This is a genomic window from Streptomyces sp. NPDC086777, from assembly GCF_040702065.1.
In the GTDB taxonomy this organism is placed as follows: Bacteria; Actinomycetota; Actinomycetes; order Streptomycetales; family Streptomycetaceae; genus Streptomyces.
The window spans coordinates 76,734-133,959 of the sequence record NZ_JBFBJI010000009.1; the positions used below are offsets into that span (position 1 = coordinate 76,734).

General features: G+C 71.5%; 52 protein-coding genes, 1 tRNA gene and 1 pseudogene (2 of these 54 only partly in view). 28 read left to right on the forward strand and 26 right to left on the reverse strand.

Going from position 1 to position 57,226, the window contains the following annotated elements; all coding sequences use genetic code 11:
- From AB0472_RS15040 to AB0472_RS15050, 3 genes are all read right to left on the reverse strand, one after another.
- Positions 1-531 carry the 5' portion of a long-chain fatty acid--CoA ligase gene (locus tag AB0472_RS15040; RefSeq protein WP_366356659.1) on the reverse strand. Its footprint begins 984 nt before the window's first position, so the window shows 531 of its 1,515 coding nt (coding positions 1-531); its start codon is at positions 529-531; its stop codon lies beyond the left edge, outside the window.
- Positions 532-547: 16 nt separating this feature from the next.
- A complete protein-coding gene (locus AB0472_RS15045) occupies positions 548-2,254 on the reverse strand; it encodes an aldehyde dehydrogenase family protein (RefSeq protein WP_366356661.1) in 1,707 nt (568 codons plus the stop codon).
- Between the two features lie 218 nt (positions 2,255-2,472).
- Positions 2,473-3,396 carry a TauD/TfdA family dioxygenase gene (locus tag AB0472_RS15050; protein ID WP_366356662.1) on the reverse strand — a complete coding sequence of 308 codons (924 nt, stop codon included), beginning with the start codon at positions 3,394-3,396 and terminating at the stop codon, positions 2,473-2,475.
- Positions 3,397-3,907: 511 nt separating this feature from the next.
- Here AB0472_RS15050 and AB0472_RS15055 point away from each other — a divergent pair.
- Positions 3,908-5,281 carry an MFS transporter gene (locus tag AB0472_RS15055; protein WP_366356664.1) on the forward strand — a complete coding sequence of 458 codons (1,374 nt, stop codon included), beginning with the start codon at positions 3,908-3,910 and terminating at the stop codon, positions 5,279-5,281.
- A 90-nt stretch (positions 5,282-5,371) separates the two neighbouring features.
- Here the strand turns inward: AB0472_RS15055 and AB0472_RS15060 are convergent, their stop codons facing one another.
- Entirely contained in the window at positions 5,372-5,893 is a 522-nt protein-coding gene (locus tag AB0472_RS15060; protein ID WP_366356666.1) for a TetR/AcrR family transcriptional regulator, read from the reverse strand.
- A 426-nt stretch (positions 5,894-6,319) separates the two neighbouring features.
- Complete coding sequence (locus AB0472_RS15065) at positions 6,320-6,997, reverse strand: GAP family protein (protein WP_366356668.1); 678 nt, start codon at positions 6,995-6,997, stop codon at positions 6,320-6,322.
- 507 nt (positions 6,998-7,504) lie between these two features.
- On the opposite strand from AB0472_RS15065, the gene AB0472_RS15070 reads away from it, so the two are divergent.
- From AB0472_RS15070 to AB0472_RS15095, 6 genes are all read left to right on the forward strand, one after another.
- Entirely contained in the window at positions 7,505-8,092 is a 588-nt protein-coding gene (locus AB0472_RS15070; protein ID WP_366356670.1) for a hypothetical protein, read from the forward strand.
- Positions 8,093-8,336: 244 nt separating this feature from the next.
- Complete coding sequence (locus AB0472_RS15075) at positions 8,337-8,927, forward strand: hypothetical protein (protein ID WP_366356672.1); 591 nt, start codon at positions 8,337-8,339, stop codon at positions 8,925-8,927.
- Between the two features lie 122 nt (positions 8,928-9,049).
- Positions 9,050-10,402 carry a Dyp-type peroxidase gene (locus AB0472_RS15080; protein WP_366356674.1) on the forward strand — a complete coding sequence of 451 codons (1,353 nt, stop codon included), beginning with the start codon at positions 9,050-9,052 and terminating at the stop codon, positions 10,400-10,402.
- A gap of 40 nt (positions 10,403-10,442) precedes the next feature.
- Positions 10,443-11,573, forward strand: a complete 1,131-nt coding sequence (locus tag AB0472_RS15085) for a catalase family protein (RefSeq protein ID WP_366356675.1) — start codon at positions 10,443-10,445, stop codon at positions 11,571-11,573.
- Between the two features lie 142 nt (positions 11,574-11,715).
- Positions 11,716-11,859: a hypothetical protein gene (locus AB0472_RS15090; RefSeq protein ID WP_366356676.1), complete on the forward strand. Its 144-nt coding sequence runs from the start codon at positions 11,716-11,718 to the stop codon at positions 11,857-11,859.
- Between the two features lie 170 nt (positions 11,860-12,029).
- Positions 12,030-12,278, forward strand: coding sequence for a tyrosine-type recombinase/integrase (locus AB0472_RS15095; protein ID WP_366356677.1), 249 nt, complete (start codon positions 12,030-12,032; stop codon positions 12,276-12,278).
- A gap of 291 nt (positions 12,279-12,569) precedes the next feature.
- Here the strand turns inward: AB0472_RS15095 and AB0472_RS15100 are convergent, their stop codons facing one another.
- The gene (locus AB0472_RS15100) at positions 12,570-12,905 is read right to left on the reverse strand and encodes a hypothetical protein (RefSeq protein ID WP_366356678.1); all 336 of its coding nucleotides are present in this window, start codon (positions 12,903-12,905) and stop codon (positions 12,570-12,572) included.
- A 56-nt stretch (positions 12,906-12,961) separates the two neighbouring features.
- Positions 12,962-13,879, reverse strand: a complete 918-nt coding sequence (locus tag AB0472_RS15105; protein WP_366356680.1) for a septum formation family protein — start codon at positions 13,877-13,879, stop codon at positions 12,962-12,964.
- A 379-nt stretch (positions 13,880-14,258) separates the two neighbouring features.
- Between AB0472_RS15105 and AB0472_RS15110 the strand changes: the two genes are divergently transcribed.
- Positions 14,259-14,759, forward strand: a complete 501-nt coding sequence (locus AB0472_RS15110) for a hypothetical protein (RefSeq protein ID WP_366356681.1) — start codon at positions 14,259-14,261, stop codon at positions 14,757-14,759.
- 131 nt (positions 14,760-14,890) lie between these two features.
- Positions 14,891-15,392, forward strand: a pseudogene (locus tag AB0472_RS15115) (site-specific integrase); the annotation flags it as partial.
- 80 nt (positions 15,393-15,472) lie between these two features.
- On the opposite strand, the gene AB0472_RS15120 reads toward AB0472_RS15115, so the two are convergent.
- The 3 genes from AB0472_RS15120 to AB0472_RS15130 form a co-directional block, all read right to left on the reverse strand.
- Positions 15,473-15,548, reverse strand: a tRNA-Arg gene (locus AB0472_RS15120).
- Between the two features lie 80 nt (positions 15,549-15,628).
- Positions 15,629-16,333, reverse strand: a complete 705-nt coding sequence (locus tag AB0472_RS15125) for a DUF2993 domain-containing protein (RefSeq protein WP_366356964.1) — start codon at positions 16,331-16,333, stop codon at positions 15,629-15,631.
- A gap of 165 nt (positions 16,334-16,498) precedes the next feature.
- On the reverse strand, positions 16,499-17,104 hold the full coding sequence (locus tag AB0472_RS15130; RefSeq protein WP_366356683.1) for a TetR/AcrR family transcriptional regulator: 606 nt from the start codon (positions 17,102-17,104) through the stop codon (positions 16,499-16,501).
- A 127-nt stretch (positions 17,105-17,231) separates the two neighbouring features.
- On the opposite strand from AB0472_RS15130, the gene AB0472_RS15135 reads away from it, so the two are divergent.
- Positions 17,232-18,851, forward strand: a complete 1,620-nt coding sequence (locus AB0472_RS15135; RefSeq protein ID WP_366356684.1) for an MFS transporter — start codon at positions 17,232-17,234, stop codon at positions 18,849-18,851.
- Between the two features lie 380 nt (positions 18,852-19,231).
- Here the strand turns inward: AB0472_RS15135 and AB0472_RS15140 are convergent, their stop codons facing one another.
- Both AB0472_RS15140 and AB0472_RS15145 read right to left on the reverse strand, forming a co-directional pair.
- Positions 19,232-20,824: an IclR family transcriptional regulator C-terminal domain-containing protein gene (locus AB0472_RS15140; RefSeq protein WP_366356686.1), complete on the reverse strand. Its 1,593-nt coding sequence runs from the start codon at positions 20,822-20,824 to the stop codon at positions 19,232-19,234.
- A gap of 271 nt (positions 20,825-21,095) precedes the next feature.
- On the reverse strand, positions 21,096-22,535 hold the full coding sequence (locus AB0472_RS15145) for a M6 family metalloprotease domain-containing protein (RefSeq protein WP_366356687.1): 1,440 nt from the start codon (positions 22,533-22,535) through the stop codon (positions 21,096-21,098).
- Between the two features lie 257 nt (positions 22,536-22,792).
- Between AB0472_RS15145 and AB0472_RS15150 the strand changes: the two genes are divergently transcribed.
- Positions 22,793-23,443 carry a TetR/AcrR family transcriptional regulator gene (locus AB0472_RS15150; protein WP_366356689.1) on the forward strand — a complete coding sequence of 217 codons (651 nt, stop codon included), beginning with the start codon at positions 22,793-22,795 and terminating at the stop codon, positions 23,441-23,443.
- A gap of 223 nt (positions 23,444-23,666) precedes the next feature.
- Complete coding sequence (locus tag AB0472_RS15155; protein WP_366356691.1) at positions 23,667-25,205, forward strand: MFS transporter; 1,539 nt, start codon at positions 23,667-23,669, stop codon at positions 25,203-25,205.
- 62 nt (positions 25,206-25,267) lie between these two features.
- On the opposite strand, the gene AB0472_RS15160 is transcribed toward AB0472_RS15155, so the two are convergent.
- A complete protein-coding gene (locus AB0472_RS15160; protein WP_366356693.1) occupies positions 25,268-25,780 on the reverse strand; it encodes a MarR family transcriptional regulator in 513 nt (170 codons plus the stop codon).
- A gap of 147 nt (positions 25,781-25,927) precedes the next feature.
- Between AB0472_RS15160 and AB0472_RS15165 the strand changes: the two genes are divergently transcribed.
- A complete protein-coding gene (locus tag AB0472_RS15165; protein ID WP_366356694.1) occupies positions 25,928-26,719 on the forward strand; it encodes a class III extradiol ring-cleavage dioxygenase in 792 nt (263 codons plus the stop codon).
- 31 nt (positions 26,720-26,750) lie between these two features.
- On the opposite strand, the gene AB0472_RS15170 is transcribed toward AB0472_RS15165, so the two are convergent.
- Positions 26,751-27,269, reverse strand: coding sequence for an N-acetyltransferase family protein (locus tag AB0472_RS15170; RefSeq protein ID WP_366356696.1), 519 nt, complete (start codon positions 27,267-27,269; stop codon positions 26,751-26,753).
- A gap of 239 nt (positions 27,270-27,508) precedes the next feature.
- Here AB0472_RS15170 and AB0472_RS15175 point away from each other — a divergent pair, with 239 nt between their 5' ends.
- Positions 27,509-28,522 (forward strand): sigma-70 family RNA polymerase sigma factor, encoded by a 1,014-nt coding sequence (locus AB0472_RS15175; protein WP_366356698.1) that lies wholly within the window; start codon positions 27,509-27,511, stop codon positions 28,520-28,522.
- A gap of 506 nt (positions 28,523-29,028) precedes the next feature.
- Entirely contained in the window at positions 29,029-29,709 is a 681-nt protein-coding gene (locus tag AB0472_RS15180) for a TetR family transcriptional regulator (protein WP_366356700.1), read from the forward strand.
- 221 nt (positions 29,710-29,930) lie between these two features.
- Here AB0472_RS15180 and AB0472_RS15185 read toward each other — a convergent pair whose 3' ends face one another.
- Positions 29,931-30,905 (reverse strand): YafY family protein, encoded by a 975-nt coding sequence (locus AB0472_RS15185; protein WP_366356702.1) that lies wholly within the window; start codon positions 30,903-30,905, stop codon positions 29,931-29,933.
- A 62-nt stretch (positions 30,906-30,967) separates the two neighbouring features.
- Here AB0472_RS15185 and AB0472_RS15190 point away from each other — a divergent pair, with 62 nt between their 5' ends.
- The 5 genes from AB0472_RS15190 to AB0472_RS15210 all read left to right on the forward strand — a co-directional run bounded on the left by AB0472_RS15190 (position 30,968) and on the right by AB0472_RS15210 (position 37,186).
- Positions 30,968-32,518: an MFS transporter gene (locus AB0472_RS15190; RefSeq protein WP_366356703.1), complete on the forward strand. Its 1,551-nt coding sequence runs from the start codon at positions 30,968-30,970 to the stop codon at positions 32,516-32,518.
- Positions 32,519-32,750: 232 nt separating this feature from the next.
- On the forward strand, positions 32,751-33,512 hold the full coding sequence (locus tag AB0472_RS15195; protein ID WP_366356705.1) for a DeoR/GlpR family DNA-binding transcription regulator: 762 nt from the start codon (positions 32,751-32,753) through the stop codon (positions 33,510-33,512).
- 38 nt (positions 33,513-33,550) lie between these two features.
- Entirely contained in the window at positions 33,551-34,498 is a 948-nt protein-coding gene (gene pfkB / locus AB0472_RS15200; RefSeq protein WP_366356966.1) for a 1-phosphofructokinase, read from the forward strand.
- Between the two features lie 256 nt (positions 34,499-34,754).
- A complete protein-coding gene (locus AB0472_RS15205) occupies positions 34,755-36,818 on the forward strand; it encodes a fructose-specific PTS transporter subunit EIIC (protein ID WP_366356707.1) in 2,064 nt (687 codons plus the stop codon).
- A gap of 116 nt (positions 36,819-36,934) precedes the next feature.
- Positions 36,935-37,186: a hypothetical protein gene (locus AB0472_RS15210; RefSeq protein WP_366356708.1), complete on the forward strand. Its 252-nt coding sequence runs from the start codon at positions 36,935-36,937 to the stop codon at positions 37,184-37,186.
- 44 nt (positions 37,187-37,230) lie between these two features.
- Here AB0472_RS15210 and AB0472_RS15215 read toward each other — a convergent pair whose 3' ends face one another.
- From AB0472_RS15215 to AB0472_RS15230, 4 genes are all read right to left on the reverse strand, one after another.
- The gene (locus AB0472_RS15215; RefSeq protein ID WP_366356710.1) at positions 37,231-37,977 is read right to left on the reverse strand and encodes a DUF6227 family protein; all 747 of its coding nucleotides are present in this window, start codon (positions 37,975-37,977) and stop codon (positions 37,231-37,233) included.
- Between the two features lie 157 nt (positions 37,978-38,134).
- Positions 38,135-39,364, reverse strand: coding sequence for an Ig-like domain-containing protein (locus AB0472_RS15220; protein WP_366356712.1), 1,230 nt, complete (start codon positions 39,362-39,364; stop codon positions 38,135-38,137).
- Positions 39,365-39,548: 184 nt separating this feature from the next.
- Entirely contained in the window at positions 39,549-40,574 is a 1,026-nt protein-coding gene (locus tag AB0472_RS15225) for a P1 family peptidase (RefSeq protein WP_366356713.1), read from the reverse strand.
- 67 nt (positions 40,575-40,641) lie between these two features.
- Positions 40,642-41,880: a low temperature requirement protein A gene (locus AB0472_RS15230; RefSeq protein WP_366356715.1), complete on the reverse strand. Its 1,239-nt coding sequence runs from the start codon at positions 41,878-41,880 to the stop codon at positions 40,642-40,644.
- Positions 41,881-42,049: 169 nt separating this feature from the next.
- Here AB0472_RS15230 and AB0472_RS15235 point away from each other — a divergent pair, with 169 nt between their 5' ends.
- Positions 42,050-42,226, forward strand: coding sequence for a hypothetical protein (locus AB0472_RS15235; protein ID WP_366356717.1), 177 nt, complete (start codon positions 42,050-42,052; stop codon positions 42,224-42,226).
- 90 nt (positions 42,227-42,316) lie between these two features.
- On the opposite strand, the gene mscL is transcribed toward AB0472_RS15235, so the two are convergent.
- From mscL to AB0472_RS15265, 6 genes are all read right to left on the reverse strand, one after another.
- Positions 42,317-42,793 carry a large conductance mechanosensitive channel protein MscL gene (mscL, locus tag AB0472_RS15240; RefSeq protein WP_366356719.1) on the reverse strand — a complete coding sequence of 159 codons (477 nt, stop codon included), beginning with the start codon at positions 42,791-42,793 and terminating at the stop codon, positions 42,317-42,319.
- 138 nt (positions 42,794-42,931) lie between these two features.
- Complete coding sequence (locus AB0472_RS15245; RefSeq protein ID WP_366356967.1) at positions 42,932-43,525, reverse strand: hypothetical protein; 594 nt, start codon at positions 43,523-43,525, stop codon at positions 42,932-42,934.
- A gap of 245 nt (positions 43,526-43,770) precedes the next feature.
- Positions 43,771-44,604 (reverse strand): S-methyl-5'-thioadenosine phosphorylase, encoded by an 834-nt coding sequence (locus AB0472_RS15250; protein WP_366356721.1) that lies wholly within the window; start codon positions 44,602-44,604, stop codon positions 43,771-43,773.
- A gap of 113 nt (positions 44,605-44,717) precedes the next feature.
- Entirely contained in the window at positions 44,718-45,047 is a 330-nt protein-coding gene (locus AB0472_RS15255; protein WP_366356723.1) for an FmdB family zinc ribbon protein, read from the reverse strand.
- A gap of 67 nt (positions 45,048-45,114) precedes the next feature.
- Entirely contained in the window at positions 45,115-46,407 is a 1,293-nt protein-coding gene (locus tag AB0472_RS15260) for an MFS transporter (RefSeq protein WP_366356725.1), read from the reverse strand.
- Positions 46,408-46,684: 277 nt separating this feature from the next.
- A complete protein-coding gene (locus AB0472_RS15265) occupies positions 46,685-48,268 on the reverse strand; it encodes a potassium/proton antiporter (RefSeq protein WP_366356968.1) in 1,584 nt (527 codons plus the stop codon).
- A 214-nt stretch (positions 48,269-48,482) separates the two neighbouring features.
- Between AB0472_RS15265 and AB0472_RS15270 the strand changes: the two genes are divergently transcribed.
- A complete protein-coding gene (locus AB0472_RS15270; RefSeq protein ID WP_366356726.1) occupies positions 48,483-51,245 on the forward strand; it encodes a penicillin acylase family protein in 2,763 nt (920 codons plus the stop codon).
- Between the two features lie 115 nt (positions 51,246-51,360).
- Here AB0472_RS15270 and AB0472_RS15275 read toward each other — a convergent pair whose 3' ends face one another.
- The gene (locus AB0472_RS15275; RefSeq protein WP_366356727.1) at positions 51,361-51,942 is read right to left on the reverse strand and encodes a 5-formyltetrahydrofolate cyclo-ligase; all 582 of its coding nucleotides are present in this window, start codon (positions 51,940-51,942) and stop codon (positions 51,361-51,363) included.
- A gap of 134 nt (positions 51,943-52,076) precedes the next feature.
- Here AB0472_RS15275 and galU point away from each other — a divergent pair, with 134 nt between their 5' ends.
- The 6 genes from galU to glpR all read left to right on the forward strand — a co-directional run.
- Positions 52,077-53,012 carry a UTP--glucose-1-phosphate uridylyltransferase GalU gene (gene galU, locus AB0472_RS15280; protein WP_189264517.1) on the forward strand — a complete coding sequence of 312 codons (936 nt, stop codon included), beginning with the start codon at positions 52,077-52,079 and terminating at the stop codon, positions 53,010-53,012.
- Positions 53,009-54,331 carry a gephyrin-like molybdotransferase Glp gene (glp, locus tag AB0472_RS15285; RefSeq protein WP_366356729.1) on the forward strand — a complete coding sequence of 441 codons (1,323 nt, stop codon included), beginning with the start codon at positions 53,009-53,011 and terminating at the stop codon, positions 54,329-54,331. The genes galU and glp overlap by 4 nt, the downstream gene beginning before the upstream one ends.
- Positions 54,332-54,490: 159 nt before the next feature.
- Positions 54,491-55,003 (forward strand): cyclic pyranopterin monophosphate synthase MoaC, encoded by a 513-nt coding sequence (moaC, locus tag AB0472_RS15290; RefSeq protein ID WP_366356731.1) that lies wholly within the window; start codon positions 54,491-54,493, stop codon positions 55,001-55,003.
- Entirely contained in the window at positions 55,000-55,536 is a 537-nt protein-coding gene (locus tag AB0472_RS15295; RefSeq protein ID WP_366356732.1) for a MogA/MoaB family molybdenum cofactor biosynthesis protein, read from the forward strand. Before moaC ends, AB0472_RS15295 begins: the two co-directional genes overlap by 4 nt.
- A 20-nt stretch (positions 55,537-55,556) precedes the next feature.
- A complete protein-coding gene (locus AB0472_RS15300; RefSeq protein ID WP_366356734.1) occupies positions 55,557-56,231 on the forward strand; it encodes a GNAT family protein in 675 nt (224 codons plus the stop codon).
- 185 nt (positions 56,232-56,416) lie between these two features.
- Positions 56,417-57,226 carry the 5' portion of a gephyrin-like molybdotransferase receptor GlpR gene (gene glpR / locus AB0472_RS15305; protein ID WP_366356736.1) on the forward strand. It continues 534 nt past the right edge of the window, so the window shows 810 of its 1,344 coding nt (coding positions 1-810); the start codon lies at positions 56,417-56,419; the stop codon falls past the right edge of the window.

Genomic DNA, 57,226 nt, shown 5'->3' on the forward strand with positions numbered 1-57,226 from the left:
CCGGGCCAGTCCGGCGTGGGTGAGCATGGCGCCCTTGGGGACGCCGGTGGTGCCGGACGTGTAGAGGATGACGGCGAGGTCGTCGTCCCTGCGGGCGGCGGCCGGCTCCGTGCCGGGGTGCCGGGCGAGCAGGTCCGGCAGACTTCCGGGCGTGACCGGCACGATCGGGGTCGCGGTGCCCTCGGCGCCCCGTCGCGCTTCGTCGGCGGTGTCCTGGTGGGCGAGGAGCAGGGTCATGCCGCAGTCGCGCACGTAGTGGGCGATCTCGCGCTGCCTGAGCAGCGGGTTCATCGGGACCACGACGGCGCCGGCGCGCAGGATGCCGTAGTAGAGGACGGGGAACTCGGGCAGGTTGGGCAGCATCAGGCCGACCCGGTCGCCGGGTCGGACGCCGTGCGCGGCGAGGAGTGCGGCCGTGCGGCCGGCGAGGGCGTGCAGTTCGGCGTAGGTGAGCCGCTGGTCGCCGAGTTCGACGGCGGGCCGGTCGCCGTGGGCATGGGCGGCGCGCGTGAGGAAGTCGTTGAGGTTCATTCGGGTCTCTTCCTGGTCACCCGCGCAGGGCGGAGGCGAGTACGGCGGGCAGGAGGGCAGGACTCGGCGCGGTGGTGAAGCGGGTGACGCGTTCGAGGGTGGTGCGACCGGTGCGGTTGGTGACGAAGTACGGCGGCTTGGGGGACAGCGAGGGGCTGCCGGTGAACAGGCCGCGGGGAGCGGGGGCGAAGGGGGCGCGCAGCACGGACTTCTCGACGTCCTCGAGCATGAAGGCGTTGTTGACGAAGCCGACGCCGCTGCCGATCGCCTGCCGGGTGTGGCCGGGGTGGGCACCCCAGGGGGTGTATCCGAGGAGGAAGTTGACGCCGGACCAGGTGTTGACGCCGATGGTGCCGTAGCGCAGCTCACCCACGGCCGCGTCCACCACACCGGGCGAGGTCCTCTCGGTCCGGGGGTGCACGATCAGGGTCGCGCCCAGGGTGCCGGGGAGGGCGGTGTCGGCGAAGTCGACGGCATGGCGAAGGAAGTGCGCCGGACTCTCGCCGGGCAGGCGGACGACGCCCAGCGCACTGGCGAAGACCTCGCCGGTGAGCAGCATGTCGTCGTGGTCGGCGATGTCCGCGACCAGGATCCGGGAGTCGTCGCCGTGACATTCGGCACGCGGGTGCGCCGCCAGTACGGCCTGAAGCCGCTGATGGGCCCCGGGGTAGTAGTCCCTGCGGGCCGGCAGGGCGCGCAGCACCCGCCTGATCTCCTCCAGCAGCAGGTCGGTTCCCTGCCAGGAGCGGGGCAGCACCAGCACCTGGCTGGCGATGCAGTTGTGGCCGGAGTTGTTCATCTTGCTCGTGACGATGTGCTCGGCCTGGAAGCGGAAGTCCGCCCTGCTCCACGGCCCGGGCACCACGATGCACGGGCTGACCCCGCCCAGCTCGCTCGTGAACGGTTTGTCGATCAGCGGGGTGTCCTCGCGGCGACGCCGCTCCGCCTGTTCGCCGGTGCCCCAGACGATGGCGTCATGGGTGCGCTCGCTGCCGGTCACGTGGATGGAGTCCACGCCGTCGTGGGCGGTGAGGTAGGCGCCCTCCGCGGTGCCGCCGTCCACGAACCGCACCCAGCCGCGCTGGATGTACTCGGCGAAGATCCGCTCGAAGTGCGGGCGCAGACAGGCGTTGACCGGGTTCATCTTGGCGATGACGACCTGGCCCTCCGCGTAGAGCTTGTGCAGGATGTCGGTCGCGGTGAGCGCGGCGACGTTGCCGGCGCCCAGGACCAACGCCACACCAGGGCGCTGCTCACCACCCCGGTAGGGTGCGGCCGCGCGGTGTCGCGTCTGCTCGGCCGTGACCCCGGCCTGCATCCGGACCTGGGCCGAGTAGCCACCCAGCAGCAGGCGGTCCCAGCCGGTGGCGGGGAAGACGTCCACCCAGGTACGTCCGCCCCGCTCGTGCACCGCGTCCGCGTGCAGGGGCTCGCGGCCGGCGGCCAGGCGTCGCAGCACGTGCAGCCGTGCGGTGACGTGCTGGGCCAGCGACCACGGGCCGCCGGCCCAGTCCTCTGCCGCCCATGGCGAGTCGGGGCCGTATCCCTTGGCGCGTGCGCCCGCCGCGGCCAGGTCGGCAGCGCCGTCGCGGATCCTCGGCATGAGCCTTTCCAGCAGGCCGATGCGCTCGGTGAGCGGCGCGGTGGCCCAGGACGACGCGTGGTGTCGCAGCTCCGTCAGGGCGCGGTCGAGGACGGTCGTGTCGAGGGCGGGGCTGTTCACGTCACTCCTTGGCGGGACGAACACGCTGGGTGGGAAAGGGGGGTGAGGCATCGCGGTGCCGAAAGCCGACGTCCCGGGCGGTCGGGGGGACGGTGGCCGTCCCGCGGGACGCGAGCGGTACGGCCACCGTCTGCGGCCGGACGGTCGGCCCGGATCGCAGGGAGTGCCGGGTGAAGGGAGTGCCGGGTGCAGGGAGTGCCGGGTGAGGGGCGGAGCGCTCAGGACAGCGGGACGCCGGCGATCGCGATGCGCTCCATCACACGGCGCTGGGGGTAGTAGTCGTTGATGGCGTAGTGCTGGACGGCGATGTTGTCCCAGATCGCGATCGAGTCGGGCTGCCAGCGGAACCGCACCTGGAGCTCGGGAATGCGGGCCTGCAGGCCCAGCTCGTGGAGCAGTTCCCGGCTCTCGCCCTCGGGCAGCCCGACGATGCGGGTGGTGAACGGCTCGTTGACGTACAGGGTCTTGCGCCCGGTGCGCGGGTGCCGCACGACGACCGGGTGCTCCACCGGAGGCAGGAACACGCGCAGCGCCTCGATCTGCTCCGGGGTCATGAACGTACCCCAGCTCGGCTCCCAGTCGTGGACGGCGGTGAGGCCCTCGACGCGCTGCTTCATCTCGTCACTGAGGTTGTCGTAGGCGGCGCCCATGTCGGCCCACATGGTGTCACCGCCGGCCGGCGGGACCTCGACCGAGCGGAGCACCGAACCCAGGGCCGGAGCGGCCATGAACGAGTGGTCGCTGTGCCAGATGTTCTCCTGGCCGATGGCCGTCGCGTCCTTCGCCAGCCGTGAGACGCCGACGGTGTCGCCCTTGGGGAAGAACGGGTTCGGCTCCGGCTCGCCCCACACCGCGGCCAGGGCGAGGTGAGCGTCGACATCGACGTCGTGCTGGTCGCGGAAGAAGATCACCTTCCATTCGAGCAGCGCCTGCCGCAGCTCCTCGGCGAGTTCCTCGTCGATCGGCCGGGACAGGTCCACGCCGCCGATCTCCGCACCGATGTGCGGAGTCATCGGCGCGAGCTTCAGCAGCCGGTACTCGGCCGGCGCCGTGCCGGGCGCGGTCCGCTCCAGCACCCGCCGACCGAAGTGGATCAGCGGCTTGTCGAGCAGGGGGTTCTTGTCGGCTCCGGTGGTCTCCATGCGGTCCTCCACGGTCGCATCGAAAAATCGTTACGGGCAGTATCGATATAAAGAGGAGTCACCGCAAGAGCTCCTCAATGAGCTCCTCAATGACTTTTCGCCGCATCGACCGGGAGTCGGAGGCAACGACGGGGAGGCCGGAAAATCTGGGTCGTCGGACGGGCAACCCGCACCCGTTGGCCTCTTGCGCACCGCGACCCGCAGACGGCGACGCCCCGACCACGACGAAGGGCACGCAAGCACGGAGCCGTGCGGGTCGGGGCCACTCGTTCGCCGTGAACGCCACGCAGGGGCAGGTGCCGCCACCGCCGGACCGCTGTCCGGGCCCCGGGCCCGTATTCGTAGCGGGCAGGGCTTGTCGTCGCGCCCCACCGTATCGATACTTCACGTAACGATTTACTCGCCGATGCGTTCGGCGCATGCCGACGCGCCGCGATCCGCCGACGTCCCCTCCCCCCGTGCTGCACGCCGACCACGCCTGCTCGAGAGCAGCTACCTTCGCGGAGCCCCCGTGCCCAACACCGATCTCACCTCCGTCACGCTCGCCGACCCCGTCACGACGAGCCGCAGCCACCGGCGGAAAGCCTGGACCGTCACGGGGTTGCTGGTGGTCTTCATGATGGTCAACTTCGCCGACAAGTCCGTCCTCGGGCTGGCGGCCGACCCGATACGCCATGACCTGGGCCTGTCGGCGACCGGCTTCGGGATGGCCAACAGCGCGTTCTTCCTGCTCTTCTCGCTCTGCGGCGCCACGGGCGGTCTGCTGGCGGACCGGGTGCGGCCGCGGTGGCTGCTGCTGGGGATGGCCCTGCTGTGGTCGATCGCCCAGATGCCGATGGCCCTCGGCGGAGGTCTGGTCGCGCTGGTCGCCTCGCGGATCGTGCTGGGTGCCGCGGAGGGGCCCGCCTTCCCGGTGGCCCAGCACACCACCCTGGCGTGGTTCCCGGACCGCCGACGCAACCTTCCCGGCGCTCTGCTCAGCGTGGGCATCGCCCTCGGTGTGGTGCTCGCCGCACCGGGGCTGACCTGGGTGATCCAGCACCACGGCTGGCGCTCCGCCTTCGCCGCGGTCGCCGCCGCCGGCGTGGTGTGGGCGGCGGCCTGGGCCGTCTTCGGCGAGCACCGGACAGCGCACGGGGAAGCCCACAGCACCGGCACCGGCACCGGCAGCGGCACCGGCACCGGCGCCGGCAGCGGCACCGGCACCGGCACCGGAGCCGCCTCCGACAGCGGCGGCGAAGAGGGCTCGCACGCCCCCTGCTACCGCCGCATCGTGACCACCAGGACCTGGATCGGCGCCACGATCGGCTACTTCTGCACGTACTGGATGATCGCCCTGTCGCTGGTGTGGGTGCCCTCCTATCTGCACGACGGCCTGGGCTACTCCACCACGACCGCCGCCGGCCTGGTCGCCGGGATCTGGGCGGTCAGCGCCATGGCGCTGCTGGTGCAGGCGGGGGTGACCGGGTGGCTGCTGCGACGTGGCGTGAGCAGCCGGTGGGCCCGTGGGCGCGTCGGCGGCATCAGCCTCCTTGTCTCCGCCCTCGGCTGCGGCGCCCTGTCACAGGCCACGCGCGGGCCGGTCACCGTACTGCTCCTGTTCGTCGGCTTCGGCCTGTGCGGGGCGATGTCGACGGTCGCGGTGACCACGGTCGCCGAAATCATCCCGGCCCGTCGGCGTGGCGGCGCCCTCGGCCTGATGAACGCCGTGGTCACGACCGGCGGCCTGGTCGCCCCCGCCCTGACGGGATATCTGGTCGACACCCAGGGCAGCGCCGGCTACCAGCACGCCGTGCTCCTCGCGGCCGTACTGCTCGCACTGGGAGGCACGGCTGCCGTGACACTGATCGACCCGGCCCGCGACGCCCGGCTCCTGGCACCCTGACGATCGTCGCCGCCCGCTGCGCAGTGCCGTTCCCCGCGGACGGCGAGCGGAACGGACCCCGCGAGCCCGCACCCGACAGGCCGGTGGATCTCAGGTTCCCGGGTGACCGACCGCCCGGACGACCAGGTCCACCATGTCCTCCACGAAGCGTTCGTTGGGCAGTTCGCGTTCCGCCAGCAGGCGGTACAGCAGTGGCGCCGCCACCAGCGTGGCGGCCGAACGGATGTCGATGTCGGGCCGCACCTCGCCGCGGGCGATCCCCCGCTGAAGGATGCGGCGCGTCTCGGCCATCAACCGTTCCGTGTAGTCCACGTACTCCCCGCGGTCGCTGCCCGCCTCGGCGGCCGTTGCCATGAGTTCGGTCAGCAGCCGCGCCGTACCCGGCAGCCGGTACGCCGTCAAGCGCGCCGTCAGCACCTCGCGCAGCTCGGCCCGGACGTCACCCAGGTCCGGAACCGAGAGCGGGCCGATGCGTGACTCGGCCGCCGCAATGATCAAGGCTTGCTTGGAGGGCCAGCGCCGGTAAATGGCCGGTTTGCTCACCCCGGCGCGTGCGGCGACGGCGTCCATCGTCACCGCTTTCACGCCCTGCTCGGTCACCAGGTCGATCACCGCCTCAAGGGTGTCGTCCGTGACCCGCTCCTGCCGCGGTCGCCCCGGTCCCCGCCCGGCCTTCTGTGTCTGTGCCCCGACCATGCTCCGAGAATACGAGGCACCTGGAGCAGTTGTTGCCGGGGCGGTGGTACGACGGCACCTGGGAGCACGTCCAGAGAGGTCCGGGCACCCCTTCGAGGCAGTGATGTCGCCTGCACGACCGGGGGCGGCACTCGAGGAGGGCGAAAGCGCCCCATTCAGACGGCTGATGCCGTGGACGCCTCGGTACCGAGGGCCAACCCAACCCCGACGACGCTTCCCGAGTCCGCGGAGCGGCCCCCGGGCCGTGCGCGTTACCGCCGAGATCGCTCGCGCCGAAGTCGCTCCGCGCCTACCCCTTTGCCGCGCGTCTGTGAGCGGCCCGCCCACGCGCGGGTGGGCCTGTCAGGAGGTGAGGATGGAGATGCCGTCTCCGAGCAGTTTCAGGCCGAGGACGAAGAACAGGACGGCCATCACGGCGACATTGTGCTGAGCTGCCCAGTTCTTCCAGTCGCCGAGGGTGGTCTTGGCTCGCTCTCCCCCGAGGAGGAAGACTCCCAGCGGGGCCAGCAGGCCGAGGGTGGCGATCACGACGAAGATCGCCAGCGATGCGATCTGCTGCCCGACCGGCAGTCCGGCCGAGCCGATCGAGGCGCCCGCGGCGATGGTCAGCGGTGCGTTCTTGGCGTTGAGCGCGGCCAGGGCCAGTCCGAGTCCGAAGATCTTGACCGGCGTGAGGCGGTCGATCGCGCCCATCCACTTCGGCAGCTGCGCTTGCGAGGGGTCCCTTGGGCGCCGGTGCCACTGCCGGGCGCCGAAGAGGACGAGCAACAGACCCAGGGCGAGCTTGAGCGCTCCCACCCAGGTGGCCGGCTGCTTGTGGGCGGACGCGCCTGCCGGAGAGGCGATCGCCAGCATCACCGCACCCAGTGCAGCGAGTCCCAGGATCCAGCCGAGGGTGAACAGGACACCGTTGAGACGCCCTCGGGGCGTGGCAAGTATGAGGATGATGGCGATGATCGGGAGCGGACTGACCGCGACAGCCGCCGCGAAGCCAAGCACGTCGCCGAGAACTGCGCCCATGGTTGCCTCCGGGTGGCGATCCAGTGGAGTGGGCTTGGCGGAAGCGGGTGATCCGACCGGCTGTGCCGCGCAGCGGGTTGTTCCGTGACCGGCCGCACCGTTGTCTTCACGGCCGTGCGGAAGCGGCTCCCCCGAAAATGGCGACGCCCGCGTACCCGGCGCGTCCCGCCGCTTTCATCTTCCTGCCGCCGGCCGAATCTGTCCTCGGGAGCTTCGCGGGACGCGATGACCCTGGACCGGCCTTCCGCACGCGTTGCTGCCGTCTCCGAACCGGCTCGGCAAGCCGGCATCCGAGACAGCTTCTCCTTCTCCAGTACGGTGACATTCTCCTTCTCAGTACGGTGACAGCGACACCGCACGGAACGTAATCGTGCCTGGTGAGGAAACATGAAGTGAGAAGATGCGAGGCGGCGCGTCTGCGGTGAGCATTGCTGTGTGAGGGCGATGGCGCCTGATGCCCGAGCGCCTGGCGACCCTCGCACCGATCCTCGGCAGGAGAGCGTCGCGATGACTACGACAGGTGCAACCCAGCCGGCCTACCCTGAGCACCCGGGCCGGACGGATGGGGTCTCCAACGAGTTCACCGTTTTCACCAAGATCAAGCAAGGCGAGGCCGATGCATTGCGCGAGGACCTCGCCAGGCTGAGCGACGCGGCGAATGACGAGAACGTCCATGCGGCGCTGCGCCAGATCGGCACGCTGCATGACGCACGGCACGTCATTTTCGACAACGACACCAGGTTCATGTTCGCCAGCGTCTTCGACGGCTCCTGGGACACCTACATCGACGACTTCGCCAAGACGGTGGTCGGGGAACGCTTCGACAGGGTCTTCTCGCACAGCGAAGGGTTCCCCGGCATCAAGGATCCAGGGGTCAAGGACTGGTTCCTCGCCCACCAGGAGCCCGCAGGGGTCTTCGTCAGCGCCTATCCCGACCTGACCGTTCAGCAGATCTACAAGGACCACCGCGTGGACGACGCGTTTCAGAGGGTGCTGGACACCCCCGAGTTCCGCGCGGCGCTGGACGACCCGGCCAACGCGGATCTGGTGGCCACGCCGGCCTTCCAGCAGCTGCTGGAGGAAGCCTCAGCCTAGCGCCCGGACACCACCAACGCGCCGACACGGAACGTGATCTCCCGTGGTGGAGACGGTAAAGCGGACCGAAACGGACGCTTCCGAGGCCAGAGTCTTCCGGGAATCCGCCCCAGGTGAACGCATCGGCCAGAGCTGAAGATGCGAGGCAGCGCAACCGCGCTGAGCATTGACATGCGAGGGCGACGGCGACTCAGGTTCAGGCGCCTGGTGACCCTCGCACCGATCTGTGGCAGGAGATCCGACGATGACTCCGACACCAGGTGCACCGCAGTCAGCCCACCCCGACCGGCCAGGCGCGTCGGAAGGGGTGTGCAGCGAGTTCACCGTATTCGCCAAGATCAAGCCGGGGCATACGGAAGCGCTGCGTGAGCTGCTGGCCGATATCGAGGGGAAGTCGGCCGACGAGGGGAACCGCGCGGCGATACAACAGATCGGCACCCTGCACGACGCACGGTACGTGATCTTCGAAAACGGCACCCGGTTCATGTTCGCCAGCGTCTTCGACGGTTCCTGGGACACGTACATCGACGACTTCGCCAAGACGGTGGTCGGGCAGGTCTTCGAAGAGGTCTTCTCGCACACCGAGGGGTTCCCCGGCATCAAGGATCCAGGGGTGAAGGAGTGGTTCCTTGCCCATCAAGCGCCCGCAGGGGCTTTCTTCAGCGCCTATCCGGATCTGACCGTTCGGCAGATCTGGAGGGACCACGAAGTGGACGAGGCGTTCGAACAGGTGCTGGACACCCCTGAGTTCCGGGCGGCGCTGGAGAACCCGGCCAACGCGCAGTTGGTGGCCACACCGGCCTTCCGGCACCTGCTCGAGTTGGCCGCAAGCTAGGCAGGTCGCGAGCGGCACACCCAGCACTCACCACCGACCCGATGCTGACGGACCGCGTCGGCGGGCGCGGGCCACCCACCGACGGCTGCCAAGGCCACGACTGATGTGGAGCACAAGGCATCATGAACACGACAGCAGATGGCAGCGCGGGCACCGTACGCGTCGAGATCGATGACATCCAGAGCGGAGCGCTGCGGCCACGGCCCGTCCCGTACGAGGGGAAGTACCTCTTCCTGCGCGTCGATGACCGACACGCCGGGCGCGCCCTGCTGCGGCGGCTGCTCCCGCTGACCGCGGCCGGCCTGCCCAGCACGGACCGGAGCCAGGATGCCTGGGTTGCCGTGGCGTTCACCTACGAAGGGCTGCGGGCCCTGGGGGTGCCCCAGGAGTCGCTGGACAGCTTCCCGCAGGCGTTCCGCGAGGGCATGGCCGCTCGGGCGGAGCTGATCGGCGACGTGGGCGAGAGTGCGCCGGCCCACTGGGAGGCGCCGTTCGGAACGGGCGATGTCCACATCGCGTTGAGCGCCCTCTCCTCCGACGCCGCGCAGCTGGACAAGGAGCTGGAGCGGGTCCGGGTCGCGTTCGAGGACACGCCCGGTGTCCAGGTGATCTGGCAGCAGGAGGTCCGCCAGCTCCCGACCGGGCGCACCACCTTCGGTTTCCGTGACGGCATCAGCCATCCGAACATCGAGGGCGTCGGACTGCCCGGCTCCAACCCACAGGAAACCCCCATCAAGGCCGGCGAGTTCATCCTCGGCTACCCCGACGAAACCGGAAACCTGCCGCCCATGCCCCAACCCGACGTGCTGGGGCGCAACGGCACCTACGCGGCCGTGCGCAAGGCCCATACCAACGTGGCCGCCTGGCGCCGTTACCTGCGGGCGAACACCTCCAGCGCCGAGGAGGAGGCCCTCCTGGCGGCGAAGATGGTCGGACGGTGGCCCAGCGGAGCACCACTGGCGCTGACCCCGGAGCACGACGATCCGGAACTCGCGGCCGATCCGCACCGCGTCAACAACTTCCTGTACCGGGAGAACGACGACCGCGGCTTCCGGTGCCCCGCCGGTGCGCACATCCGGCGCGCCAATCCCCGTGATTCCACCATCATCGGCGACGCGCGGATGCACCGCCTCATCCGTCGCGGCACCACCTACGGTCCACCGCTTCCCGAGGGCGAACTGGAGGACGATGGCGCCGACCGTGGCCTGGTCGGGGTGTTCCTCTGCGCACATCTGGAACGGCAGTTCGAGTTCATCAAGGCTGAGTGGATGAACGACGGCAACTTCATCGGGTACCCCGGCGAGAAGGACGCGGTGGCCGGGCATCACGGCGGAACCGGCACCCTCACCATCCCGGAGAAGCCGGTCCGGCGCCGCTTGCAGAACCTGCCCAGCTTCGTGGTCACCCGGGGCGGCGAGTACTGCTTCGTACCGGGTCTGCGCGCCTTGCGCTGGCTCGCTGAGCTGGAGGACTGAGGGCGGTTTCCACCACGGTCTTCGAGGAGGGTTCGACACCATGGCAGCACGGTTCGTCCGCTATACGCCTGACGTTGAAGCCGACGATCCGGACTTCGACCGCAACGTGCAGACGGTGATCAGCAAGACCGAGAACTACATCGCCGACTCCGTCGAAGCCGGTGGCACCGGCCGGGCCCTGCGAGATGCCCATGCCAAGGGCTACGGGCTGGTCCGAGGGGAAGTGGAGATCCTGGACGGGCTACCCCCCGAGTACGCCCAGGGAATCTACGCGACTCCGGGGACCCACGACGCGCTCATCCGCTTCTCCAACGGCTCGCCGCACGCCGGAGCCGACGCACGCCTGGGTGCCGCCACCGGCCTGGCGCTGAAGATGTTCGACATCCCCGGCCCGACCCTGCTGGAAGACGAACCGGACACGGGCACCTTCGACTACGCCAACATCAACGGACCGATCTTCTTCTGCAACACCGTCGAGCACTACCTGTTCATCCAGGAACTGTTCCTGACCGCGCCGGCCTACTTCGCTCAGGGCCGACCCGGCATGCATCGTTTCTTCGCCGATTTCGTGACCGGAATGGGAACGCTGGACCAGGACAACTGGGCGTGGGACGAGTTCCTGGCCTTCCTGCGCCTGTCGAAGACCCCTCCCGCGAACATACTGCTGTCGAGCTACTGGACGATGGGCGCGGTCCGGCACGGCGACTACATCGCCAAGGTCCGCTTCACCCCCGACCCGGCCGCCGCCGCGACGGTGGTCCGCCGCGACATCGACCCGACCTCGGCGGCGGAGGTCTTCCGCCCGGCCCTGCAGGCCGAGCTGCAGGAGCGGCCCTACGCCTTCGACATCCAGGTCCAGCTCTGCACCGACCTGGAGCGCATGCCGGTGGAGGACCTCACCGTGGAGTGGCCCGAGAAGCTCTCGCCGTCCGTCACCGTGGCCAGACTGCGGCTGCCGCAGCAGGACATCTCCAGCCCGGAAAACCTGGAGAAGATGGACGCACTGTCCTTCACACCCTGGCGGGTCACCGCCGAGCACGCACCCCTCGGCAACATCATGCGGGCCCGCAAGGAGGTCTACCGGCACTCCTCCATCGCACGCCACAAGCTCAACCAACAGCCGCGCAAAGAGCCGCGCAGCGCCGACGAGGTGCTTGGCCCATCCCGGTGAAGCCGTCCGGCGGCACGGCAAGACCCATTCCTGCAGACACCCGAGCGGGCGTCGCGGATCGCGGATCGCGGACCAGGCGGTGGCCTTCCTGGCCACTGCGGCAATCGCCGTCGTCCCTGTGGTCCCCTCGAACGGGCCGGTCATGGTCTGGACGCCTGAACACACCGGCCTCTTCCTCGACCACGCCGCGGAGGACCGCCTCTACGCGCTGTTCCACCTGATCGCCTGCCGCGGACTGCGACACGGCGAGGTATGCGGGCAGAAGTGGACCGACACCAACCTTTGATGCCGGTCTCATCACCGTCGCCAAGCACCTCGACGTGGACGGCTGGGAGGTATGGGAAGTGTACGAGGACGACCCCAAGACCGACGCCGGCACTCGCACCATCGCGCTCGGCTCCGACACGGTCCAGGCCCTCGAGCGGCACCGCGCCCGGCAGGACAAGGCCGCGAGGAATGGGGGAGCGCCTGGGTGGGAACCGAACGCGTCTTGACCAAGGAGAACGGCGAGATGTTCCCCCCGCCAACGTCACCCGGCGCTTCGTCGAACTGGGCGAGGAAACCGGCCTCCCGCCGATCCGGCTTCACGACCTCCGCCACGGCGCGGCGACCCTCGCCCACGCCGCCGACCTGAAGGACATCCAGGAGATGCTCGGCCACTCCTCGGTCACCACCACGGCCGACACTTACGAGCCTGCTCCCTGAAGCGGACCTGGTGATCGCGGAGTCCGAGGCCGGGCAAGAGCCCTCCCTGGGGGATAAAATCGCAGGTCAGCGATCCAGCGCACCTTCGGTGCGCGCCGGGGGCGTGGTAAATGCCGTGGCGCGCTGAGGTGTTTCCTGTCTGCCCTGAGGGGGGTTGATGCCGGTCCGGGACGCTGGTGGGGTTCGTTCCGGCCGAAGCCGATTGCTCTGTGATGCCGGTGAGCTCGCAGGTCAGCGTGGCGCTGAGGGCCGTCCACGGGAACCGTGGAGTGTTGCTGCGAAGCACGGGCGTCAGAATTCCTGTTTCACCCTGGCCCTCCCGGAACGGCGTACCGCCTGGCCGTTCGTGAGGGAGGGAGCGGGGCCGTGGACGTGCTGCACGAACGCTGCGCCGGTGTGGACGGGGCTGGAGATGTCCTGCTGTGGCAGCCGCAGTCTGGCCACGGTGACGGACGGCGAGAGCTTCTCGGGCCACTCCACGGTGAGGTCATCCACGGGCATGCGCTCCAGGTCGGTGCAGAGCTGGACCTGGATGTCGAAGGCGTAGGGCCGCTCCTGCAGCTCGGCCTGCAGGGCCGGGCGGAAGACCTCCGCCGCCGAGGTCGGGTCGATGTTGCGCCGGACCACCGCGCGACAGGCGGCCCAATCAGGCAGGCTGATCAGCGACCCGAGGCGTGTCGATCCTAGAACGGCGGCCCGAAAGAGGTGGGGACATCCGAAGCCAGTCGCAGAGCCTTCCGGACGTCCCGCTGGTACGTGTAGGCAGGGTGTGGCCAGGCGTCGTCAGAACGGGCCCAGTAACTGTTGTCCGAACGTGCCGCCACAGCCTTGCGCCACAGCTCGGCGCTCTTTCGAAGCTCCCCGACGTAGGCGGTGACCTTCGGCCTGGCGCCGGCAGACCAGTTGGCGACATTGAGACCATCAGCCTCATGGTCCAGCGCGGCCGCCATCTTTGCAGCCCAGACGCGATTGGCGGCCGTGCTGCCCAGGTGCGGATAGGTCTTGAAGACGCGCGCGGAGGCCAGTTCCAGCCTGAGGAAGGCAAGCTGGTCTGCTGCCAGGCCGGTCTCCTGCTCGCGTACGCTGCCAGTGGTCTGACCTCCCGTGTCCGCCGCAAAACAGGTGACGGTCCTGGTACCCGACTGCTGGACCTCACGGGTCGGGTAGTAGTAGTTGATGCCCATCGTGTGGGGCAAGGACCAGTCGTCCATGACGTAGTCGGTCAGACGATCGCTGCACCGGTGGTATGACCGTTTGGCGAGGACGTCGTCGGCGCCGCTGGACCCGGTGAGAGCGACCGTGGCGAACACTTCCCCGTCATGTGGCCGGGAGCACGACACGGGTACCGCGGAGTAGACCTCTTTGTGCTGCGAGCTGGTGAAGCAGTCGCCCACCGCGAGGCTTACGGCCGACCGGTCCCCTGCGCCAGACATCCGCTTATCCGGATTTTCGTCGGTGTCACCGGCGATCGCCCTGCTGATCAGGCTCATCGCCAGCACGACCCCACCGAGCGCCAGCACACCCACGATCGCCAGGTTGCGGCGCTTCTGGTTGCGCTTGGAGCCGGGCTCAGACGGCGCGGGCAGCGGTACGGCGGACATGGGTCTCCGGTCGACTTCGGCAAACACGTATGCGGAGCCGGATCTTCGCACACGACCAGGCATCTCAGTCCCCCCCAGTGCGCATTTGACTCCCGCCTGATCTGGCCAACGACGAGCCTTCGCCACGTAGAGCCACTGGCTTTGGTTTATGTGATCGACTCATGGCCCCGGCCCTATCCACCAGTTGGCGCGCGTCGGCGCAGCGCGGTTGAGCGGGCCGGAGGCAGGAGCGGCGCGCAGCCGGGGCTTGACGATGTTCTGACGCGGGGCCGGTTGACCCCGCGTTCCGCACGGCGTTGGATCTTCCCTGCCTGTGCGGGTTCGGGGAGGGAGAGCTGGGACGATGACTGGGGACACCGGACCTGGGCTGATAAGGGTGGTGTACTTCGAGCAGACGTCTGCGTTGATGATGGGCGCGGGCGCGGTGTTGTCCGAAGGGTTGTTGCTGGTCTTGATCGGGACGACTCACCGGCTGGAGACCCTGCTGGTGGGCACAGTTGCGGTCACTCTGGGGTGCCTGGGGCTGCTGCCGCTCGGTTTCCGTCTACCCGCCCGTCTCCGCCGCAAGTACGAGCAGGCCGCGCAGATCGACAGCGCCGACGAACCGCACGCTGGCCAGGATGCGGCGCGACGGCTGTCGCTACGGCGCACGGCCGGATTCGTCGGGGCGGGAGGCTGCTGGATGGTGCTCATCGGCGTTACGTTCCATCAGGTGATGCCGCCCGTCATGTTGATTCCGGCAGCCCTGGCTGCGTGGGTGCGGTCCCGGGCGACAGCGGACTGGGAGCGGGAGAACGGTGCAGCCCTATGGCAGGGCGTACCCGGTGTCCTGGGGGCCCGAGGCCCGGTATTCCGTGTGCCTTCAGGCGGCGGGATGTGAATGATGCCTACGCTCCGCTCTCATGAACGGAACGAGTTTGGAAGATCGCGTACGTGGATGGAGCCTGGCCTGCGAAGTTGCTGACCTGCGATGTCATGCGGGATTTCCTGTGGCTTCCCCCTGTTCACCGGGGCCTCCGCTGGTCTGACCTCGACCTCGACAACCGCGTTCTCTACGTCCGCCACCAGGTCCAGCGTCGCCGTGGCGTCCTGTACGACGACGACCCGAAAAGCCGCCGTCGCCACGCCGTTCCGCTGCCCGCCCTCTGCATCGCGCCCCTGCGCCGGCACCGCGTGCGGCAAGCAGGCGCCCGGACCAAGGCGGGGGAGAGGTGGCAGGCGTCGGACTACGTCTTCGCCACCCGCACCGGCCGCCCCGTCGAGCCGCGCAACCTCTACCGCTCCTTCACCCGCGTCGCCGAGTGCGCAGGCCTCCGCGTCATCCGCCTGCACGACGCCCGCCACGGCACCGCCACCCTCCTCACGTGCGGCTGGAGTCGCGCCCCGCGTCGTGATGGAGATCCTCGGGCACTCCCAGATCAGCATCACCATGGACGTGTACATGCACGTCAGGCAGGACACCCAGCGCGAGGCCATGAGCCACATGGACCGTCTACTGCGGAAGAGGCGCCCCGGTCGCGACCGACCGCGCCCGTTGATGTCAAAACTGGACGTCAAAGGCCCCGGACCAAGATCGGTCCGGGGCCTTTGCGCTGGTGCCCCCGGCAGGATTCGAACCTGCGACACCCGCTTTAGGAGAGCGGTGCTCTATCCCCTGAGCTACGAAGGCGGGGTGTGGCCGCCATCGAGGCGGTCCATGACAGCGTAGCGGATCAGTGAACGGCGGTGGGGTGTGGCGGGGGGTTCGGGTCAGGTGGGGAGGCGGGATGCGGTGTTCCCTGTTGGTGTGTTCTGTGTGGTGGTGGCGGCCCGGAAAGTGACCGAGGTGCCCGAGAAGTCTGCGGACAGGCCGGTCTCCGTGGTGGTGAGGGAGCGCAGGTGCAGGCCGTCGGGGATGTTCCGGAGTCGGAGGGGGTGGTCGAAGGCCGCGTCCAGGACGGCCTCCGCAGCCGCAGCCAGCGGGCCCGCCGTGACCTTGAAGTTCTTCAAGGCGATGCGGTTGCCGGAGGCTGCCGAGAGGGTGGTGGTCGCGCTGACGGTGTTGCCGAGGGGGAGGGCGACGGTCGCCCTGAGCTGATTGGGGCGGCTGCCCTGGGAGACCGGCAGACCGAGGGCGTGGGAGATGTCCGTGTAGGTGAGGTGGGCGGTCGCCCGGGCCGAGCGGGCCCGGGCCTCCCGGTCGTCGTCGGACTTCGTCAATCCCGTGAGGTGCAGGGAGAGTTCGCTGACGGGCAGGGGGTCGGTCGTGTCGTCGGCGGGGACGTCGTGGGCGGTGATGTCCACGTCCCGCAGGCTGCCGGCGGCGATCTGGGTCAGGACGGGGAAGCCGTGCACATGGACCTCGGGCAACAGCGGGGTGTGCATGCCCTGCTGGAAGGCCTTCGCCGCGCGTGACTCGACCTGTGCGGCCAGGAAGCGGTCGACGGCGACGGGCAGCAGGACGAGGAGGAGCAGGAGGGCGGCGACGACGGGCCGGCGCCGGTTGCTGCGGGGTGCTGCGGGCGGCTCGTACGCGGTGTGGGCGTCGTCGGGCTCGTAGGTCTGCCGGTAGAGGGGGCGTACGGGGTGGGCTCGTACGCGTTGGGCTCGTGTGGGTGGGGCTGATGCATCGGGGTTCCTTCAGTGGGCGGTGTACAGGCGGCGGACCGTGGTGGTGGCCAGGTCGTCGTCGACGCCGGCGGCGATCAGGGCGGTGGTGGCGGCGGTGGGGACGTCGTCGGGCCAGGCGTGTGCGTTGGCGGTCTCCAGGAGGGACAGCAGGCAGGCCTCCAGGGCCCGGCTGAGCGGGCCGGGCGGGACGGTGGTGTGGACGGCGCCCTGCCGCCGGCCCCGGGCGAGGATGCCGGCGACCGCGGTGCGGGCCGGTGCGAGTACCTCGTCGACGCGGTGGGCGCCCAGGTCCTGGCGGGCCAGGTTCACGAGCACGCGGTAACGGTCGGCCGCCGGCCACAACGTGAGGACGAAGCGGGCCAGGGCGGTGGCCGCGTCGGGGGACGGGGTGCGGGTCGCCTCGCTCGCGAGCCGGATCGCCTCGGCGGCGTCCGCGGCGAGCCCTTCGACGAGCGCGGCCCGGCCGGTGAAGTGGACGTACACGGTTCGCCGGGCCACCCCGGCGGCCTCGGCGATGTCGGCGAGGGTGCAGTCGGGGTCGCGGGCGAGCTCGCGCCGGGCCGCTTCGAGGATGCGGGTGCGTGCGCTGGGGCGGGGGCGGAGGCCGGGGGGCACGGCGGTACCTCGGAGCCGGAGGGGGGTGGGTCTCGATAGTTGCACATGTATGGGTAATAAATTAGCGTGCACATGGATGGGCAATTAAGTGAGGCCCTTGTACCCCCCACGTCCCTGGGAGACTCCCGTGCCGTTTCTTGCCAACACCCCCGTCGAGAAGACGGGCGAGCCGTATCCACGGCGCTGGTGGGCCCTGATCGTGCTGTGCCTGAGCCTGTTGATCGTCGTGATGGCGAACACCTCGCTGATCGTGGCCGCGCCGGACATGACGACGGACCTGGGGCTGAGCAGCAGCGATCTGCAGTGGGTGATCGACGGGTACACCGTCCCCTACGCCGCGCTGATGCTCGTGCTCGGTTCGATAGGGGACAAGTACAGCCGCCGGGGTGCCCTGGTCCTGGGCCTGCTGGTCTTCGCCGGCGGGGCGGTCATGGGCAGCCAGGTCCACCACACCGACCTCGTCATCACCGCCCGGGCGGTGATGGGCGTCGGGGCCGCCGTCGTCATGCCGGCCACGCTGTCGCTGCTTGTGGCGATCTTCCCGCGGCATGAGCGGGCCAGGGCCATCACCGCGTGGACCGCCACGTCCGGACTGGCCATCGCGGTCGGGCCGCTGGTCGCCGGGTGGCTGCTGGAGGACCACGCCTGGGGGTCGACGTTCCTGATCAACGTCCCGATCGCCGTCGTCGCCGTCTTCGGCGCCCTCGCGCTCGTGCCGCCGTCCAGGGCGGAGAAGCCCGGCCGGATCGACTACGTCGGCGGGCTGCTGTCGATCGTGTCGGTGGGCAGTCTGGTCTACGCGACCATCGAGGGACCGCACTTCGGCTGGGGCAGGGGCCCGGTCACCGCGGCCGTCGTCGCGGGTGTCGGCCTGTCGGCCTTCGTGGGCTGGGAGCTGCGGCATCCGCAGCCGATGCTGAACGTGCGGATGTTCGCCCGGCGCCCGTTCTCCGGGTCGATGCTCGCGGTGCTGTTCTTCTTCTTCGGCACCTTCGGCGCGATCTACTACGCCACCCAGTTCCTGCAGTTCGTCCTCGGCTACAGCGCGCTGGAGACCGGCGTACGGCTGCTGCCGCTGGCCGGGGCGGTCTTCCTCGGCGCCGCGATCACCGGGCGGCTGACGCCGAAGCTGGGCATGAAGCCGATGGTGGTGGCCGGCATGGCGGTCGGCACCGCGGCCGTCTTCCTGCTCACGCGGATCGACAAGGGCTCCGTCTACACCGACTTCCTGCCGACGATGACGATGCTCGGCTTCGCGATCGGCCTCAGCGTCTCCCCGGCGACCGACACCATCATGGGCTCCTTCCCCGAGTCGGAGCTGGGGGTGGGCGGCGGCGCCAACGACACCGCGCTGGAACTCGGCGGCTCGCTCGGCATCGCGATCCTCGGCTCACTGCTCGGTACCGCCTACCGGGACAGGCTGACCGGCCTGGTCGGGGGCCGGCTCCCGGCGGCCGCGCTGGACACCGCCAAGGACTCCGTCGGCGGCGGGATCGCGATGGCCGAGCAGGTCGCGAAGAACCCGGCCGCCGGCGGGCCGCAGCAGGCCCGGGCGATGCTCGACGCCGTCCACGAGGCCTTCGCCCACGGTGTCGCGCAGACCAGCCTGATCGGCGGGGTCATCATGGCCGCCGGGACGATGATCGTCCTCGCAGTGCTTCCCGGACTCCGGGGCGGGTCCGGACCCGGGCAGGACGCCGGGCAGCCGGAGAAGGAGAAGGAGAAGGACCGGGCGGGCGTCGCCTGAGCGGCGAACCGCGCCCACCCCAGTCGGACCGTGCCTGAGCGGCGTACGGTCCCGGACCGGACGGTACCGGGAGGGACGCCCGGCATCGTCCGCAGCTCGCGCGCCCGCCCGCCCGCCGGCCCGCCAGCGGAGCCCACTGGCCCGAGCGCGCCGGCATCGAGCGCGTCGGCACCGAGGCCGTCGACACCGAGCACGTCGACACCGAGTCCGTCGGCATCGAGCCCGCGGGCCCTCTGCCCCGGGCCGTCGGCCCGAGCCTGCCGACGCACCGGCCCGAGCCCGTCGGCTTACCGGCCCGAGCCTCTCGGCCGACCGGCCCACCTGCCCAACCCCGCCGGCCCGTGTCCGCCGGCCCGTGTCCACCGGCCCTCCGCCCCCCGTCAGGACAGCGGTACGTGCGTGAAACGCGACGCGATGTGGAGGTCGTCCTGGATCCGGGACGCCGTGGCGTGCAGGGCGGGCAGTACCTCGGTCACGCAGTCGGCCAGGGTGCGGCGGGCCGCGTGGGTGGCCACGTTCACGGCGGCCACCGGGCGGCCCGCCCGGTCCCGTACCGGCACCGCGATCGACCGCAGGCCCGACTCCAGCTCCTCGTCCGCCAGGGCGTACCCGCCCGGCCCGGCGTGGCCCAGCAGAGCCCGGCCGAGCGCCGTACGGATCGCCGGCAGGCGGGTGCCCACCGTGATGTCCACCGTCAGGACCCGGCTCGCGGCCGCCACCGCCACGTACTGGATCTCCACCGGCTCGGTGCCCGGGACGCCCGGGACCGGAACCGCCAGCGCCGTCGGCTCGTCGAGCAGGTCCGCCAGGGCGCGCAGCCGGGGGGCCGCGAGGCGGGACAGGGTGGTGCGGGACAGCGGGGGGTAGCCCAGGGACAGCACCCGGGGGGTGAGGGTGAACTCGCGGCCGTCCGCGGACACCAGACCCAGGTGCTCGTACGTGATCAGCGCGCGCCGGGCCGTCGCCCGGGCCAGGCCCGTCGCCTTCGCCACGTCGGTCAGGGTCAGTGCCGAGCGGCCCGCGCCGAACGCGGTGAGGACCGTCAGGCCCCGGGCCAGCGACTCCACGAAGTCGCGGCCGAGTTCGTGCTTCGAGGCGGTGGTCCAGCCCGCGAGGCCGGAGGGCGGCGGCCCCGGCTCCGCCGGCCGGGCCCCGGCCGCGCGCAGCTCCGCCTCCATCGCCGTCACCGCCGTACGTAGCCGGGGGAGCAGGGTCTCGCGCAGGTCCGCCGCCGTGTGGCGGCTGGTGTGGCTGACGACACTCGCCACGCACGCGACCCGTCCGGTGTCCGGTTCGCGCACCGGTACGGACACCGCGACCAGCCCCGGTTCGACCAGCTGGTCGTCCAGGGCCCAGCCGCTGTGCCGGGCCGCCTCGGTCCGCGCCTCGAAGTCGTCGGCGGCGGCCGGGTTCCGGGGCGGTACGGCGGGGAAGCCCGCGTCGGCCGGGTCCGCGGCGCGCCTCGCCCGCCAGGCCGCCCACTCCCGTTCCGTCCACTCGGTCGCGAACAGCGGGCCGGGGGCGGTGCGTTCGGCCGGCAGCAGGTCGCCGATGCGGAAGCTGACGGACATCGCGCGGCGCCGGGTCGCCTGGTGGATGAACCGGATGCCGTCCCGGTCGGCGACCGCGAGGGAGACGGACTCGTCCAGTTCGTCGGCGACCGCGTCGGCGTGGCCGTCCAGCAGCGTGGGCAGGCGCAGGGCGGCCAGGTAGGCGTTGCCCAGCTCCATCACGCGGGGGGCGAGCACCGCGTCCCGGCCGTCCTGGCGGACGTATCCCATGCGGGCCAGCGTCGCGGTGATGCGGTCCACCGTGGAACGGGCGAGGCCGGTACGCCGTTCCAGCGCGCTCGCGCTCAGCGTCCCGCCGGCCTCGGTCAGCGCCACCAGTACCGCCACGCCCCGGATCAACGGCGCCACCGCCTCGGCAGGCGGTTCGTGCACCACGGGGACGGAGGGCAAGGGGGCGGTCATCTACTCTCCGGCTCCGGTACGACGGTGTGCGCGATCCCAGTGGTCCCAGTGCTCCCACTGATCCCAGTGATTCCACTGACCCCAGTGATTCCACCCGACCTCAGTGGTCCCACAGAACTCACCGGTCTCAGTGATCCCACCGGTCCCGGCGCTCCCACCGATTTCGGCGTCCTCCGGTACGGCACGACCTTCGCACGGCGATCAGCGCACGCCTACCGTAAACCGTGGCCCGCCCGGCCGGCGCCGGGTCCGGCGACGGACCCCGGGCGGCTCACCCCCGCTCCACCCGCACCTGGTAGTTCCCCTCCCCGTCCACCCCCGTCACCTGCACCTCGATCCCGTGTGCGGGGTCCTTGAAGCTCTCGCCGGGTCCGAACGGGGCGTCGGAGAGTTCCGCCTGGACGTTGGGGCTGTGGGTGCAGCCGCCGCTGTCGCGGTGGGCGTCGTACACCTTGATCGGTCCGCGGCCGGTGTCGACGTTCGCGTCGACCTTGTATATGAGGACGCCGGGGCGGCAGATCTCCTCGTCGTTGCCGCCCTTGGCGCGCACCTCCAGGGCGTAGCCGGTTTTGGCGTCGACGGGGACGAAGACCAGTTTCCGGCCGCCGGGGCGGGAGAGGGGGGCCAGCGTGAACTCGGTGCCGCCGCGGGCCGCCGCGCAGCTGACCTGGTCGGGGTCGAGCCAGCCCAGCTTCCACTTGTGCCAGGCGAGGAGGTCGTTGTCGGCGCCCCAGTCCTCGCTCATGATGTCCCAGTGCCCGACCGCGCCGCCGCCCTCCTGGGTGTAGAGGTCGGGCAGGCCGAAGACGTGGCCGTTCTCGTGGGGGAGGACCCGGTAGCCGGTGCGGGCGTAGGAGCCGGAGCCGTCGTCCTGGCGGGAGTAGACGAAGGAGGCGTTGGCGACCGGCGTGCCGTCGGCGACCGGGGCGTCGCCGTTGCCGGCGAACGTCACGGACAGCACGGTGTCCAGGGCGGAGGGGCCGGCGTTCGGGGTGACCAGGACGTTCAGCAGGTCGTACGACCGGAAGTCCACGTCCGGGTCGGCGGCGGCCACGATGTCCTGGACGAGCTGCCGGTAGCCGGGGTCGAAGGGCGCGCCGCGCTCTATGCCGTAGTCGCTGAACGCCTTCGGCATCCGCAGCCAGTGGTCGATCGGGGCGGCGGGCTGGTAGTCGAGCTTGCCGTAGGAGGCGGTGCGGAACCAGTCCTGGGTCTGCGGGAAGAACTCGTGGTAACGGTCGAGCGCGTTGCCCTGGCCGGGCGCGTCGGGGAAGTCGACCATCAGCGTGAGGGCGTGCACGGTGCCGGTGGAGCGCGAATAGCCGGCGGGGGTGGGGACGCCCTCGGTCATCTGGATCTCGTGGGCGCCGCTGATCATGCAGGGGCCGTAGACGGAGTTGCGGGCCAGCGCGATCGGGCCGGCGCCGGCCGGGGTGGGAGCCGCCGTGAGGTGCCCGGTGCCCGCCGAGGTGCCGACCGCGAGGATCAGCGCGGTCACGGCGGCGAGGCAGACCGCACGGCGGTGGCGTATGCGGCGGCCGGGGCGTGGGCCACGACCGCGGGACGGGGCCGGGGCCGGGCGACGGGACGACGGGGTACGACGGCGCGGCGAGGTACGGCGGTGCGCGAGGTCCGTGAGGCTCAGGAGGTCCGCGAGGACCACGGGTATCCGGCGGCGGGCGGGTGTACGGCGGCTGGGCTGCGGCTGCATGCACGGACCTTTCGCGCCACGGCAGCCGCCGGTCTCGGGCTGCACCCTCTGGATCACCCTGTGTCGGCCGGGCGGCGGGCGCGCGCTGGAGGGGCCGATCGTGGGATGCACCGGAGCGGCGGAGTGTGACCCAGGTCACGTGAAATTCATGGAAGGCGGGGAAATAACCGGGGACCGTTTCCCCGTTTGGAACTGTGTCCGCGCGAAACGGGGAGCGCCTCCCCGGATCGCGGAAACCTTCGGATCAGGAGTACGCCGTGCAGACCGCGACCGCCCTCCCCGCCGTGCGCAAGGCACCCCGGCCCCGCGCCGACGCCCTGCGCAACCGGGAGCGGATCGTCACCGCCGCCCGCGAGATGTTCACCGAGTACGGCCCCGACGTGCCGCTCGACGACATCGCCCGCCGGGCCGGCGTCGGCAATGCCACGGTGTACCGCAACTTCCCCGACCGTGACGCGCTCGTCCGTGAGGTCGTCTGCTCCGTGATGGACCGGACGTCGGAGGCGGCCGAGCTGGCGCTCGCGGAGACCGGGGACGCCTTCGGGGCGCTGGAGCGCTTCGTGCACATCTCCGCCGACGAGCGGGTCAGCGCGCTGTGCCCGATGGTCTCCAGCACCTTCGACCAGAACCACCCCGACCTGGAAGCGGCGCGTCGGCGGTGCGAGCAGCTGATCGAGCAGCTCATGGACCGCGCCAAGGGGGCCGGACAGCTCCGTCCGGACGTGGGCGTCGGCGATGTGATGATCGCCGTGGCCCAGCTCAGCCGGCCTCCGTTCGGCACCGACTGCCTGGTCGGCGACCGCTTCGTCCACCGTCATCTGCAGCTGTTCCTGGACGGCTTGCGGGCACCGGCCCGCTCCGCCCTGCCCGGCACGGCCGTGACCATGGAGGACCTGCGCCAGGCCTGAACGACCGAGAGCGACAGCACAGTCCCACAGGGACCGATCAGTTACCGACCGGACAGCGGTCTCACCTCACGCGGTCCCTGCTCCGCACCGACCAACACACCGTCTGCGCTTCACCGATCCCTTTTCCCGTCGGCCTGCCGTCGGCTCTCCGTCGGCTTTCCGCCTCTGATTCCGTCACTGATTTCCGTCACTGAAGTAATGAAGTCACGAAGTGGGTACCCCCATGTCTGAAACAGCCGCAAAGGCTCCCGGCGCACCGGCACCGGCCGGTGATGCCAACCGCTGGAAAGCGCTGGTCTTCATCGCGCTCGCCCAGCTGATGGTCGTCCTCGACGCCACCATCGTGAACATCGCGCTGCCCTCCGCCCAGACCGACCTGGGCATCTCCGACGGCAACCGGCAGTGGGTCGTCACGGCCTACGCCCTCGCCTTCGGCGGTCTGCTCCTCTTCGGCGGCCGGATCGCCGACCTGTGGGGCCGTAAGCGGGCCTTCGTCATAGGCCTGACCGGCTTCGCGGCGGCCTCCGCGCTCGGCGGCGCCGCGACCAGCGGCGCGATGATGTTCGGCGCCCGTGCCCTGCAGGGCGTCTTCGGCGCCATGCTCGCCCCGGCCGCGCTCTCCCTGCTCGCCGTGATGTTCACGGACGCCAAGGAGCGCGCCAAGGCCTTCGGCATCTACGGCGCGATCGCCGGTGGCGGCGGCGCCGTCGGCTTCATCCTCGGCGGTGTGCTCACCGAGTACCTGGACTGGCGCTGGACGTTCTTCGTGAACATCCCGTTCGCCATCGTCGCCGCGCTCGGCGCGTACTTCGTCATCCGTGAGCCGGAGGGCGGCCGCAACCGCAACCCGCTCGACATCCCCGGCGTGCTCCTGTCCACCCTGGGCCTGGTCTCGCTGGTGTACGGCTTCACCCGCGCCGAGTCCGACGGCTGGGGCGACGCCACCACCGTGGGCCTGTTCGTCGCCTCCGCGGTGCTGCTGATCGCGTTCGTCGTCACCGAGACCCGGGTCAAGGCCCCGCTGCTGCCGCTGCGCGTCGTCCTCGACCGCAACCGGGGCGGTATCTACCTCTCCCTCGGGGTCGCGATCATCGCGATGTTCGGCACCTTCCTCTTCCTGACCTACTACCTGCAGGTCATCAAGGGCTTCTCGCCGATCAAGACCGGCTTCGCCTTCCTGCCGATGATCGCGGGCATGATGGTCGGCTCCACCCAGATCGGCACCCGGCTGATGACCCGGGTCCCGGCCCGGGCGCTGATGGGCCCCGGCTTCCTGGTCGCCGCGGCCGGCATGCTGGTCATGACCCAGATCGAGATCGGCTCGTCGTACGCCTCGACGATCCTGCCCGCGATGGTGCTGCTCGGTCTCGGCATGGGTACGGCGTTCATGCCGGCCATGTCCCTGGCCACGCTCGGCGTCGAGCCCCGGGACGCCGGTGTCGCCTCCGCGATGGTCAACACCTCGCAGCAGGTGGGCGGTGCCATCGGTACGGCCCTGCTGAACACGATCGCCGCGTCCGCGACGACGTCGTACATCAAGGACCACATCGCGTCCGCCACCTCCAAGCCGCAGCAGCAGCTGGTCCAGATGGAGGGCGCGGTGCACGGCTACGCCAACGCGATCTGGGTCGCCGTCGGCATGCTGGTGCTGGCCGCGGTGATCGTGGTGAGCCTGGTCAACGCCGGCAAGCCGGAAGCCACGCCAGTGGCCTCCGGGGACGGCGTGGAGGACGAGGTGGCGGTCCCGGTGATCGCCCACTGAGCCTCTGAACGACCCACCGACGGACCGTAGGGGTACCCGCACGCGGGCCTGTCCCGAGCTCCTCAGCGGAGCCAGGGCAGGTCCGCGCCCGCTTCGTCGGGCTGCAGGCCCTCGGCGACGATCTGCATGATCTCGCCGAGGGCCTGCTGCTGTTCCGGCGTCAGCCGCTCGAACAGCGCCTGCCGTACGGCCGCCACGTGGCCCGGCGCGGTGCGCCGCAGCACCTCGGTGCCCTCGTCGGTCAGGACGGCGAACTGGCCCCGCTTGTCGGAGGGGCAGTCCTCCCGCCGTACCCAGCCGTTCTTCTCCAGGCGGGCGATGGCGTGCGAGAGCCGGGACCGGGTGATCTTGGCGTTCATCGCCAGCTCGGTCATCCGCAGCCGCCGTCCGGGCGCCTCGGCGAGGGCGACGAGCAGGCCGTAGTAGATGTGCGGCATCCCCGCGTCACGCTGGAGCTGGCGGTCCAGGTGGTCCTCCAGCAGGGTCGTGGCGTGCAGGTACGAGCGCCAGACGCGCTGTTCGTGGTCGGTGAGCCAGCGGCTCTGCGTGGTGGCGGATCCGGATGCCGTAGTCATGGGTCCCACTGTACGAGGCCTCTCCTTGAAACTTAAACAAGTGGGGCGTAAGGTGGCGCCAGAAAGCTTGAGATTTAAAACAGTCGCCTGGAGAGTCGAAGGATGGGGGCCGGGAAGGCAGCCCGGCGCCCGGAGGGAGCCGCCGCCATGTCCGCCGCCGCACCGGAGCGCATGCCCGCCCTCTATCTGAGCCACGGCGCCCCGCCGCTCGCCGACGACCCCGTCTGGCCCGGCGAACTCGCCGCCTGGAGCGCCGGCCTGCCGCGCCCCCGGGCGATCCTGATGGTCTCCGCCCACTGGGAGGAGGCCCCCCTCGCCCTCGGCGCCGTGCGGACCGTCCCCCTCGTCTACGACTTCTGGGGCTTCCCGGAGCACTACTACCAGGTGCGGTACGAGGCCCCCGGCGCGCCGGAGCTCGCCGAGTCCGTGCGCAAGCTGCTGCGCGCCCCCGGCACCCCCGTCCAGGACATCCCGGACCGCGGTCTCGACCACGGCGCCTACGTGCCCCTGGTGGAGATGTTCCCGGCCGCGGACATCCCGGTCCTGCAGATCTCCATGCCCACCCTGGACCCGGTCCGCCTGATGGAGATCGGCCGCCGGCTCGCCCCGCTGCGCGACGAGGGCGTGCTCATCGTCGGCTCCGGCTTCTTCACCCACAACCTGGCCGCCCTGCGCCACCTCGGCAGCGGCGTGCCGACCTGGTCCTCCGAGTTCGACGACTGGGGGCACCGGGCCCTGGAGAACCGCGACTGGGACGCCCTGCTCGACTTCCTCGACAAGGCCCCGGCGGGCCGCTACGCCCACCCGCGCACCGAGCACTTCGCCCCGCTCTTCGTCACCATGGGCGCGGCGGAGGCGGGCGGCGAGCTGGACGCGCAGAAGTCGGTGATCGACGGGTTCTGGATGGGAATGGCGAAGCGGTCCGTGCAGTTCGGGTGACGGGGACGGGTCCGCGGGGCCGGTGCGGCGGCTACAGCGGGCGCTCGTACCAGGCCACGTCCCAGTAGCGGCCGAACTTGCGGCCCACCTCGCGGTACGTGCCGACGTACCGGAAGCCGAAGCGCTCGTGCAGCCGGGTGGACGCCTCGTTCGGCTGCGCGATGCCCGCGTAGGCGCGGTGCAGGTCCTCGCCCGCGAGCGCGTCGAAGAGGGCCTTGTAGAGGAGCGTGCCGATACCACACCCTCCGGCGTCCGGGGCGACGTACACCGTGGTCTCCACGGACGTCGCGTAGGCCGGTTTCGCTCGGTAGGGGCTGGACGTGGCGTACCCGAGAATCTCCTGTGACTCCGCCGACGTGGCAACCATCAGGCGGTACGGGCCGTCTTCCGGGTGGGAGAGCAGCCACGGACGACGCTCTTCCGGCGTGAAGGCCACCGTGTCGAATGTGATGGACGTCTCACGAACGTAGTGATTGTAGATCTCGGTGAGGGTTACGAGGTCCCCCTCGGATCCCGGTCTGACCTGCACCTCTGTACGTTCCGACGGCACCGCGCCTCCTCACGTGGTCGCACAGGGTACTGCATGATCAGAAAAATCGGGGGGCAGCATGGGAATTCTGTCCGGATTCCAGTCGTTGTTTCCATCAGATGCCGGGCACTCGACGACAGTCCAGGGAGTTCCAGAAGTGGAGTTCCGGGGCGCTGCAGCCGAGGCGCCGAGCATTCGCTGAAGGACCGAGAAGAACCGACAGGACCACCCCGCCCGCCCACCATCGCAAGGGAGCACGCATGGCAACCCGTGCCGTCGCCCGTCGTCAGTCCGCCACCGGCGAGACGGCCGACTCGGCAAGCAGTGTTCGCGCCCATGGCGTTCGCGGCCATGGCGGCGAGATCGCCGACCGCGATCTGGTCGGCATGTACCTCGACGAGATCGCGCGCACACCGCTCCTCGACGCCGCCAAGGAAGTCGAGCTGTCCCAGACCATAGAGGCGGGTGTGTTCGCGCAGCAGGTCCTCGACGGCGAGGAGGAGTCCGCGTCCGACGCCACCCGTGAGGAGCTGGAGGCGCTCGTCGCCGCCGGTGAGCGGGCGAAGGACGTCTTCATCCGCTCCAACCTCCGCCTGGTCGTGGCCGTCGCCCGGCGCTACCCGCGCAGTGGCCTGCCCCTGCTCGACCTGATCCAGGAGGGCAACGCGGGCCTGGTGCGCGCGGTCGAGAAGTTCGACTACCGCAAGGGCTTCAAGTTCTCGACGTACGCCACCTGGTGGATCCGCCAGGCGATCACCCGCTCCATCGCCGACCAGTCCCGGACCATCAGGCTCCCCGTCCACCTGGTGGAGGAGCTCGGCCGGATCCGCCGCGTCCAGCGCGAGTTCAACCGGGAGCACGGCCGCGACCCGGAGCCCGCCGAGATCGCCACCGAGCTCGGCTCCACCCCGGAGCGCGTCGTCGACGTCCTCGACTGGGCCCGTGACCCGGTGTCCCTGAACATGTCGGTGGACGACGAGGGCGAGACGCAGTTCGGCGACCTCCTGGAGGACACGTCGGCGGTCAGCCCCGAGCAGTCCGTCCTGACCCTCCTGCGCAGCGAGGAACTGGACGACCTGATCGGCCGTCTGGACCAGCGCACGGCCTCGATCATCAAGATGCGGTACGGCATCGAGGACGGCCGCGAGCGCACGCTGACCGAGGTCGGCAAGGAGCACGGCCTGACCCGTGAGCGCATCCGCCAGATCGAGAAGCACGCGCTGCTCGAACTGAAGAAGCTGGCCCGCTCCACCGGGTTCGAGCCGGCCGCGTAAGGGGCCGCACGGGGCAGGGGGTTCACCGCGAGCGGGCTCGCGTGACCGGTGCGCGCGAGACCCCGCTCACGCGGGGCGCGTACGCCGGGTGGCGGAAGACGGCGCAAACTATGGCGCGGTACCGCCGCTTCACGGCTGCGCGTGTAGGGAACAACCACTCAGAGCCGGGGAGTCGAGGTCCAGGGCGGACCACTCCCCGCGAGGCCGTCGGCTCCTGACGGAGCGGCAGCCGCCGGCGGGCCACGGCACACCCGACGCCCGCTTGTCCACAAGCCACGTCCCGACGCACCATCCCCCCGGCGCCGGGACGCTCCCAGAGCCGGGCTCCGGCGCCCAACCCCCCCGGGTGCCGGAGCCCGGCTCCACTTCTGCGCGGGGCGGGCGGCGGCCGGATTTGCCCGGACCCGGCGCCGCCGGGCATGCTGAAACGGTGGTTCACCCCGTACCTGAACCACGGGGTGAACCACCGGATGGCAGATTCTGCCACAGCGGCATAGCCTGCCGAGGTGAGCACCCCCAGTACCACCGGCAAGACCCCCACGCAGGAGCCCGCCCCCCTCTCCCTCACGGAACGGCGCAAGGCGGAGACCCGCATGGAGATCGCCCGGGCGGCCGCGGGCCTCTTCGTACGGCGGGGCCTGCGGGCCACGCGCGCCGAGGACATCGCACACGCCGCCGGCATCGCGCCCCGCACGTTCTACCGCTACTTCGCCACGAAGGAGGAGGCGGTGGCCCCGCTCTACGCGGCGGGCGCCCGCCGCTGGGCGGAGGCGGTACGGTCGGCCCCCGCCTCCCTCTCCGTCCCCGAGGCCCTCGAACACGCCGTCCGGCACACCCTGACCCCCGACGCGGGGGTCTCCGCGGCCTCCTGGGAATGGGTCCGCACCCTGATCCACCTGGCCGACGCGAGCCCGGCCCTGCGCAAGGTGTGGGCCGAGGTGTGCCAGTCCTCGGACCGGCTCCTGACGTCGATCCTGGCGGAGCGGACGGGCGCCGCCGATGAGGCCGCGGCCCCGCCCGCCCGGCTCCGCTTCGCCGCGGCGGTGGCCGGGGCGGCGGTGCGGGTGGCCGTCGAATCCTGGGCCTCGGGCACGGCCGCCCCCACGGGGCCGCAGGGCCCGGCAGCCCTGGCCCTGCAGAACCTGGCGGCGCTACGGGGGTTCGCGTGGGAGGGGCTGGGCGGGTAACGGCCGCGGTCCGGCCGCGCGCCGCGGCGGGGGCTGATCGCGCAGTTCCTCGCGCCCCTGAAAGACACGGCTGCGGGCAGGCGTGCCGCGGGGCGGCACGGGTGGGCGCTGGGGGTACCCCCGACCGAAGACCGGGGGAGGCAGCCTGCAAGCGCCGGCAAGCGTCACCCCGCTCAGCCCCACCCACCCGCACCCCCTCACGAACCCCCGCCGCACCCCCCTCACGAACCCCCGGCCGCCCGACTCATCCGGCCCCCCAACTCCCTTACGCACGCGATCAGTTCCGGCGGTTCCCGGACCTCGAACTCGCACCCCGCCATCGCCAGCCGCACCGCCAGCCACTCCACCGGATCCCCGGTGTCCCCCCGCACCACACACCGGCCCTCGCCCCCTTCCTCCGCCACCGGCGTCCCCAGCCACCCCGGCAGCCGCGCCCCCACCTCCGCCACCGACCCGGCGAACGCGACGGTGTACCCGTACGTCTCCTGCTGCCGCTGGATGGACCGCCGCAGGAATTCCGCCGCGCTCCCCGTCGGCATCTCCCGCGGAGCGAACCGCGCGCCGGTGGCGAACGGCTCGCTCACCCGGTCGACCCGGAACGTCCGCCAGTCGTCGCGATCGAGGTCGTACGCCACCAGATACCAGCGCCGCCCCGTCGACACCAGCCGGTACGGCTCCGCCTGGCGCTGCGTCCCGCTCCCGTCCGCCGCCCGGTAGGCGAACCGCAACCGCTCCCGCCCCGCGACCGCCGACGCCATCACGGTCAGCGTCTCGGGCGCGATACTCGCCCCGTCCCCGCTGGTCAGCGGGGTGGTCGCGGCCTGGAGCGTGGTCACCCGGTGCCGCAGCCTGGCCGGCAGCACCTGCTCCAGCTTCGCCAGCGCCCGCACCGACGCCTCGTCCACCCCCGCCACGGCATGACCCGCCCCGGCGCGCAGCCCGACCGCGATGGCGACGGCCTCCTCGTCGTCGAGCAGCAGCGGCGGCATCGCCTTCCCCGCCACCAGCCGGTACCCCCCGTCGGCGCCCTTGCTGGCCTCCACGGGATACCCCAGCTCCCGCAGCCGGTCGATGTCGCGCCGCACGGTACGCCGCGACACCCCCAGCCGGTCGGCGAGCTCACCGCCGGGCCACTCGCGGGGCGTCTGGAGCAGGGACAGCAACTGGAGGAGCCGGGCCGGGGTGTCCGTCGTCATGCAGAAGAGGATGCCGTACCAGTAGGACAGGATCTGGCCTACTGCACTCCTACGGTACGAGCATGACTTCCACGGCCACAGACGCCCTGCAGGGGCGCGGGGAACTGCGCGACCAGCCACAACGAGCCGGCGCCGACACCACCACACCCACCCCGACGGCGCCCGGATCGTCGGCCTCCCCCGGTGCACCGCACCGCTGGCCGGCCCTGGCCATCGTCATGACCGCCGCCTTCATGGACCTCGTCGACGTCACCATCGTCAACATCGCCATCCCCTCCATCCAGCGAGACGCCGGTGCCTCCTTCAGCCAGATCCAGTGGATAACGGCCGGCTACGCACTCGCCTTCGCCGCCGGCCTGATCACCGGCGGCCGTCTCGGCGACATCCACGGCCGCAAACGGCTGTTCCTGATCGGCGTCGCGGGATTCACCCTCGCCTCGGCGCTCTGCGGCTTCGCCGCGAACCCGGAGATGCTCGTCGCCTCCCGCATCCTGCAGGGCGGCATGGCCGCGATGATGGTCCCGCAGGTCCTGTCGATCGTGCACGCCACCTTCCCGGCCCACGAACGCGGCAAGGTCTTCGGCCTGTTCGGCGCGATCGTCGGCCTCGGCGCGGTCTCCGGCCCGCTGCTCGGCGCACTGCTCACCGAGTGGAACCTCTTCGGCCTCGAATGGCGCCCGATCTTCCTGATCAACCTCCCGGTCGGCGTCGCCGCCCTCCTTCTCGGCCGCCGTTACATCAGCGAATCCAGGGCCCCGCGGGCGCTGCGGCTCGACCTCGTCGGCGTCGCCCTGGTCACCCTCGGCCTGCTGATGCTGCTCTACCCGCTGACCCGCGGCCGGGAGCTGGGCTGGCCGCTGTGGGGGTACGCGTCCATGGCCGGCGCGCTCGCGGTCTTCGCCGTGCTCGTCGCATACGAACGCCGCAAGGCCGCCCGCGACGGCTCCCCCCTCATCGAACCCTCCCTCTTCACGGTGAAGAGCTTCGCCGCCGGTATCGCCGTGCAGACCGTCTTCGGTGTCGCGCTCGGCATCTTCTTCCTGGTCTGGACGCTGTACATGCAGGTCGGCCTCGGCTGGAGCCCGCTGCACGCGGGTCTGACCGGGGTGCCGTTCTCGATCTCCGTCTCGGTCGCGGCCGGCCTGTCGGTGCAGAAACTGGTGCCGCGCTTCGGCCGCAGGGTGCTGCAGACCGGCGCCCTGCTGATGGGCCTCGGCGTCCTGCTCTACGTCTGGGAGTCGCACCGCTACGGTCTCGCCATCGCCTCCTGGCAGATGGCCCTGCCGCTGGTCGTGATGGGGGCGGGCATGGGGCTGATCGTCGCCCCGCTGACGGACGCGGTGCTCTCGGAGGTGCCGCGCGAGCACGCCGGTTCCGCCTCCGGCCTGATCAACACCGTGCAGCAGATGGGCAACGCGCTGGGCCTCGGCCTGGTCTCGGTGGTCTTCTACGGCGTCATCGACGACCGTCCGACCTCGTCCGGGGTCGGCCCGGCCTTCGTGAACGCCTTCCAGCACGCCCTGTTCTGGGTGGCCGCGGTCATGGCCGTGATCTTCGTCCTGATGTCCGCCCTCCCGAAGCGCCCGGCGCAGCACGCCGAACCGGTCGACTGACCACCACCGCCCGAAGGGCCCGGCGCCGGAAGGCACCGGGCCCTTCGGTGCGGGCGCACGGCCGCCGCGGAGCTGCTTCGAACGGGCCTGAAGCCCGATCGTGTCCGTTTGTGGCCCGAACCTGTTTACTTTCCGGAAATCGCGGCGTAGCCTCCTCGCGAAACCACAAGTTCGGGCATGAGTCGGACGTGGTCGGACATGGTCGGACGTACGTCGAGCGGAGGCGCAGGGCATGTACGCACCGGAGCGGCAGCAGGAGATCCTCCGGCTCGCCCGGGACGGCGGCCGGGTGGACGTCGTGTCGCTCGCCGAGGAGTTCCAGGTCACGCAGGAGACGATCCGCCGCGACCTGAAGGCCCTCGACCGCGCCGGCCTCGTCCGCCGGGTGCACGGCGGTGCCATCCCGGCCGGACGGCTCGACTTCGAGCCGGACCTCGCCGAACGCGAGTCCACCTCGGCCGACGAGAAGGACCGCATCGCCAAGGCCGCCGTGCCGGAACTGCCGACCGAGGGCACCCTGATCCTCGACGCCGGTTCCACGGTCGCCCGCCTCGCCGCAGCCATCCCGCTGGAGGCGTCCCTCACCGTCGTCACCCACAGCCTCCCGATCGCGGCCCGCCTCGCCGACCACCCGGGCATCCAGCTCCACCTGGTCGGCGGACGGGTACGGCACAACACCCGCGCCGCCGTGGACGCCTGGGCGCTGCGTGCGTACGGCGAGATCCGGGCGGACGTCCTCTTCGTCGCCGCCAACGGCTTCTCCGCCGACCAGGGCCTGACCACCCCCGACCTCGCCGAGGCCGCGGTCAAGCGGGCGGCGGTCGCCGCGGCCCGCCGGGTGGTCCTGCTCGCCGACTCCGCCAAGCACGGCCAGGAGCACTTCGCCCGCTTCGGCGACCTGAGCGACGTGGACCTGCTGATCACCGACAGCGGGCTGAGCCCCGAGGACGCCGCCGCCATCGAGCGCGGCGGCACGGAAGTAGTACGAGCATGAGCAACACGAGCGGCACCCACGGCGTGAGCGGTACGGGAGTGATCCTCACCGTCACCCCCAACCCCTCCCTCGACCGGACCTACGAGGTCCCCGCCCTGGAGCGCGGCGAGGTCATCCGCGCCTCCGGCGAGCGCATGGACCCCGGCGGCAAGGGCGTCAACGTCTCGCGCGCGGTCGCCGCCGCCGGCCGCCGCACGGTCGCCGTCCTGCCGCTGGGCGGAGCACCGGGCGCGCTCGTCGCCGACCTGCTCGACGCCCAGGGCATCGAGGTCGCGCCGGTCCCGGTCGCCGGGGCCACCCGCTCCAACATCGCCCTCGCCGAGTCCGACGGGGTGCTCACCAAGATCAATGCGCCGGGCCCGGAACTCTCGGCACAGGAGCAGGAACTGCTCCTGGAGACCGTGCGCGAGCAGTCCCGCGACGCCGACTGGATCGCCTGCTGCGGCAGCCTGCCGCGCGGCCTCGCGCCCTCCTGGTACGCCGATGTCGTCGCCCGGGCGCACGCCGGGGGCGCACGCATCGCGCTGGACACGTCCGGGCGCGCGCTGCTGGAAGCGCTGCGCGCGCGGCCCGACGTGGTGAAGCCGAACGCCGAGGAGCTCGCGGAGGCCGTCGGGCGCCCCCTGGCGACGGTGGGCGACGCGCTGAAGGCGGCCGAGGAACTGCGCGGCATGGGTGCCCGTGCCGTCCTCGCCAGCCTGGGCGCCGACGGCCAGCTGCTCGTGGAGGACGAGGGCGCCTGGTTCGCGAGCGCCCGGGTGGACACCGTCCGCAGCAACGTCGGCGCCGGCGACTCCTCCCTCGCCGGTTTCCTCATCGCCGGCGGCAGCGGCCCGAAGGCCCTCGCCTCCGCCGTCGCGCACGGCGCCGCCGCCGTCCAGCTGCCCGGCAGCGTGATGCCCACCCCGGCCGACCTGGACCCCACGACGGTGACCCTCACCGACCGCGTCCCCGTCGACCGCGAACTGACGGAGCCGGTGTCATGAACGTCCAGACCGTGGAAACGACAGCCCACGCGGCCGCGCCCCGCCCCGGCGCCGCCCGCCGACAACCGGCCCAGGAGCGGCGAGCCGTCTCGTTACTCGCCGCGCCGACGGGCCGTCGGGGCACCCTGAGCCGCCCCGCCGTGCCCGGGAGGCGGGGCTTCCCCGGCCCCGCCTCCCACCCCGCCCCCCACGGCACCCCCGTCCCCTCCCCCGCCCACCCCACACTCCGGGCGATACGCGTGCATAGGAGCCCGCGATGAGCGACATGATCACCGCGGACCTGGTCGATCTCGACCTGTCCGCCGACACGAAGGAAGCGGCGGCGCGCGCCCTCGCCGAGCGCATGGTGGCCCTGGGCCGGGTGACCGACCTGGAGGGCTTCCTCGCCGACGTGGCCGCCCGCGAGGCGCAGATGCCGACCGGTCTCGACGGCGGCATCGGCATCCCGCACTGCCGCAGCGCCCACGTCACCGAGCCGACCCTGGCCTTCGGGCGCAGCGCCGCCGGAATCGACTTCGGCGCCCCCGACGGCCCGGCGGACCTGGTCTTCCTGATCGCGGCCCCGGCCGGCGCCGACGACGCCCACCTCACGATCCTCTCCTCGCTGGCCCGCCAGCTGATGAACAGCGAGTTCACGGACGCGCTGCGGTCGGCGGGCGACGCCGGGACGGCGGCGGCGCTGATCCGCGGCGACGAGACGCCCGCGCCCCAGGTGCCCGCGGCGGCCGCGGACGCCGCCCAGAACACCGCTGCGGTGCCGGCGGCGGCCTCCGCCGGCACCGCGGCGGCCACCGACGACGCGAACCCGGAAGCCGGTGAGCGCCCGTTCCGTATCGTCGCCGTCACCTCCTGCCCCACCGGCATCGCCCACACCTACATGGCGGCGGAGTCGCTGGAGAACGCGGGCCGCGAGGCGGGCGTGGAACTCGTCGTCGAGACGCAGGGCTCGGCCGGCTTCACCCGGCTCGACCCCGAGGTCGTCGCGGCGGCGGACGGCGTGATCTTCGCCCACGACGTGCCCGTGCGCGAGAAGGACCGCTTCGCCGGCAAGCCGACCGTCGACGTCGGTGTGAAGGCGGGCATCAACCGCCCCGCCGAGCTGATCGGCGAGGTCCGCGCCAAGGCGGCCCGCGGCGAGGTCACCTCCGGCTCCGCACCGGCCACCCCGGTGGAGCGCGCGGGCGAGGCCGGCGAGGGCTACGGCACCAAGCTGCGCAAGTGGCTGATGTCCGGCGTGAGCTACATGGTCCCGTTCGTCGCCGCCGGCGGTCTGCTGATCGCCCTCGGCTTCGCGATCGGCGGCTACGAGATCAAGTCCGCGCCGTCGGTGCTCAACCACTTCGTGTGGACGCAGTCCGACAGCTGGGCCGCCCTGATGTTCCAGATCGGCGGCGTCGCCTTCGGCTTCCTGGTGCCGGTCCTGGCCGGCTACATCGCCTACGGCATGGCCGACCGGCCGGGCCTGGTCCCCGGCTTCGTGGGCGGCATGATCGCCGCCACCATCAACGCCGGATTCCTCGGCGGCCTGGTCGCCGGTCTGCTGGCCGGCGGCGTGGTGATGGCGATCCAGAAGATCGACATCCCGAAGGTGCTGCGCGGCATCATGCCGGTGGTGGTGATCCCGCTGATCTCCACGGCGATCGTCGGGTTCCTGATGTTCGTGGTGGTCGGCAAGCCCATCGCCTCCGCGCAGAAGGGCATGACCGACTGGCTGAACGGCCTCTCCGGCTCCAACGCCGTTCTGCTCGGCGCCCTGCTGGGCCTGATGATGTGCTTCGACCTCGGCGGCCCCGTCAACAAGGTCGCGTACACCTTCGCCACCGCCGGCATCGCGGTCTCCAACCCCAGTGACTCCGCGATGAAGATCATGGCGGCGGTCATGGCGGCCGGCATGGTCCCGCCGCTGGCGATGGCCCTGGCGACGACCGTGCGCGGCAAGCTCTTCACCGAGACCGAGCGCGAGAACGGCAAGGCCGCCTGGGTGCTGGGCGCCTCCTTCATCTCCGAGGGCGCGATCCCGTTCGCGGCCGCCGACCCGCTGCGCGTCATCCCCTCCTCGATGGTGGGCGGCGCCATCACCGGCGCCCTGTCGATGGTCTTCGGCGCCACCCTGCGCGCCCCGCACGGTGGCATCTTCGTGGTCCCGCTGATCGGCAACCCGTTCCTCTACCTGATCGCCATCGCCGCCGGCGTCTGCGTCACCACGGCCCTCGTCGTCCTCCTGAAGGGACTGCGCAAGCAGGCCCAGCAGGCCTCGGCGGGCGGCTCCGCCGGGACGACCGCCGCCGCGAGGGAGGACCGGCAGCCGGTCGCGGCCTGACCCCCGCGCGGCCCGGCCGCCTTGTCCCTTTGATTCGCTGTGAGTTGTTCACGGCACCTGCGAGATACGTCACGGTCCGGGACCAAAGTCCCGGACCGTGGTGTGTACTGGGGCGCATGCCCGCGCACGTATCGACCCTCCAGCTGATCGGCATGGCCGCGCTCACCCTGGCGACCGTCGCTTGGGCGGCCGTCGTGACGCGCCTGCTGCGCCGCAACCGCCGCGAGGCCCTCGCCTGGCACGCCGCGCACGCCCTGCCCGCCTTCCCGCACCAGTACGAGACCGCTCCGCCCCGCGAGGCCGTCGAACTGACCCCCGCCGAACAGGACGCCTTCGCGGGCCTGGTACGGCGCCTGAGCGGCCGCTGAAGAACCGCGTCCCGCGCGGCGACGCGGCCGTACCGGCGGAGCAGCTAGCCCCGCCGCACCGCCCGCCGCTCCATCGCGTCCCTGGCCGCGTCCTCCGACGGGTACACCTCGCACATGTGCCGACCGTCCGGCGTCGCCGTGTGCTCGACCTCCCACAGCGACAGCTCCCGGCCGTCCCGCAGCAGGAACGCGTGCTCGTAGAGCGAGAAGGCCACGCCCGGCCGGACCGCCCGCCCCGGCCGCCCGAACGCCTGGGTGATCTGGTGCGCGAACGCCGTCGACAGTGCCTCCGCCGTCTCCCCGTCCGGCCGGTCGGGGTTCTCCGCACGGCGCAGCAGCCTGCGCGCGTGGTCCGCCGAGTCGTCCGGCACGTACACGTGCCTCGGCGCCGGTACCGGCGCCAGCGTCACCAGTACCGGCAGCTCGAAGTCCGGGGCGTCCGGCGGCAGCGGCAGCCGCGCGGTCGCGGCCCGCAGCTCCTCCTCGTCGACGTACACCTCGTGCTGCGGGTCGCTGCCCGGCACGGTGTTGTGCACCAGCTCCCACAGCGTGACCGCGGAGCCGTCGGCGAGCAGCCAGGTGTGCCGGTACGTCTCCCGGTGCAGCCCCGCGCTGTGGTGCGCGGAGTGCAGCGAACTGTCGTGGGCCAGCGCGCAGTCCAGCTGCCTTATGGCCTCGTCCGGCAGCTCGAAGGAGTTCAGGGCACGGCCGAGGAGCCGCTCGAGGTGCTCCTCCGGAGACTCGGGCGACTCGGCTGGTTCGTACGCTGCCGTCTCGTACGGAACGCTCAAGGTTTCTCCCGGCGTTGCTGCATGTCACCTTGTGGGTGCATACCGTAGCCCCTCGGTCGGACATCATGTCCGGGAACCGAGAAAACGTACGCCGGGAAAACGCGAGGGCCGCGCGAAAAGTTCCCGCGCGGCCCGACGATCGGTCAAAAGGTGCCGGTCAGACGGCACTTCCGGCGGTCCACTCGCTCCACGACAGGTTCCACCCGTTGAGCCCGTTGTCCGGCTGCACGGTCTTGTCGGGGGAGTTCTTCACGATCACGACGTCCCCGATCAGCGAGTTGTCGTAGAACCACTTGGCCGTCGTGTCGCCCTGCGCGCCCTGGACGTCCGCCATCCCCACGCAGCCGTGGCTGGTGCCCTCACGTCCGAACGGCGGGTTGCCCTTGTTGTACCAGTAGTTGCCGTGGATGAACGTCCCCGACGTCGTCAGCCGCATGGCGTGCGGCACGTCCGGGATGTCGTACTCCCCGCCCAGGCCGACCGTCTGGCTGTTCATCCGGGTCTGGGTGAACTTCTCGGAGATCACCATCTGCCCGTTGTACGTCGTGTGCTCCGGGCTGCCCGTGGACACCGGCACCGACCTGAGGAGCTTGCCGTCCCGCATCACGGTCATGGTCTGCGTGTTCGCGTCCACCGTGGAGACCTGCGAACGGCCGACGGTGAACGACACCGTCTTCTTCTGCACCCCGTAGACGCCGTTCGCGCCCTCGACGCCGTCCAGGTCGATCTTCATCGTGACCTTGGAACCGGCCTTCCAGTAGTCCTGGGGCCGGAAGTCCAGGCGCTGCGCCCCGAACCAGTGCCCCGCCACCTGCTGGCCGCTGCTGGAGGTCACCGTGATGTGCGACTGCACGGCCTTCCGGTCGGTGATGACCTTGTCGAAGGTGAACGAGACCGGCATCCCGACGCCGACCGTCGTCCCGTTGTCCGGCGTGTACGTGCCGATGTAGCTGTTCGCCGAGTCGACCGTGGTGAAGATGGAGTTGGCCGCCGCCGTGAGCCCCTTGGAGTCCTTGGCGGTCGCCGATATCTCGTACTTCGTGCCGCGCTCCAGCTGCTCCTTCGGCTTCCAGGTGCCGCCGTCCGCCGAGAGCGTGCCGTCCACGGCCTGCCCCGATCCCGCCACGGTCATCTTGACGTCGGTCAGCTTCCCGTCGCTGACCTGCACGCCGGTCGTGTTGATGGACGCGCCGGTCGAACCGTCCTTCGCCGAGATCACGATCTTCGCGGCCGACGTCTTCGCGGCGGTGTCCTGTCCGCCCTTGCCGCCGTCGCTCTTGGCGTCGGCGTTGGCGTTGCCGCCGCAGGCGGTGAGGGTGAGGGCGCCGACCAACAGGGCGGCACAGGCCCCCAGTGCGCGCCGCGCTGAGATGTCCGGCGTTGTCACGGGCTGCTCCAGGTTCAGGTGAGTTCTAGTGATGTGCGTGATCCGCTCCAGTGCGTGGAGAAAGAGGCCCAAGGCCCCCCTCGGGGTTCCCTCCGGCGCCCGCGAACGCCATCACGTGACAGAACCAGGACAATCGACAGCCACGCGCAAGGTTCCGGACCCGGCACCTTCCTCCGGCACCTCCCTACGGCGCCCCGTACAACTCGCTGTACGACGGCCACGCCCCGCCCGGCCCGTCGACCGGCCCGGCGGCCCGCACGGCCCGCACGATCGCGCGGCTCACCAGGTCCGCGCCGGCCGCCAGGATCTCGTTGAGCGCGAGCGGGCCCGCGTCGAGCGGGTGCGCGCCGGTCGCCAGCGCGAACACCGTGTCCCCGTCGTGCAGCAGGTGCACCGGCCGCACGGCACGGGCGATCCCGTCGTGCGCCGTCCCGGCCAACTTCTGCGCCTGCGCCTTGGACAGCGCGGCATCGGTCGCGACCACCGCGAGGGTCGTGTTGAGCGGCGGCAGCCCGTTCCGGGCGGCTGCCTCGGCGAGCCGCCGGCGCGCGGCCTCGTGCACCCGCTCCTCGGGGTACACCACGCGCCCCTGGAACAACTCTCCGTACAGCACCCCGGTTCCGGGATCCAGCACGGCGCCGGCCGCGTTGGCCACCACCAGCGCGGCCACCGTGATCCCCGAGTCCAGCACGGTGCTCGCGCTGCCCACCCCGCCCTTCACCGCCCCGGCCACGGCGCCCGTACCGGCGCCCACGCACCCCTCGGGCACCCGGGCGCCCGGCCCGCTCGCCGCGGCCGCCTCCACCGCCGCCCGCCCCGTCGCCGCGTCCGGCCGCGCCCGGAAGTCCCCGCCCCGCCCCAGATCGAAGACACAGGCGGCGGGCACCACGGGCACGACGTGCGCCGGATCCGGCCCCACCCGCACCCCGCGCCCCCGCTCCTCCAGCCAGGCCATCACCCCGGACGCCGCGTCGAGCCCGTAGGCGCTGCCGCCCGTGAGTACGACCGCCTCCACCCGCTGCACCAGGTTGCGCGGGTCGAGCGCGTCCGTCTCCTTGGTGCCCGGACCCCCGCCCCGCACGTCCACGGCGGCCACCGCGCCGCCCTCGGGGGCGAGGACGACCGTGGTACCGGTGAGCCAGCCCTCGCCGGTGCGGGTGGCATGTCCCACCCGCAGTCCGGCCACGTCCGTCAATGCGTCGACTGTCATGACGGCCAGTCTGGCCCAGCCCGGCGCGCTGCCGGTCCGGGTCCCGCCCGGCGCCGTCCCGGGCCGGTCAGGCGGCTGCCGCGGGAGCCTGCTCGGGGCGCTCGCGGCGGGCCGTGCGCGCCGTCAGCGCCGTCCCGGTCGCCACCGCCAGCGCCGACACCACGCCCGCCGCCGGCACCGCCCAGTCGCCCAGGAACGTGCAGCACACCACCAGCAGCGCCGTCACCGGCAGCACCAGCTGCTGGGCGAGCCCCACCTTGAAGTGGCGCGAGTGCAGCGCCCACACCGTCAGCAGGTACAGCGCCGTCGGCACGGTCACCGCCGCCGACGCGGCCGTCGTGGACAGGTGGGCCTTGCCGACCGCCTCCTCGACGGCCACCTCGATGCCCGCGCCGATCGAGGCCGCCGACGCGAAGACCAGGTAGTGGCCGTAACCCCACAGGAACGACTGCCGGTTGGAGCGCAGGTGGCCGTGGATCGGCACCACGAAGTAGATCCACCACGCCGAGAAGACGATCAGCAGGCCGCCCGCCGCGATCGGCAGCAGCTCGCTCAGCGCGTCGTGCTCGGCCAGGGCCGACTTCACGGCGACCGTCGCCGCGGCGATCGTCTCGCCGAGCACGATGATCGTGAACAGCCCGTACCGTTCGGCGATGTGGTGCGGGTGCCAGGAGGTCGTGGAGTCCTTCTCCGCGTACAGCGGCACGCACATCTCGGCGATCGCCATCACCAGGAACACCCAGGCCCGCGCGTGCACCGGCAGTACCACCAGGCCGGCCCAGCCGACCTGGCACAGCAGCACCCCGCCCGCGTACCGGAGCGCCATGGTCCGCTCCGCGCCCCGGGCCCCGTGCGCGGCTCTCAGCCACTGCGCGACCATCGCCAGTCGCATGATCACGTACCCCAGCCAGACCGCCAGGTAGTCGTGGTCGCTGAAACCCTGCGTGATGCCGGCGGCCAGCACCAGCACGCCGGCGATCTGGACCAGGGTGACGATCCGGTAGAGCACGTCGTCGTTGTCGTACGCGGAGGAGAACCAGGTGAAGTTCATCCACGCCCACCAGATGGCGAAGAACAGCATCCCGTAGTTAAGGACGCCCTCGCCGGCGTGCCCCGCGGCCACGGCGTGCACCAGCTCCACGCCCGCCTGCGCGATGGCCACCACGAAACACAGGTCGAAGAAGAGCTCCAGCGGTGAGGCCACCCGGTGGCCCTCGTCGCGCCGGCGCGCGGTGAGCCGGCGCAGTGGCCGCGGGGGCCGGGGCGGGTGCGGGGAGGTGGGGGCCGGGGGAGAACTCGACGTCATGGGTCCAGCACAGCAGAAAAGGACTCCGAAAGCTTGTGGACGGATGCCCGGGGACGGGGGACGGGGGGACGGGATGCCCGGGGACGGGAGACGCGGGACGGGGTGGGCGGGGGCCGGACCGCCGGGTGGCCCGGCCGGGCCCGGGCCGGGCGCGCCGTAGTCTTGAGGCATGACCACCGCCCCCGAGCCCGCGCCCCGCGACCCGAGAACCGCGCTGATCTTCGACGACCCGCTGGACCGCCAGTCCTCGGACGACACGGACCGCGGCTGGGGCGACCGCCCCGAGGGCGACTCCGCGGCCGACCTCAAGCGGTTCCTCGACGAGAAGCCGCCCCACCACCTCTGACACCTCTGAGCCGCCCGACCGACCGCCTCTGAGCCCCCGCGCGACCACCTCTGAGCCGCCCGACCGCCCGCCGCTTCCGGGGCGGCGCCGCTAACGCTGGCTGTGACCGTTTCCGCGCTGCGCGACCAGGGCGTCGCGGATCTCCTTCAGCACCTCCAGCTCGGTCAACTCGACCACCTCGTGCGTGCCCTCCCGCGCCCTCCGGCGGGCCTCCACCCGGGCCAGGTACTTCGCCATCGGCAGGACCATCAGGAAGTACACGACCGCCGCGGTGATCACGAAGCTCAGCGTGGCTCCCAGGACGGAGCCCCACATGATCTGGATACCGCTCTTCACCGTGCCGTCCGGGTTCAGCGTGCACGGGTGCTTCAGGCACGAGCTGTAGCTGTCGAGGTTCTTCGTGCCGATCGCGCCGACCAGGGGGTTGATGATCCCCTTCACCAACGAGTTCACGATGTTCGTGAAGGCGGCGCCGATGACCACCGCTACTGCCAGATCGACGACGTTCCCTCGCATCAGGAAGGCCTTGAAGCCCTGCCAGACACTCGGTTCCTTCTTCGCGCTCACCTCGGGGACTCTCCTTGCATGCACAGGGTGTGGATCAAAACGCTCCGCAACCTACGGCACCATGCGGCCATTGCGCCCAACCCCGCAGCCCGATAGGGCGACTTGACACAAAGCGTCCCGAAAATCGCCGCAGGTTGTTCAGTACACGGTTACCGCCAGCCGTGCCGTCGCGCCGGCGCCGACCAGCTGTGCCGCGGTGGCCCGGGGGACCGAGAGGACGACCAGCGCCCCGGTCTCCGCGGCCGCGTCGACGGGCTCCGGCAGTCTCGTCACGCGCACCCCGTGTGCGATCACCCGGGCCTCGCCGCCGGCCGCGGGATCCCCGGCGGCGATGACGTCGACCCGGTCGCCGGGGCGCAGCAGCCGGACGGTGGCCGCGTCGGCGATCCGCACCGGTGCCGTCACCATGTCCGCGGGCGGGGCGTGCCGTCGTACCGGCGGGGTGGGCGGGGTGACGACCGGGTGGTCCCGGGGCGGCTCGGTTCGCAGGGGGCCGAGGGCGGTGCGCGGGCCGGCCGCGACGAGCGCCGCCGCCGTGACCGCGAGGCCGGCCGCGAGGGCCCGCCCGCGGCGCCGCAGCAGCCGGTCCAGCAGGTACCGGCCGCCGCGTACCCGCACCGGTTCGAAGTGCGGGACCTCGCAGGTGGCGGGAGCGTCCGTGCCCAGCGGGCGCGGGACACGGAGGGGAGGGCGGAAGGCGGGGGACAGGGACGGGGGGACGGACACGGGGATCACCACCTGTGACGAGGAACCGGCTTGCGGGACCACGATGAGGTCTCGCGCCGCATCTCGCCGGAGCCGGTGGACGACCAGCCGGCTGTGGACAACTCGGCCACCCGAACGAGGAGTTCCGCCCGTAGCCGCCCCGCTCCGGCGGCTTCCGCTGCGTACCGGCCGTTATCCGCCCCGCTCCGGCGGCTTCCGCTGCGTACCGGCCGTTATCCGCCCCGCACCGCCCCGCACCGGCCGTTTCCGCGTTACGGCAGCTCGAACCCCGGGTCCATGCCGCCGAGGGCGTTCGTGCACAGGCAGTCCCGCGCCGTGTTCTCCGGCAGGGCCGCCACCGCGTCGAACAGCACGCCCCGCAGCCGGTCCACGTTGGCCGCGAACACCTGCAGCACCTCGTCGTGCGAGACGCCCTCGCCGGTCCCGGCGCCCGCGTCCAGGTCGGTGACGAGCGTCAACGACGTGTAGCAGAGCTCCAGTTCACGGGCGAGCGCCGCCTCGGGATGACCGGTCATGCCCACCACGGACCAGCCCTGCGCCTGGTGCCACAGGGATTCGGCGCGGGTGGAGAAGCGGGGCCCCTCGACCACCACCAGCGTGCCCCCGTCCACCGGCTCCCAGTCCCGGCCGCGCGCCGCCTTCAGGGCCGCCGCCCGGCCGGTGGGGCAGTAGGGGTCGGCCAGCGAGACGTGCACCACGTTCGGCACGGCGCCGTCGGGCAGCGGCAGTCCGTCGAAGTACGACTGTGCCCGCGACTTCGTGCGGTCCACCAGCTGGTCGGGCACGAGCAGGGTGCCCGGGCCGTACTCGGGGCGCAGACCGCCCACCGCGCACGGGCCGAGCACCTGGCGCGCGCCGACGGAGCGCAGCGCCCAGAGGTTGGCCCGGTAGTTGATGCGGTGCGGCGGCAGGTGGTGGCCGCGTCCGTGGCGGGGCAGGAAGGCGACCCGGCGGCCGGCGATCTCGCCGAGGAAGAGGGAGTCGCTGGGCGGCCCGTAGGGCGTGTCGACCTGGATCTCGGTCACGTCGTCGAGGAACGAGTAGAAGCCGGACCCGCCGATTACACCGATCTCTGCGTTCACCATGCGCAGCACACTAGCCGCCCGCCCGGAGCGGCCGCCCGGGCGGGCGGATGCCCGGGTCCGGGAATGCCGCGGACCCCACTGTCGCTCGACGGCGGGGTCCGCGGGGTGAGGTCTCAGGCGGCGGAGCTGCTGGCCGAGCCGGACGAGGACGTCGACGTCGAGGACTTCGAGTCGGAAGCCTTCGAGTCGGAAGCCTTCGAGTCGGACGACGTGCCCGACGACGTGGAGCCGGACGACTTCGACGCGGGGCTGCTGCTCGACGAGGAGCCGCGGCTGTCGTTGCGGTAGAAGCCCGAGCCCTTGAAGACAATGCCGACCGCGGAGAACACCTTCTTCAGGCGGCCACCGCAGTTGGGGCACTCGGTCAAGGCGTCGTCGGTGAACTTCTGCACCGCCTCGAGGCCCTCGCCGCACTCGGTGCACTGGTACTGGTAGGTCGGCACTGTCTTCCTCCTGGCACTCTCACTCAGTGAGTGCTAACGACGGTCCATACTGACGTATTCCTCGGGATCAGTCCACCGTCAGCGGTACGCGGTGACCGACGCCACGTGCGACAGTACGGTTCCGGGGCGGGGTGACGAGCCGCGAACGCAGCGCCAGGAGGGTCGCCAGGGCGAGCAGGGTGCCCGCCATCGGCACCAGGAAACCGGCGCCGCCCCACAGGCGGTCCTCCAGCTGGCCCGCGACCGTGACCGCGGCCGCCTGGCCGAGTGCCACCGCGCCGGTCAGCCAGGTGAACGCCTCCGTGCGGGCACCGGCCGGGACCAGGCCCTCGACCAGCGTGTAGCCGGTGATCAGGGCGGGCGCGATGCACGTCCCGACCAGCAGGCCGAGACCGGCCAGGACGAGCACCGACTGGGACGTCCACAGCGCCGAGGCGGTCACCGCGAGCGCCGCGTAGCCGACGACCAGGCGCCGGTGCGGGGCGGCCTTCCAGGCGAGCGCGCCGCAGACGATGCCGGAGAGCATGTTCCCCGCGGCGAAGGTGCCGTACAGGACGCCGTTCAGGCCGGGCTCGCCGATCGACTCGGTGAACGCGGCGAGGGAGACCTGCATGCCGCCGAAGACGGAGCCGATGCCGAGGAAGGCGACGACCAGCACGCGCACGCCCGGGACGCGCAGCGCCGAGGCGTGCCGCACGCGCGCGTGGCCCGCGCCGGTCACCTGGGGCTGGGTGCTCTTGCGGGCGGCGAACAGCAGGCCGCCGGCCAGGGTGAGCGCGGCCTCCGTGACGAGGCCGGCGGCCGGGGCCACGGTGGTGCACAGGGCGGTGGCGAGCAGCGGCCCGAAGACGAAGGTGAGCTCGTCGGTGACGGACTCGAAGGCGGCCGCGGTGGACATCAGCGGGGAGTCCTGGAGCCTGGCGCCCCAGCGGGCGCGCACCATGGGGCCGATCTGCGGCACCGAGGCGCCGGTCGGCACGGCCGCTGCGAACAGTGCCCACAGGGGCGCGTGCGCCAGCGCGAGCGCCGTCAGGGCGAGGCCCGACAGCGTGTGCACGAGGACGCCGGGGACCAGTACCGCGCGTTGCCCGTAGCGGTCGGCCAGACGGCCGCTGTAGGGCGCGAACAGCGCCATCGAGACGCCGGTGACGGCCGCGGCGGCGCCCGCGGCGCCGTACGAGCCGGTGGTGTGCTGCACGAGCAGCACGATGGAGATGGTGAGCATCGCGAACGGCTGGCGCGCCGCGAAACCGGGCAGCAGGAACGTCCAGGCGCCGCGGGTGCGCAGCAGCTGTCCGTATCCCGGGCGGGACGGCGCCGCCGGGTTCTCCGACGGCTCGGTGGTGACCGTGGATGCCACGGCCCGTGCCTTTCTGCCGCCTGGTAGCGCGGCCCCTCCGGATAAGGGGGCGGTGCCGAGAGCTGTCCTCTTGCGCGGAACTGCGGTAGATACCGGTGCCCGCTGAGAGGAGCGTTCCGGCCGCCATACGGTCGCGCCAGCTCTGCGTCAGGCAGAGTTGGTTCGATCAGGTGCATTCATCGTACAGGGGGGAGTGTCCGGTACACCTGTGAAAACGGGCACCGTGCGGCGCGTTCGCCTGGGATTGGCCGGGGTGTGAACTGCCCGAAACACGCCCTTAACGCGTGCTCGGCGCACCGCCGGATCCCGCGTCGGCCGTCCCGTTCGCGCCCAGCCAGCCCGCCAGCTTGCCCCCGTGGCCGACCGCGCGCAGCCGCCGTTCCGCGGCGTCCCGCACCGGGTCGGTGGCGACCACGAGGAGCTCGTCCCCGCGCCGCAGCACCGTCGCGGGCAGCGGAACGAACGACTTTCCCTCGCGGACGACCAGGGTGACGGCGGCCCCGGCCGGCAGCCGCAGCTCGTTGATCTCCACGCCGTGCATCCGGGAGCCCTCCGGGATCGACACGGACAGCAGATGCCCGCGCAGCCGCTCCAGCGGCGCGGACTCGATGCCGAGGTCGGCGGCCTCCGGCCCCTCGCCGAGCCGCAGCTTGCGCGCCAGCCAGGGCAGCGTCGGCCCCTGGACGAGGGTGTAGACGACGACCAGGACGAAGACGATGTTGAAGATCCGGTGGCTGGTGTCGACGCCGTTCACCATGGGGATCGTCGCCAGGATGATGGGCACGGCACCGCGCAGCCCGGCCCAGGACATCAGGGTCTGCTCCCCCCAGGGCACCCGGAAGGGCGCGAGACTGACGACCACGCTCAGCGGCCGCGCCACCATGGTGAGCACCAGCCCGATGATCAGCGCGGGCAGGAAGTCGTCGCCGAGCTCGTGCGGGGTGACCAGCAGGCCGAGCAGCACGAACATGCCGATCTGGGCGATCCAGCCGAGCCCCTCGGCGAAACCGCGGGTGGCCGGCCAGTGCGGCAGCTTGGCGTTGCCGAGCACCATGGAGGCCAGGTAGACCGCGAGGAAGCCGCTGCCGTGCGCCAGCGCGCCGGCGGCGTACGCGGTGACCGCGATGGCCATCACGGCGATCGGGTAGAGGCCGGAGGCGGGCAGCGCGACGTGCCTCAGCCCCCAGGCGCCGAGCCAGCCGACCGCGAGGCCCAGGGCCGCGCCGATGGCCAGTTCCATGGCTATCTCGCCGAGCAGCACGTACCAGTGCTGGACCGGTCCCGCGGTGGAGAAGGCGACGACCAGGATGACCACCGGGGCGTCGTTGAAGCCGGACTCCGCCTCCAGCGTGCCCGTCACGCGCGCGGGCAGCGGAATGCGCCGCAGTACCGAGAACACCGCCGCCGCGTCCGTCGAGGACACCACCGCCCCGATGATGAGCGCCTGCCGCCATTCCAGCCCGACGAGATAGTGCGCGCCCGCCGCGGTCACGCCGACGCTCACGCCGACCCCGACGAGGGCCAGCACGGAGGCCGACGCCAGGACGGGTTCGATCTCCTTCCACTTCGTGCCGAGACCACCCTCGGCCAGGATCACGACCAGGGCCGCGTACCCGATGACCTGGGTCAGCTCGGCGTTGCTGAAGTGGATGTTCCCGATGCCGTCCTGGCCCATGAGGACGCCGATCCCCAGGTACACGAGCAGGCTGGGGAGCCCGCTGCGCGAGGAGATCCGGACGGCCGCGACGGCGACGAGCAGGACCAAGGAGCAGACGAGCAGAAGCTGGTTGAGGTGGTGGACAGTCAGCGGCGGTTCCCTTCCTTGGCTCGCGCGCGGGGACGCGGAAGCGCACGTACACAGGACCGAGAGTGCGGCACCCGCACTCAAGTTACTTCGTTACCTTACCTAACTCTTGACGCTTTCTTGACGCTTCCCGAGGCAAGATCGAACGCCCGTGCCTTCCGGTTCCCCAGTCCGGGTCAAGTGGCGTCAGGCCCTGCGCCTATGGTTGCTCCAGCGCTCAGTCAAAAGCACATGCCCGCCTGCCGCTCGCGTTAGGACAGCAAGGACAGCGATGCCCCCCAACACCACCGCCACAACGGGTGACAAGCCTGGCAAGTCCGGCAGGAAGAAGGGGCGCAGAGCCCGGCTGATCGTGCTGCTGCTCGTCCTCGCCGTCGTCGGTGGCGTCTTCTACGGGGCGTACTGGTCGGTCAGCACGGTGCGCGCGTCCTTCCCGCAGACCAAGGGCTCGATCACGCTCGAAGGCCTCTCCGGGCCCGTGACCGTGAAGCGGGACGGCTACGGCATCCCGCAGATCTACGCCTCGACCGACGAGGACCTGTTCATGGCGCAGGGCTACGTCCAGGCGCAGGACCGGTTCTACGAGATGGACGTGCGCCGCCACATGACGTCCGGGCGCCTGTCGGAGATGTTCGGCAAGAGCCAGGTGAAGAACGACGAGTTCCTGCGCACCATGGGCTGGGACCGGGTCGCGAAGGAGGAGTACGACACCAAGCTGTCGGCCTCCACGAAGAAGTACCTCCAGGCCTACTCCAAGGGGGTCAACGCCTACCTCCGGGGCAAGGACGGCAAGGACATCTCCCTGGAGTACGCGGCCCTCGGGTTCGTCAACGACTACAAGCCCGAGCAGTGGACCCCCGTCGACTCGGTCTCCTGGCTGAAGGCGATGGCCTGGGACCTGCGCGGCAACATGGACGACGAGATCGACCGCGCCCTGATGACCAGCCGCCTCGGCCCGCAGCAGATCAAGGACCTCTACCCGGACTACCCGTACAGCCGCAACCAGCCGATCGTCCAGGAGGGCCAGTACGACGCGGTCACCAAGACGTTCGAGCAGGGGGACTCCACGAGCGGCTCCGGGACCTCGACGGGCACGAGCGGCACCTCGACCTCGTCGTCCTCCGGCTCGGCGCTCACGGGCCAGCTGGAGGGCCTCTACAACGTCCTGGACGACGTTCCCACCGCCGTCGGAGTGAACGGCCAGGGCATCGGCTCCAACTCCTGGGTCGTCCGCGGCCAGTACACCATCACCGGCAAGCCGCTGCTCGCCAACGACCCGCACCTGTCGGCGTCGCTGCCGTCCGTCTGGTACCAGATGGGCCTGCACTGCACCACGGTCTCCAGCAAGTGCCAGTACGACGTCACCGGCTACACCTTCGCGGGCATGCCCGGCGTGGTCATCGGCCACAACGGGGACATCGCCTGGGGCATGACCAACTCCGGGGTCGACGTCACCGACCTCTACCTGGAGAAGCTCTCCGGCGACGGCTACCTGTACGACGGCAAGACCAGGCCCTTCACGACCCGGACGGAGACCATCGAGGTCGCCGGCGGCGCGTCCAAGAAGATCGTCGTACGCCAGACCGCCGACGGCATGCCGCTGCTGTCCGACCGCGACGACGAACTCGTCCAGGTCGGCAAGAAGGCGAGCGTCGACACCGCCGCACCAGACCGGGGCGACGGCTACGGCATCGCCCTGAGGTGGACCGCCCTGGACCCGGGCACCACCATGGACGCCGTCTTCGCCCTCGACAAGGCGTCCGACTGGAGCTCCTTCCGGGACGCGGCCGCCGAGTTCGACGTGCCCTCGCAGAACCTGATCTACGCCGACACCAAGAACAACATCGGCTACACCCTGCCGGGCCGGATCCCCACCCGCTCGTCGGCGGACGACGGCTCCATCCCGGCGCCGGGCTGGGACTCCAAGTACAAGTGGACCGGCTTCATCAAGCAGGACGAGCTGCCCTACGAGTACAACCCGAAGCGCGGCTACATCGTCACCGCCAACCAGGCCGTGATCGACAAGGACAAGTACCCCTACACGCTCACCACGGACTGGGGCTACGGCACCCGCAGCCAGCGCATCACCGACCTGATCGAGTCGAAGATCAAGGACGGCGGCAAGATCTCCACCGACGACATGCGCCAGATGCAGACGGACAACAGCAGCGAGATCGCCAAGCTGCTGGTGCCCAGGCTGCTGAAGATCAATCTCGACGACAAGGACGTCCGGGACGCACAGAAGCTCCTGGAGGGCTGGGACTACACCCAGGACGCCGACTCGGCGGCCGCGGCCTACTTCAACTCGGTCTGGCGCAACATCCTCAAGCTCGCCTTCGGCAACAAGCTGCCCAAGGAGCTGCGGGTCAAGGGCCAGTGCCTGTGGGTCGACAAGATCGACAACACCGGTCCGGTGGACGACGACGCCAAGGTGCGCGAGTGCGGCGAGCGCGATGCCGACCAGGCCCAGCCGGACGGCGGCGACCGCTGGTTCGAGGTGGTCCGCAACCTCATGAACAAGCCGGACAGCGACTGGTGGAAGACGCCGGCCGGAGCGGGTGACCGCCCCAAGGCCGACAACATGGACGAGCTCTTCAAGCGCGCCATGATCGACGCCCGCTGGGAGCTGACCGCCAAGCTCGGCAAGGACATCGACACCTGGAGCTGGGGCCGGCTGCACCGCCTGTTCCTGAAGAACCAGACCCTGGGCACCGACGGCCCGGCCGTCGTCCAGTACATCCTCAACCGCGGCCCCTGGAAGCTGAGCGGCGGCGAGGCCACGGTCGACGCGACCGGCTGGAACGCCGCCGGCGGCTACGGCGTCGTGTGGGTCCCCTCCATGCGGATGGTCGTCAACCTCGACGACTTCGACAAGTCCAAGTGGATCAACCTCACCGGAGCCTCGGGACACGCCTTCAGCGCCCACTACACCGACCAGACGGGCAAGTGGGCCGACGGCGAACTGCTCTCCTGGTCGTTCTCGGACGACGCGGTCGGCAAGAGCACCAGCGACACCCTGGTCCTCAAGCCCTGAGCCCCGCGGTCACCGCCGCCGAAACGGCCCGCCACGCACGCGGGGCGGGCCGTTTCGCGCGAGAGCGGCACCGCGGGAGAGCCCTGGGCAGCGGCTCGGAGCGGCTCGGAGCGGCTCAGGGGCTCGGGAACCGGCGCACTCCCGACGGCGTCACCACCGCCTGCACGGGCAGATCGTGCGCCTCGGCGGGCACCCGCCCGACGACCTCCGTGTCGTACAGCAGCACCACGAGCGCCGGGCGCGCGCCCGCGCGCTCCAGACGTGCCAGCACCCGGTCGTACGACCCTCCGCCGCGCCCCAGGCGCATCCCGCGCGCGTCCACCGCCACCCCCGGCAGCAGCACGGCGTCCGCACCGAACACGGCGTCCGGCCCGAGGCGTTCACCGGTGGGCTCGAACAACGCCATCTTCCCGCCGTGTTGGACGCGGGCGAGGGAGCCCTCCCCGGCGTACGCGCCCCAGTCCAGGTCGTGGTCCGGCAGCAGCGCGGGGAGCAGCACCCGCACCCCCCGCGCGACCAGTGCGTCCAGCAGCGTGAGCGTGCCGGGCTCGTTCCCGACCGAGACGTACGCCGCCACCGTCCGTGCCCGCGCCAACTCGGGCAGTTCCAGCGCGTGCCCGGCCAGCGCGTCGGCCGCCTCCCTGACGACATCCGCCGTCAACCTGTTCCTCACCCCGAGGAACTCTCGGCGCAACATTCGCTTGTCACCCTCGGCCCCAGGTCCACCGTGCTCCACAGGTCGTTCCCGCACCCTTCTCCAATCCGCTCATATATGTGCCAAATGCTCGGAGCCTCAGTTTCTCCACAAAGGCACCGGATAAGGTTGCGGACATGACTCAGTCGCACCCCAGGATCAGCAAGGCTGTCATTCCTGCAGCGGGCCTCGGCACCCGGTTCCTGCCGGCCACCAAGGCCACTCCCAAGGAGATGCTGCCGGTCGTCGACAAGCCGGCGATCCAGTACGTGGTCGAGGAGGCCGTGTCGGCGGGGCTCGACGACGTCCTCATGATCACCGGACGCAACAAGCGTCCCCTGGAAGACCACTTCGACCGCAACTACGAGCTGGAGTCGGCGCTCCAGAAGAAGGGCGACGCCGGCCGGCTCGCCAAGGTGCAGGAGTCCAGCGACCTGGCGACCATGCACTACGTCCGCCAGGGCGACCCCAGGGGCCTGGGCCACGCCGTGCTGTGCGCCGCCCCGCACGTGGGCCACGAGCCCTTCGCCGTCCTGCTCGGCGACGACCTGATCGACCCGCGCGACCCCCTGCTCCAGCGCATGATCGAGGTCCAGGAGCAGCACGGCGGCAGCGTGATCGCGCTCATGGAGGTCGACCCGGAGCAGATCCACCTCTATGGCTGCGCCGAAGTGGAGACCACGGTCGACGGCGACGTCGTCAGGGTGACCGGCCTGGTGGAGAAGCCGGACCCGGCGGACGCCCCGTCGAACTACGCCATCATCGGCCGCTACGTCCTCGACCCGCACGTCTTCGACATACTGCGGCGCACCGAGCCGGGCCGCGGCGGCGAGATCCAGCTGACCGACGCCCTCCAGCAGCTCGCGCAGACGTATTCGTCGGCGGCTGACGCCGCGGGGAAGGTCGGCGGCCCCGTGCACGGCGTCGTCTTCAAGGGGCGCCGCTATGACACCGGCGACCGCGGCGACTACCTGCGTGCCATTGTCCGGCTCGCGTGCGAACGTGAAGACCTGGGCCCGGACTTCCGGACCTGGCTTCGCAGTTACGTAGCCGAGGAGATGCAGCAGAGTTGAGCAGCACCGCGACCCGCCCCGCCGGCCCGGACCACCTGTGGTCGGTGGACGAGCACCTGGAGGACATCCTCACCGCCGTCCGCCCCCTGGAACCCATCGAGCTCCAACTCCTCGACGCCCAGGGCTGCGTCCTGGTCGACGACGTCACGGTGCCGCTCTCGCTGCCGCCGTTCGACAACAGTTCCATGGACGGGTACGCGGTGCGGGTCGCGGACGTGGCGGGCGCGAGCGAGGAGTTCCCGGCCGTCCTGGAGGTCGTCGGGGACGTCGCGGCGGGCGCGGCCGAGCTGACCCCGGTGGGTCCCGGCCAGGCGGCCCGCATCATGACCGGCGCCCCGCTGCCGCCCGGCGCCGAGGCCGTGGTCCCCGTCGAGTGGACCGACGGCGGCCTCGGCAAGGGGCCGGCCACCGGGATGCGGGCGCGCAGCCTCGCGCCCGAGGGCGCCGAGGGGCACGTGCGCGTGCACCGGCCGGCCGAGGCACGTGCGCACGTACGCGCACGGGGCAGCGACGTGAAGGCAGGCGACCTGGCCCTGGCGGCCGGCACCGTCCTCGGACCGCCGCAGATCGCGCTGCTCGCCGCGATCGGCCGCGGCACGGCACGCGTGCGCCCGCGTCCGCGCGTGGTCGTCGTGTCCACCGGCAGCGAACTCGTCCAGCCCGACGAGGCGCTCGGCAGCGGCCAGATCTACGACTCCAACAGCTTCGCCCTCACCGCCGCCGCCCGGGACGCGGGCGCCATCGCCTACCGGGTGGGGGCCGTCGTCGACGACGCCGAGACCCTGCGCGCCACCATCGAGGACCAGCTCGTCCGCGCCGACCTGCTGGTTACCACCGGCGGGGTCAGCGTGGGCGCGTACGACGTCGTCAAGGAGGCCCTGGCGCACGTCGGCGACGAGGACGAGCCGGGCAGCGGCATCGACTTCCGCAAGCTCGCCATGCAGCCCGGCAAGCCCCAGGGCTTCGGCACCATCGGCCCCGACCACACGCCCCTGCTGGCGCTGCCGGGCAACCCGGTGTCCTCGTACGTCTCCTTCGAACTGTTCGTGCGCCCCGCCATCCGCACCCTGATGGGTCTCGACGACGTCCACCGGCCGCGCACCACGGCGACCCTCAGGGCCGGCAAGGCGCTGAGCTCGCCCAGGGGGCGCAGGCAGTTCCTGCGCGGGGCGTACGCCGACGGCGAGGTGACCGCCGTGGGCGGCGCCGGTTCGCACCTGGTCGCGGCCCTCGCGCACGCCGACGCGCTGATCGTCGTACCCGAGGACGTGGAGTCCCTGGAGCCCGGCACCGACGTCGAGGTCGTCCTGCTCGGCTGACGGAGCTCCGGCGCGGCCGGCGGACGTCCGGCCACGCACGTGTACCCGTCCGCCGGGCGGTCCTGCCCGCTGCTGCCCGCCGTCTTGGCGGTACCGTGTCGCGCACAGCAGGCCCGAGCGCCGCACCGCGACGGGCCAGGACCGGGAGCGCCACACAGCATGACTGAGCCCTTCCGGGGGGACACCCCCGGACCCTCCGTGCCAGACCGACTGACGCACCTCGACGACGCGGGGGCCGCCCGCATGGTCGACGTGTCCGGCAAGGACGTCACCGCACGCACCGCCCGTGCCAGCGGACGGGTCCTCGTCTCGCCCCGCGTGGTCGAGTTGCTGCGCGGTGAGGGCGTTCCCAAGGGCGACGCCCTCGCCACCGCGCGCATCGCCGGGATCATGGGGGCCAAACGCACCCCGGACCTGATCCCGCTGTGTCACCCCTTGGCCCTCTCCGGTGTGAAACTGGATCTGGCGGTCGCGGACGACGCGGTGGAGATCCTGGCCACGGTGCGGACGACGGACCGCACGGGTGTCGAGATGGAGGCGCTCACGGCGGTCTCCGTCGCGGCGCTCACCGTGATCGACATGGTCAAGGCGGTCGACAAGGGAGCGGTCATCACGGACGTACGCGTGGAGGAGAAGACGGGCGGGAAGTCGGGCGACTGGAGCCGGGCGTGAACGCCGGGCCGTCCGCCGACGGTGCGCCGCGCGCGCCGTATCGCGCGCTGGTCGTGACCGCCTCCAACCGGGCCGCCGCCGGTGTCTACGAGGACAGGGGCGGACCGCTGGTCGCGGCGGGCCTGGCGGGCCTCGGGTTCAGCGTGGACGGACCGCGGGTCGTGCCCGACGGGGAACCCGTGGCGGCGGCGCTGCGCGCGGGGGTCGAGGCGGGGTACGACGTCGTCGTCACCACCGGCGGCACCGGGATCTCGCCCACCGACCGCACGCCGGAGGCGACCCGCGCGGTGCTCGACTACGAGGTGCCGGGCATCGCCGAGGCCGTCCGGGCGTTCGGACGGGAGAAGGTGCCCACCGCCGCGCTCTCCCGCGGCCTGGCCGGGGTGGCGGGCCGGACATTGATCGTCAACCTTCCGGGGTCCACCGGCGGGGTGCGGGACGGCCTCGCCGTCCTGGAACCGCTGCTGGCGCACGCCGTCGACCAGATCCGCGGCGGCGACCACCCCGGGCCGAGCAGTGGGGGTGCGAGCTGAACAGCCTGTCCTGGCCCGTCGTGCTGGTGGACGGCGACATCGTCCTCCGGCCCATAAGGGTGCGCGACCAGCGGGCCTGGCGCGAGGTCAACCGGCGCAACCGGGACTGGCTGCGCCCCTGGGAGGCCACCATCCCACCGCCGACGCCCAGCGGGCCGATCGCGCACCGGCCGACCTACCGGCAGATGGTCCGGCACCTGCGGTCCGAGGCGAACGCCGGCCGCATGCTGCCGTTCGTCATCGAGTACCAGGGGCGCCTGGTCGGGCAGTTGACCGTCGCCGGGATCACCTGGGGGTCGATGTGCTCGGGACACGTCGGCTACTGGGTGGACCGGTCGGTGGCCGGCCGCGGGGTGATGCCGACCGCTGTCGCGCTCGTGGTGGACCACTGTTTCCGCACCGTTGGTCTGCACCGCATCGAGGTCTGCATTCGCCCCGAGAACCGTCCCAGCCGCCGGGTCGTGGAGAAACTCGGATTCCGCGAGGAGGGCCTGCGGCCGCGTTATCTCCACATCGACGGCGCGTGGCGCGACCACCTCGTCTTCGCGCTCACCGCCGAAGAGGTGCCCGAGGGGTTGCTCGGCCGCTGGCAGCGGGCACGCTCCCAGAGCGCGTCCGCGAAGGCGCCGGGGCCGACGGGCACTTCTCCGCACGTGCCCCGCAATCCGCAGAACACTCCAGGGAATCCCGGGTAGCGGCCCAAATTGAATGCGTGTTCGAAATTGATCGGTTCTTGACCGTCTTGGGGCGTTGAATTCGCGGCTCCGACGGCCTGCTGATCGCATCGGTCACAAAAAAAGCTCGAAATATCAGCCAGATCGTGCGACACACCGGCGCAATTGGCAGATGGCCCCACGCAAACCCCTCTACCGTGTGAGGCGTGAGCAGCAGCGGCCTCATCTACGCAGTCATTGTCGGGGCCTGGGCCGCCTACTTGGTGCCGATGTGGCTCCGTAGGCAGGACGAGCTGAACGAGGCCCGTCCGACGGAACGCTTCAGCACCGCCATCCGGCTGCTGTCCGGACGGGCGGGGATGGAGCGTCGGTACGCCAGGGACCTGCGGGCGCGCTCCGCCTCGGAGGGGGAGCAGGACGCCGGCGAACCGGACGCCGCCACCGACTCGGTGGACGTCCGGGCCTTCGCCATGCCTCCGACCCGCCGTCAGGTCCGGGCGGACGTCCCGGCGGAGAGGGCACCGGAGGCGCCCGGACGCCAGGAACCGGCGCGCGGCCAGGCGGTCGCGCCGACGGCCACGTCCGCGCCGCCCCGCCAGTCGGGCACCGCAGCCGTACCCGCCCCGGCATCCGCCCCCGCGCCCGCGCCGAAGTCCGCCCCCGCGCCCGCGCCCAAGTCCGGCTCCGCGCCCGCCCGCAAGCAGATCCCGACTCCCCGGCGCGCGCCCTCCGCACAGGCGGCCGCGGAACGCGCCCGGCGCTCGAAGGCGCTCGCCCGCCGTCGGCGCACCACCGTCATGCTCTTCGTCGCCTTCACGCTCGGCGCGATCGTCGCCGCCGTCGGGGGACTGGCGTTCCTGTGGGCGCCGGGCGTTCCCGCCGTCATGCTCAGCGCCTACATCGCCTACCTGCGTGCACAGGAGCGCCGGCGCTTCGCGTACCAGATGGACCGGCGTCAGGCCGAGGTCGCCGCGCAGCGGTTGCGGGAGCGCCAGCCGCGTCGGCGCGCGCCCCTC

What these genes read in the sequence shown, in the direction of transcription:
- AB0472_RS15050 (WP_366356662.1), bottom strand. Translation starts at nt 3,396, where the DNA reads ATGGAGACCACCGGAGCCGACAAGAACCCCCTGCTCGACAAGCCGCTG.
- AB0472_RS15065 (WP_366356668.1), bottom strand. Translation starts at nt 6,997, where the DNA reads ATGGGCGCAGTTCTCGGCGACGTGCTTGGCTTCGCGGCGGCTGTCGCG.
- AB0472_RS15070 (WP_366356670.1), top strand. Translation starts at nt 7,505, where the DNA reads ATGACTACGACAGGTGCAACCCAGCCGGCCTACCCTGAGCACCCGGGC.
- AB0472_RS15075 (WP_366356672.1), top strand. Translation starts at nt 8,337, where the DNA reads ATGACTCCGACACCAGGTGCACCGCAGTCAGCCCACCCCGACCGGCCA.
- AB0472_RS15080 (WP_366356674.1), top strand. Translation starts at nt 9,050, where the DNA reads ATGAACACGACAGCAGATGGCAGCGCGGGCACCGTACGCGTCGAGATC.
- AB0472_RS15085 (WP_366356675.1), top strand. Translation starts at nt 10,443, where the DNA reads ATGGCAGCACGGTTCGTCCGCTATACGCCTGACGTTGAAGCCGACGAT.
- AB0472_RS15090 (WP_366356676.1), top strand. Translation starts at nt 11,716, where the DNA reads ATGGTCTGGACGCCTGAACACACCGGCCTCTTCCTCGACCACGCCGCG.
- AB0472_RS15095 (WP_366356677.1), top strand. Translation starts at nt 12,030, where the DNA reads ATGGGGGAGCGCCTGGGTGGGAACCGAACGCGTCTTGACCAAGGAGAA.
- AB0472_RS15105 (WP_366356680.1), bottom strand. Translation starts at nt 13,879, where the DNA reads ATGTCCGCCGTACCGCTGCCCGCGCCGTCTGAGCCCGGCTCCAAGCGC.
- AB0472_RS15140 (WP_366356686.1), bottom strand. Translation starts at nt 20,824, where the DNA reads ATGACCGCCCCCTTGCCCTCCGTCCCCGTGGTGCACGAACCGCCTGCC.
- AB0472_RS15145 (WP_366356687.1), bottom strand. Translation starts at nt 22,535, where the DNA reads ATGCAGCCGCAGCCCAGCCGCCGTACACCCGCCCGCCGCCGGATACCC.
- AB0472_RS15155 (WP_366356691.1), top strand. Translation starts at nt 23,667, where the DNA reads ATGTCTGAAACAGCCGCAAAGGCTCCCGGCGCACCGGCACCGGCCGGT.
- AB0472_RS15160 (WP_366356693.1), bottom strand. Translation starts at nt 25,780, where the DNA reads ATGACTACGGCATCCGGATCCGCCACCACGCAGAGCCGCTGGCTCACC.
- AB0472_RS15165 (WP_366356694.1), top strand. Translation starts at nt 25,928, where the DNA reads ATGTCCGCCGCCGCACCGGAGCGCATGCCCGCCCTCTATCTGAGCCAC.
- AB0472_RS15175 (WP_366356698.1), top strand. Translation starts at nt 27,509, where the DNA reads ATGGCAACCCGTGCCGTCGCCCGTCGTCAGTCCGCCACCGGCGAGACG.
- AB0472_RS15185 (WP_366356702.1), bottom strand. Translation starts at nt 30,905, where the DNA reads ATGACGACGGACACCCCGGCCCGGCTCCTCCAGTTGCTGTCCCTGCTC.
- AB0472_RS15190 (WP_366356703.1), top strand. Translation starts at nt 30,968, where the DNA reads ATGACTTCCACGGCCACAGACGCCCTGCAGGGGCGCGGGGAACTGCGC.
- AB0472_RS15195 (WP_366356705.1), top strand. Translation starts at nt 32,751, where the DNA reads ATGTACGCACCGGAGCGGCAGCAGGAGATCCTCCGGCTCGCCCGGGAC.
- AB0472_RS15205 (WP_366356707.1), top strand. Translation starts at nt 34,755, where the DNA reads ATGAGCGACATGATCACCGCGGACCTGGTCGATCTCGACCTGTCCGCC.
- AB0472_RS15210 (WP_366356708.1), top strand. Translation starts at nt 36,935, where the DNA reads ATGCCCGCGCACGTATCGACCCTCCAGCTGATCGGCATGGCCGCGCTC.
- AB0472_RS15225 (WP_366356713.1), bottom strand. Translation starts at nt 40,574, where the DNA reads ATGACAGTCGACGCATTGACGGACGTGGCCGGACTGCGGGTGGGACAT.
- AB0472_RS15230 (WP_366356715.1), bottom strand. Translation starts at nt 41,880, where the DNA reads ATGACGTCGAGTTCTCCCCCGGCCCCCACCTCCCCGCACCCGCCCCGG.
- AB0472_RS15235 (WP_366356717.1), top strand. Translation starts at nt 42,050, where the DNA reads ATGACCACCGCCCCCGAGCCCGCGCCCCGCGACCCGAGAACCGCGCTG.
- AB0472_RS15250 (WP_366356721.1), bottom strand. Translation starts at nt 44,604, where the DNA reads ATGGTGAACGCAGAGATCGGTGTAATCGGCGGGTCCGGCTTCTACTCG.
- AB0472_RS15270 (WP_366356726.1), top strand. Translation starts at nt 48,483, where the DNA reads ATGCCCCCCAACACCACCGCCACAACGGGTGACAAGCCTGGCAAGTCC.
- AB0472_RS15275 (WP_366356727.1), bottom strand. Translation starts at nt 51,942, where the DNA reads ATGTTGCGCCGAGAGTTCCTCGGGGTGAGGAACAGGTTGACGGCGGAT.
- galU (WP_189264517.1), top strand. Translation starts at nt 52,077, where the DNA reads ATGACTCAGTCGCACCCCAGGATCAGCAAGGCTGTCATTCCTGCAGCG.
- moaC (WP_366356731.1), top strand. Translation starts at nt 54,491, where the DNA reads ATGACTGAGCCCTTCCGGGGGGACACCCCCGGACCCTCCGTGCCAGAC.